Here is a 55,741-nt window from a genome sequence, read left to right on the forward strand (position 1 = left end):
GACCATAGGTCGGCACGAGTTCCGCGTGGTGATGTGCTCGGGCTCAGGGCTGTGTCGAAGCCTGCGCAATAGATGGCTGGCACCGTCCGGTGAGCCGACCTTCTGAACTTCGTTTCCGGGTGGACAGCGGCCCACTGGTTATTGGCCGCCGACACAGCCGCAGATTGCGTCCCACCTCATTTCCGCGCAAAGTCGGCTCGATCTATTCCGAAGAGCCTGGCGTGGAGATTTTGCAGCATGGCGAAGCTCGTCTTTGGAATGAACCAGTCTTTGGACGGCTACGTCGACCACCTGGAATTACCGCCGCCAGGCCCCGCGCTCTTTCGTCACTGGATAGAGCACGTGCGCGACCTGACCGGCAGTGTGTACGGTCGGCGCATTTACGAGCTCATGCGCTATTGGGACGAAGACCGTCCTGAGTGGAGTGCGGAGCAACACGAGTTCGCGGCGGCGTGGCGGCGCCAACCGAAGTGGGTCGTGTCGCGCTCGTTGAAGTCGGTCGGCCCCAACGCAACTCTGGTCGAGGGCGACCTCGATGCGGCCATACGTGGGCTGAAGGCTCGGCTCGTTGGGGAAATTACTGTTTCCGGGCCGGACCTGGCGCGAAGCCTGACCGACCTTGGTCTTATCGACGAGTATCGACTTTATCTCCACCCCGTCGTGCTTGGCCGCGGCAAGCCGTTCTTCGCCGGGCCCCGGCCGCCGCTCCGCCTTGTGGCCAGCGACCGGGTTGATGAGGACGTGATCAGGTTGACATACGTTCCTGCTTGAACGCGTGACTCGCCCGACGGACTGAGCGGACGCCTCAGGCTGTGCCGAATTCGAGTTCCTGCACAGCCTAGGCGGTTAACCGCTGGAGCACCTCGATTTGTGTCAAGGCCTTGCGGGAATGTTCAGGCCCTTCTGGGTTGCCGGCCGCGCCAGTCCGGCGTCCAGCCAGCGGTTGACGTTGGCAAAACTGTCCATGTCGAGCAGTTCACCGGCCTCGTAGAACACTTTCAACGTGCGCACCCAGCCGAGCATGGAGATGTCGGCGATGGTGTAGTCGTCGTCCATGATCCACTTGCGGCCGTCGAGCCGCGTTTCCAGCACGCCGAGCAGGCGTTTTGATTCGTCACGGTAGCGCTCAAGCGGGCGCTTGTCGGCGATGTCCTTGCCGGCGAATTTGTAGAAGAAGCCGAGCTGGCCGAACATCGGCCCGATGCCGCCCATCTGGAAGAACACCCATTCAATCGTCTCGTAACGCCGGGCCGGGTCTGACGGGAGCAGCTTGCCGGTCTTCTCGGCGAGGTAGAGCAGGATCGCGCCGGATTCGAACAACGCCAGCGGCTTGCCGCCCGGTCCATTGGGATCGAGGATCGCCGGGATCTTGCCGTTCGGGTTGAGCGACAGGAAATCCGGCGTCCAGGTCTCGTTCTTCATGATGTTGATTAGATGCGGCTCGTAGGGCAGGCCGATCTCCTCCAGCGCGATCGATACCTTCACGCCGTTGGGAGTGGGGAAAGAATAGAGCTGCAGCCGCTCGGGGTGCTGTGCGGGCCAGCGCGCGGCGATCGGGAACTCGGAAAAGTAAGTCATACGGTTCTCCTGAAAGGAAAGGTCGCGCGCAAGCCGGCGCCGGGCGTGGTCGCGCGCTACGTAGGAAACGGGATGGCGTCTGTCGAGGAGCGGACGTTGCCTATTTTGAGGCAATTCGCGCGGACAGGGATCAGACGGCCTTGAACGCGACGACGGCATTGGTGCCGCCGAAGGCAAAACCGTTGCTGATCGCCGCGCGAACCTTGCGCTCGCGCGCCACGTTCGGCGTCACGTCGAGGTCGCAGTCCGGGTCCTTCTCGCGGTAGTTGGCCGTAGGGGGGATGACGCCCTCGCGGATCGCCAGCAGGCAGGCCATCATTTCCAGCGCGCCCGAGGCACCCATGCAATGCGCGTGCATAGATTTCGTCGACGAGACCGAGAGCTTGTCGGCATGCGCGCCGAAGACCCGGCGGATTGCCTGTGTCTCGATCTGGTCGTTGGCTTTCGTGCCTGTGCCGTGAGCGTTGACGTAGTCGATGTCTTCCGGGGCGAGCCCTGCGTCGGCAAGGCAGAGCCGCATCGCCGAGGCTGGTCCCTCGACCGTCGGTGCGACGATGTCGTTGGCGTCGCCGGACATGCCGGCGCCCGCGAGTTCGGCCAGGATCGGCGCGCCGCGTGCTTTGGCGTGCTCATAGGTTTCCAGCACCGCCACGCCGGCGCCCTCGCCGATGACCAACCCGTCGCGGTCGGCCGAGAAGGGACGGCAGGTGTCGCGCGCCAGCGCCCGCAGCGATTCCCAGCTCTTGAGCACGCCGAACACCAGCGAGGCGTCCGTGCCGCCCGCCAGCATGACATCGGCGCGGCCGAGCCGCAGTTGGTCGGCGGCCGTGGAGAACGCGTGATTGGACGAGGCACAGGCGGAGGTGACGCCGAATACCGGCCCGCGCAGGCTGTAGGCCATGCTCACCTGGCCAGCGGCCGCGCCTGGCATGATCTTGGGGACGGTGAAGATGCCGACGCGGTTACGCTTTTCCGCGAAGACCTGATAATAGGCCTCGTCGGCGGTCGCCGCGCCATAGATACCCGTGCCGATCACCGCTCCGGTGCGATGTTCCTGCGCTCCATCTATCTCCAGCCCGGCGGAGCGGATCGCCTCGCCGGCCGCGATCGTGGCGAGCAGGCTGAAACGGTCCATCGTCGCGACCTGCTTGCGATCGATGCCGTGTGCCGGCAGTTCCTTGATCTCGGCGCCGATGCCGCCCTTGAGATTGTCGAGCGGGATCGTCGTGATCGGGCCGATGGCCGAACGCCCTTCGCGCATCGCCTCCCAGATGGCCGGCACATTGGTGCCGAGCGCGCAAAGCCCGCCTATGCCGGTTATGACGATGCGCTGCCGCGACATGTCAGCCTTTTTTGGCGATCAGGACACGGACGGCGTTGACGATGTCGCCGACATTCGAGAGCTTGCTCCAGGCTTCCGAGGTGTTCATCTCGACCTCGATCCCATAGGCCTCCTCGAGATCGAAGATGATTTCGGTGAGTTCCAGCGAATGGATGCCGAGATCGCCGAGTTCGGTGTCAAGCGTGATGTCACCCATCTCGGGGTCCGCGTGAGCCTTGATCTTGCCGATGATGTCCTGAGCAAGTTGATCCATAGTGCCTTCCTGGTTCGTGCGCCCTTGTAGCAGACGCCGCGTGTCTGAGTGCCCCCGAATAGCCCGCCCGCGACGCAATTCACTCGATGGATGGCACGAAAACCATTCCTCTATAGAAACCGGATGCCTGCAAGGCAACACGCCTGCCGCTTTATCCGGCACTCTCGACATTGGCGCCTGGCTGCTTAAGCTCGCGGTCCATGAATGTCGCATCTCCCACGATCGTCACCGAGGCCGAACGGCTCCTGCCGCAGCGCGTGGCGGCGCGGGGCGGAATCGCCATCCGCCTCCGCGATGGTCGCACGCGGCTGGAACGCCTTCATCAGGACGGCGCGGCAAAGATCCGCATGCCGCGTTCCGGCGAGGATCCGCTGGAGGCGGTTCTCATCAACACCGCCGGCGGCCTGACCGGCGGAGACCGCCTTGGCTGGGAGGCTGAGGTAGGCTCGGGCGCGTCGATGGTGATGACGACGCAGGCTTCGGAGAAGGTTTACCGCGCCTCGTCGGGACATGCCGAGATCGGGGTCAGGCTTTCGGTGGGGGAGGGCGGCCGAATCGCCTGGCTGCCGCAGGAAACAATCATGTTCGATCGCGCCGCTTTTTCGCGCCGCCTCGACGTCGATCTCGCCGAAGGGGCGACGGCGCTGATCGCGGAGGCGACGGTGTTTGGCCGGAGCGCCATGGGCGAGGCCGTCGAGCGCGGTATGTTCCGCGACCGCTGGCGCGTGTCCTGTGCCGACCGCCTCATCCATGCCGAGGATTTTGCCGTCGGGCCGGACGTGCGCTCCACGCTTTCCGGCCGCGCTGCGCTTGGCGGCTCGACGGCGATGGCAACTGTACTCGTCATCAGCCCCGATGCCGAAAGCTGGCTCGACCGCGTGCGCGGAATCATCGGCGATGAGGGCGGCGCCAGCGCCTGGAGCGTCGGCGGGACTGGCAAGCTTCTTGCGAGGCTTTACGACGGGAACGGATATGGCTTGAGAAAGCGGCTGGTGCCGCTTCTCGGCCTGCTCAACGGACGGGCAGGTTTGCCCAAATGCTGGTCACTGTAGGGGAAATTCGCAGGCATGAATCTGACGCCTCGGGAGAAGGACAAGCTGCTGGTGGCGATGGCGGCGATCGTCGCGCGCAAGCGGCTGGAACGTGGCGTGAAACTCAACCATCCAGAGGCCATCGCACTGATCACCGACTATGTCGTCGAAGGCGCGCGCGACGGCCGCTCCGTTGCCGACCTGATGGAAGCCGGGGCGCATGTCGTCACCCGCGACCAGGTCATGGAAGGCATCGCCGAGATGATCCACGACGTGCAGGTGGAAGCGACGTTTCCCGACGGCACGAAGCTGGTAACCGTCCACGAGCCGATACGCGGCGCTTCCGAAGTGTTCGAAGCGCCCATGCATTTCGAGCCATGGGTAGGCGCCGGATATGCCGGCGGCGAGTTCCGGCTACTTTTCCTGGGCGATTCACACTACGGCGACAACGAGCTGGGCGGCCGGCAGCATCCCAACGTCACGAGGGACGTCGTCCAGAAATGGGCCATCGATCAGGCCAGCGCCACCTTCACCAAAGCCGCTCAGGCCGTTTCGGGAATGAGCCTGGACCATCGATCCAAGCGGCTCATCTGGGAGCGCGTCGCGTTCTTCAATTTCATTCCGGGTTTTGCGGCAAGCGGACCACGCGAGAGGATACATGCACGGCTATACGACAGCGGCAGCGAGAATCTCCTGAAACGGGTTTCGCAACTGAAGCCAACGCACGTCTTCGTCTGGGGCGAGCCGCTGTTCGACGCGCTTCGCCGCCTGTTCGATCACGAAAGCGGGACATACAGGTCTCCCAACGGCAACAGCTACGAATATCTGGTCATTGCCGGCGTGCCGTTTTTCGAGTCGGCTCACCCCGCCGCCGGATATCCGCGAGAAATGTGGAGCCAGGAGTTCGTCGCTTTCGTCCAAGCCACGGGGTCCGGGGAAAAGCTCGATCGATGGCGGGCTGAAATTGTGGAGGAGGCCAAGTGATGCTGGAACTGCGTCCCAATTGCGAATGCTGCGACCGCGATCTGCCGCCGGATTCGGCGGATGCGCGCATCTGCACCTTCGAATGCACTTTTTGCGCCGATTGCGCGGAAAATGTGCTCGGCGGCGTCTGCCCGAACTGCGGCGGCAATTTTTCTGCGCGGCCGATCCGCCCGCCAGCGATGTTGGCCAAATATCCGGCGTCCACCAAGCGCGTGTTGAAGGCCGAAGGCTGCCAGCCGACCGGCAAGGCCGCCTGAGGGACCGAAGGAGATGACATGATCCCCGGCGAAGTGATTACCGCCCCCGGCGACATCGAGTTGAACAAGGGCGCCGCTACCGTGACGGTGAAGGTCGCCAACACCGGCGATCGGCCGATCCAGGTCGGCAGCCACTATCATTTCTTCGAGACCAACGGGGCGCTGCGCTTCGACCGCGACAGGGCGCGCGGCATGAGGCTGGACATCGCCGCCGGTACAGCCGTGCGTTTCGAGCCCGGCCAGGAGCGTGATGTGACGCTGGTGCCGCTCGGTGGCAAGCGCGAGGTTTTCGGTTTCCAGCAGAAGGTCATGGGTAAGCTGTGAGCCAGTACGTCTACTCTGAAGGCGGTATCCGCTACCAGCAGTTCATCGATGAGTTTGTTGACCTCGCCCAAGGCGATGTCAACGCTGTCCGTATTCGTGTGAGCGGGCACGCCGAGCGGACTAACGAAGAAGACCTGCCTCTTGAAGAGGAAGAGATAAAAAGAAAGAATCTGCTTTTGTCTTTAAATGCTGCTGATCGGGCGGTTATCGCGACGATGTTTAAGGAGTGCCGGACCAGAGCTGTCCACGATGTTCTGGCTCACCTTCAATACAAATATACTTCCGGTGGGCTTGAGCTGTTTGTCGATGGGGTTCAGCTTCCGCGGGATCCTTTCTGGGGTGAGATGCATGTGAACTTTGTCTACAGACTCGATGGCGAAGAATGGCCACCGGAGGCCTAGCAGCGTATGGCTAGGGATTACGACGCTCTATTGCGGCGGCTTCGCCGCTGCATAGATGACGACATTGGCCTTGTCGAACGACACTGCCAGCACGTCCTCCACCAGCACCTGCCGCGAATCGAGCGCGTGGTAGAGCATGGCGTTGCCTTCGATCTCGTCGCGAAGCTGTTCGATCTCTTGCTTGTGCTCCTCCACCTTGGCCTCGATGACCGGCGGTGGGCCGCCCTCGGTCTTGGCCGAATCCGACAGGAACACGATGTCGACCTGGTCGAGTTTGGAGGCGGTTCTGACCGCCTTGGTGCTTTCGGCGGTCTTTTCGATCGCCGCGACCACCTTGTCCGGAACAGCCTCGGCGCTGGTTTCTTCCTGGCGGACTTCCGAGCCAATGATGGCGTCGACCGCCTCCGGGCTTTTCGTTCCTTGCGCGAACGCTGCCATGGCTGGCAGCGCCGCTGCCACAAACGCGGCGGTCGCAAGGGCATGCAGCCATTTGCTATCGGGAACCGTGGTGGTGGTCATCGCTCGTTCCAGGTGATTGGGCAGGATAATGGAAAGAAACGGCGGTCGCCGGGCCGAGGTTCCCGGCATGCCGCTTTTTGCAGGAGGCTGCCTGCCGGAGCCAGGCTCAAGATCGAGATCGGCGCCGGCGGGCGGAACCGGCGGATGGCCGGCCCGGGCAGGCCGTCAGCCGGCCTTCTTGGTGACCAGCGTCAGGGCGCCCTCGGAACTCATGCTGGCGGCGATGACCTGCGCCGAGGTCAGGCCCTTGGCCTCCAGCGCCGACTTGATCTTGGGGTTGGCGTCGATCGTGCTCCGCAGTTGCTGGAGGTCCGCGTCGCCGGCTTGCGCGACAACGGCGTTGACCTGCTTCTGCGTGGCTTCGGGCAGTTCGGTCATGTCGACGATTTTGACGCTTTGGATCGTCGTCGGGGCCGCTTGGCCTTCGGGCGCCGTCGCCGGAGCCTGGGCGGACGGTTGCGTGGCCGGTGCTTGAGCGTTGGCCGCCACGGTAAAAGTGAGCGTGGCGGCGGCGGCCGCCAGAATCGTGATCATGCGCATGGATTTTTCCTTCCATCGGTTGTCAGGCGATCATGTTGGGGCAACACCGCCACCCCACACGCCGAATGGGGTCAGAAGCTGCCGCCGATGGGGTCGTTCCGTGATTATATCGTGTCGGCAATGAGGAGTACCGCAGATCTGCGGGCGCTTGGCCGGCCACTGATCGAGAGGTGTTCCTGATGGCCCGCATATCCCGTTCCGCCTACGCCCAGATGTTCGGCCCGACAGTCGGCGACAGGGTGCGGCTGGCCGACACCGAACTGTTCATCGAGGTCGAGAAGGACCTTTGCACCTATGGCGAGGAGATAAAATTCGGCGGCGGCAAGGTCATCCGCGACGGCATGGGCCAGAGCCAGGTGACGCGGGCGGGCGGCGCGGTCGACACGGTCATCACCAACGCGCTGGTGGTCGACCACACCGGCATCTACAAGGCCGATGTCGGCCTGAAGGACGGCCGCATCCATGCCATCGGCAAGGCCGGCAACCCGGACACCCAGCCCGGCGTCACCATCATCGTCGGTCCCGGCACCGAGGCGATTGCCGGCGAGGGAAAAATCCTGACAGCCGGCGGCTTCGACGCGCATATCCATTTCATCTGCCCGCAGCAGATCGAGGAGGCGCTGATGGCCGGGCTGACCACCATGCTCGGCGGCGGCACTGGCCCGGCGCACGGCACGCTGGCCACCACCTGCACGCCCGGCCCGTGGCATCTGGCGCGCATGATCCAGTCTTTCGACGCCTTCCCAATGAACATCGGCCTGTCGGCCAAGGGCAACGCCTCGCTCCCGGCGGCGATCGAGGAGATGATTTTGGGCGGCGCCTGCGCGCTGAAGCTGCATGAGGACTGGGGCACGACGCCCGCCGCCATCGACTGCTGCCTGTCGGTTGCCGATCAATACGACGTGCAGGTGATGATCCACACCGACACCCTCAACGAGAGCGGTTTCGTCGAGGATACGGTGAACGCCATAAAAGGCCGCACCATCCATGCTTTCCATACCGAAGGCGCAGGCGGCGGCCATGCGCCTGATATCATCAAGGTGTGCGGCCTGCCGCACGTCATCCCGTCATCGACCAACCCGACGCGGCCCTATACAAAGAACACCATTGCCGAGCATCTCGACATGCTGATGGTCTGCCACCATCTGTCGCCGTCTATCCCCGAGGACATCGCCTTCGCCGAGAGCCGCATCCGCAAGGAGACCATCGCGGCGGAAGACATTCTTCACGACATCGGCGCCTTCTCGATCATCTCCTCCGACAGCCAGGCCATGGGCCGCATCGGCGAGGTGCTGATCCGCACCTGGCAGACGGCCGACAAGATGAAGCGCCAGCGGGGGCGGCTGAAGGAGGAGACCGGCGACAACGACAATTTCCGGGTGCGCCGCTACATCGCCAAATACACGATCAACCCGGCCATCGCCCACGGCCTGTCCAGGGAGATCGGCTCGATCGAGGTGGGCAAACGCGCCGACCTGGTACTGTGGAACCCGGCCTTCTTCGGCGTAAAACCCGACATGGTGCTGCTAGGCGGCATGATCGCGGCGGCCCCGATGGGCGACCCGAATGCCTCGATCCCGACACCGCAGCCGGTGCATTACCGGCCGATGTTCGGTGGCTACGGCAAGGCGATCACCAACTCGTCCGTCACCTTCGTCTCGCAGGCGGCGCTCGATGCCGGCTTGCGGAAAAAGCTCGGCGTCGACAAGGCCATGGTCGCTGTTGCGAACACGCGCGGCGGTATCGGCAAGCATTCGATGCGGCTTAACGACGCCACGCCTTTTGTCGAGGTCGACCCGGAGACCTACGAGGTTCGCGCCGACGGCGAGCTTTTGACCTGCGAGCCGGCCACCGTCCTGCCGATGGCGCAGCGGTATTTTCTGTTTTGAGCGACGGTAGTGATAGTTCGCCACCAGTGCAGTAAGATACGATCATGAACAAGATCGAACGCATCCGGCAACGCGCATCCTACGACCACGACTTCGCCCGCTGGTCGATGGAGCAGGCCGCGCTGATCCGACAGGGCCGGTTCGACGAAGTCGATGCCGAAAACGTCGCGGAGGAGATCGAGAGCTTGGCGAGGAGCGACAGGAAGGAGATTCGCAACCGCCAAGAAGTTCTGCTCCGACATTTGCTGAAATGGGAGTTCCAGCCGGGAAAACGCAAGGCAGGGTGGAGATCGACTATTTTCGAGCAAAGACAACAGCTCAAGCTGTTGATCAAGGAGAGCCCCAGCCTGAAAGCTTATCCCGCTTCCCAGATTTCCTGGTGCTACGATTTGGCCTGTATGAAGGCTGCTGACGAAAGCGGGCTGCCTGAAAGCTCGTTTCCAAATGAATGTCCTTACACGGCGCGCCAAATTCTGGACGACAAATTCCTGCCGGGACCGCCTTGGACTTTTGAAGATTTGGCAGCGGATTGAGTTAACGTGAGGACACCGATGTAGGCGTCAAGCCCTCGTTGTCTTGGCATCATCCTGCATCAGGTGCATGATCGCCCCATGAACAAACATCTGTGGAAATCGCATTTGACGCCCTATGAGGCCGACTATGCTCTGTGGTGCGCCGAGCAGGGTGCACTGCTGCGCGAGGGGCGGGTTTCCGACATCGACCGCGAGAATCTCGCCGAGGAGATCGAGAGCTTGGGGCGGAGCCAGGAAGACGAAATCGAAAGCAGGCTCAATGTGCTCGTCATGCATCTGCTTAAGTGGCGCTATCAGGCTGGGAAACGCTCACCTAGCTGGCAGGCCTCGATCATCGAGCAGCGGATGCGAATCTCAAAACGGCTAAAGGCAAGCCCCAGCCTCAAGAACTATCCGGCGACGGTTCTCGACGAGGAATATGTTACCGCCCGGCTGCGGGCAGCGGGCGAAACAGGACTTTCCGAGGCGATGTTTCCAAATAAATGTCCTTTTGCAATTGAAGAAATTCTCGACCCGCATTTCCTTCCCGAAGAGCGGTAAATTGACGAAGCTAGGACTGGGCCCCCATGCTCCCGTCGTGCTAGGCTTGAGGCCGTCGCTCCTTATGTTGCGCAGCGATTGATGGCCGCCTCCGAACAGACCGCCGTCGCGCAGGAATTCACCCACATCCGCATCGTCATGGGCATGGTGGTCGGCCTCGGCGTGACGCGCCTGCTTTCCGGTGTGGCGCGTATCGTCCAGCATCCGCGGCAGTACAAAATCTATCCGGTGCACCTCGCCTGGGTCGCCTATCTTCTGCTGATGCTGGTGCATTTCTGGTGGTGGGAGTTCGGCCTCTACCACCTGCGGATATGGACCTTTGGCGTCTATCTCTTCGTCGTCTGCTACGCCATCATCCTGTTCCTGCTGTGCGCGTTGCTGTTTCCGGACAGCATGTTGGACTACAAGAGTTATGAGGATTATTTCCTGTCGAAGCGCGCATGGTTCTTCGGCGTGCTGGCTTCGGCCTATCTGCTCGACGTGGTCGACACGCTGCTCAAGGGTGAGGAGAATTTCGCCCGCTACGGCAATGAATATTTTATTCGCACGCCGTTGCTTGTCCTTCTCTGCCTGGCCGCCATTGCGACGGACAACCGAATCTTTCATCGCGTTCTGGTGACCTTCGCCCTCCTTTATCAAGCCTCCTGGATATGGCGGCTGTTCGACACTCTCGCGTGACCGCAGGGTCGTGATCCGCAAACCGACGAAATTGGGAATTTTCTCGAATGATATATGTCCTCGCCACTCTGATGACAAAACAGGGCTCCATGGAAGCGCTGCGCGCCCCGGCGCTCGCCTGCATCGAGGGTACGCGCAAGGAAAAGGGCTGCCTGTCCTACGAACTCTTCACCAGCGTCACCGAGCCGGAAAAACTGGTGTTCATCGAGTGCTGGGAATCGCCGGAGCACCTTGCCGAACATATGAAACAGCCGCATCTCATCACCTGGCGCGAGGCGAGCACGCCAAACCTCGTCTCCCGCAAGGTGGAAATCATCCATCCCGACAAGGTCGAAACCCGCTGAGAAAAAAACCATGAAGCTCAATGTCACCACCGACTTCACCAAATTCCCGCGCGCCGGATCGGTCGAGCGCGCCGGCACGCAACCGGCGACGCTCGCCGGCACGGTCACGTTGCCGCATGACGAGCGGCATCTGCGCCGAAAGGTGCTGACGCTCATCGGTGGCGACCGTATCTTCGTCGATCTGCCGGAACCTGTTCAGCTTGCCGCCGGCGACCGTCTCGTCCTCGACGATGGCCGCCATGTCGAGATCGCCGCGGCTGACGAGGAGATCTACGAGATCGTGCCGCGCGACACGGTGCATCTGGCCGAACTCGCCTGGCACATCGGCAACCGGCATCTGGCGGCCGCGATCCGCCCGGACCGCATTTTTATCCTGCGCGACCATGTCATCAAAACGATGGTGGAAGGACTGGGCGCGACGGTAAACGAGGTGCTAGCCCCCTTCGATCCGGTGCGCGGCGCTTATTCCGGCGGCCACGATCACGGGCATCACGATCACCATGGCCATGAGCATCATGATCACGCGCACCACCACGATCATGATCACGACCACGACCACGACCATCATGACCACCACCATCATGGCGCGCATGATCACCATCACGATCATCATCATGGCCACGGGGAACATAGGCACGGCGACCTTGACCGCTTCGGACGCCGCCCCGGCGATCCGCACTACGGCCACAACCATGCCTGACGCCGCCGACGGCAAGGCGCTCCTCAAACTGCTCGCCTGGCTGTCGCCGACCTTCCCGGTCGGCTCGTTCAGCTACAGCCACGGGTTGGAGCGCGCCGTCGAGGACGGGCTGGTCGCGGACGCCGACGATCTCAGCGATTGGCTGGAGACCTTGCTGCGGCGCGGTTCCGGTTGGAACGACGCGGTGCTGTTCGCCGAAGCCTGGCGACGTGCGCGAGGAGGGGAAAGCCTTCGCGAGATCGCCGATCTGGCGGAAGCACTTGTAGGCTCGCGAGAGCGCCATATGGAATCGACGCTGCAGGGCGCCGCATTCCTCAAGGCGGCCGGGGCCTGGCCCGCCGGAGGGCTTTCAACACTGCCTGGGGATTGCGCTTATTGCGTCGCTGTCGGCGCGTTGGCCGGGGCGCATCACGTGCCGCTCGGCGATGCGCTCGGCGCCTTCCTGCAAGCCTTCGCCACCAACCTCGTGCAGGCCGGCATCAGGCTCGGCGTCACCGGCCAGCAGGGCGCGGTGACGCTCATCGCCGGGCTGGAGCCCACGGTTTCGGAAGTCGCGGCCTGCGCGGAAAATTCGTCGCTGGACGATCTCGGCGCCTGCGCCGTGCTTTCGGACATCGCCGCCATGCGGCACGAGACGCAATATTCGCGGCTGTTCCGGTCATGACGGCGGTCAGGGATCACTTGCACCTGATCAATGCGTTTTCACGCAACTTTCCGCTTGCGGTTGCCGTGGTCGGACATTCGATCGGGTCGACGATCAATATCGGATTGGGCAAGACCACTCCTCACCGCCGCCATTCCAGAATCGGCAGGGGTTACTATCGTCGCGCCAGATGCGACTTCTTTCTAACGTCCGCCTGCTGGGAGATTCGTGGCAGGAGCGGCTATGTCTTGCGCTGGTCCGACAATTCGCGCCGGATCGCCAGGGAGATCGGACGGCTCGTCGGGAAGACGACTGCCGGTGTTTCCTTGAAAGGAAGCAAGCAGAGCTTGCAGCTCCGGTTCTCGGACGGATCGGTCCTTAAGGCATGGTCCGACGATAATGAAGGCATCGAGCCGGGCTGGAATTTCTGGGTAGGCGACAACGTCTTTCAACTCGCGAACAGGGCCTCTCATTGAGAGGCCGCTCAACTGTCGGTCAAAGGTTTGCGCTCATGAAATCTCAAAACGGACCTCTTCGCGTCGGCATTGGCGGGCCGGTTGGCTCCGGTAAGACAACTCTTACCGAAAAGCTCTGCAAGGCGATGCGCGACGAATTCTCCATCGCTGTCGTCACCAACGACATCTACACCAAGGAAGATGCCATGATCCTGGCGCGGCTCCAGGCGCTGCCGGAAGAGCGCATCATGGGGGTCGAGACCGGCGGCTGCCCGCATACAGCGATCCGCGAGGATGCCTCGATCAACCTTGCGGCGATCGCCGAGATGAACAAGAAATTCCCGGACCTCGACGTGATCTTCATTGAGTCCGGCGGCGACAATCTCGCCGCCACCTTCTCGCCCGACCTCGCCGACCTGACGCTCTACGTCATCTCGGTCTGCCAGGGCGAGGAAATCCCGCGCAAGGGCGGCCCCGGCATCACGCGCTCGGATTTCCTGGTCATCAACAAGAGCGATCTCGCGCCTTATGTGAACGTCAACCTCGACGTCATGGAGCGCGACGCCGGAAAGATGCGCGGCCGCCGGCCTTTCGGCTTCACCGATCTTTCGCGCGGCAGAGGGCTGGACGAGGTGGTTGCCTTCATCGTCGAACAGGGTGGGTTGAGGATGGGGCGCGACGCGGCATGAGGAAATAGCTGCCGAATCGTCGAAATTTTACAAGGAAAATCAAAATCTTATCGATTCAGCGGGTACAAAGGCAATGGCTAGAATTGAGTTGAGTGGTCCATATGAGATCCGAAACAATTCTCACTTGGAAAAACGTGCCCATGATACGACCGACCCGAGGCACATATTCCATCAGGAAATGTTGAAGCATAAGACTTACGAGGCTTACCTAAAAGCCGTTGGCGATATCTCTGTGGAGGTGCCGAATCGAAAGTTTCAGCCGTTCAACGGGCGAAACGAGATTCTCTACTTTCGGCGAAATCGATGGATCGTGGACAAGGAGTGAATGCAAATGAATATCGCCCATCGCCCGCAGCCTTCGTTGACCAACCTACCCTTCTACGAAGAGCGCGTCGACCTCGCTTGCGCGTTCCGATGGACGGCGCGGCTCAACATGCACGAGGCGGTGGCCAATCATTTCTCGCTGGCCGTCAATGACGATGGTACGCAGTTCCTCATGAACCCGAACCAGGTGCATTTTTCCCGCATCAAGGCGAGCGACCTGCTGTTGATCGACGCCAACGACCCCGAGACGATGAAGGGGCCGAATGCGCCGGACCCGACCGCCTGGGGCCTGCACGGCGCGGTGCATCGCAATGTGCCGCATGCGCGCTGCGTCATGCATGTGCATTCGATCCACGCCACGGTGCTGGCGTCGCTGGCCGATTCGCTGATGCCGCCGATCGACCAGAACTCCGCGATGTTCTTCAAGCGGCAGGTGGTCGACGAGAATTATGGCGGTCTGGCCTTCGAGGAGGAGGGCGAGCGCTGCTCGCAACTCCTGTCGAACCCGAAAACCCAGATCATGATCATGGGCAACCACGGCATCCTGGTGATCGGCAACACGGTTGCCGAAGCCTTCAACCGCATGTTCTATTTCGAGCGCGCGGCGGAAACCTACATCAAGGCGCTGTGGACCGGGCGGCCGCTGCGTACCCTGTCCGATACGGTGGCGGAAAAGGTCGCCGACGAGATGGACGACTATCCCGGCCAGGCCGACCGGCATCTTTCCGAACTGAAGGCTATCCTCGATGAGGAAGAGCCAGCCTATCGGAACTGAAACGGTCGCTTTTGGGCGGCGCGGACCGCCAGGCGGCAAAACTCTACTTGAGTCCGAGATAGGCGCGGACCGCTTCCGCGCTGTCGGCGTTTAGCGCGCCGGCTGGACCGGATTGCGGGAATTCCGGCCAGAAGACGGTACGCATGCCGGCGGCAAGTCCGGCCGTCGCGCCCGGCCGGCTGTCTTCCATAACGACGCTGTCGGCCGGGTCGATACCGGTAAGCCACGCGGCGCGCAGATAGGGTTCGGGGTCCGGCTTGCCGTTGCGCACGTCGTTGCGCGAGACGGTGCGCATGCCGGCCTCATGGATGTCGAGGGCGCGAAGGTTGGCGTCGACGATGAGGCGGTCGGAATTGGAGACGACGCCTTGCTCGACGCCACGCGCCTTCAGGTCGCGAAAAATCTCCAGCGCGCCGGGACGCGGCTTCAGCCGCGGCGCCTCGCGCAGATAATGCGCGTATTTGTGCACGATCCAGTCGTCGAAGGGCAGTTCGAGGCCGAACTCGTCGCGCAGCATCTCGAAGACCGGAAAGGCGGCGACCCCCAGCACGCGCTCGTGCAGGTCGGACGGCGGCTTTATGCCCAGCCCTCGCAACGCCACAACCAGCGCTTCCTCATGCAGCGGCTCGCTGTCGATCAGCGTGCCGTCCATGTCCCAGTAAACCGCCTTCGGTATCATTTCATCCCCGTGCTTGCTCCCTGTCTTAGGATGTTTGAGGCGGGAGATAAACCGTCCTTAATCGCGCAGGCTCGTGATGCAGGCGTCCGCCGGGCAAATGTTCATGCCGGCGACAATTGCGCTTTTGCCAAAAACTTGCAAAAGTCCGCGCGCTCCGGCAGGGCCGGGCCAAGGAGAAGAATGCCATGGCTTCCCGCCAGGACACCGGCAGCGGACGGCTCGACGATGCGGCGCGGGCGGGGTGGTTGTATTATGTTGCGGGGAATACGCAGGACCAGATTGCGGCGAAGCTGGGAGTCTCAAGACAGTCGGCGCAGCGGCTGGTGTCGCTGGCGATGTCGGAGGGACTGATAAGGGTCAGGGTCGACCATCCGATCGCGGCTTGCCTCGACCTGGCGGCGAAGCTCCGGTCGCGGTTTGCGCTGGATCTGGTCGAGGTGGTGCCGAGCAGCCCGGACTCGCCGTCGACGACGCTGGGCATCGCCGAGGCGGGGGCGGCGGAGATCGAGCGGCGGTTGAAGTCGACGGAGCCGGTCGTCATGGCGATCGGCACGGGGCGCACGCTGAAGGCGGCGATCGAGCAGTTGCCGGCCATGGACTGCCCGCAGCACAAGGTGGTTTCGCTGACCGGCAACATCTCGCCGGATGGTTCGGCCGCGTTCTACAACGTCATCTTCACCATGGCCGACCGTATCAACGCGCGCAGTTTCCCGATGCCGTTGCCGGTCATCGCCTCATCGCCGGAAGAGCGCGAAATGCTGCTTGGCCAGCCGATGATCCAGCCGACGCTGGCGCTGGCGGCGCGGGCCGACGTCACCTTCGTCGGCATCGGCGACCTCGGGCCGAAGGCGCCGCTCTATGTCGACGGGTTCATCACCGAGGCGGAGCTGAAGGCGCTGCAGAAGGCCGGCGCGGTGGCGGAAATCGTCGGCTGGGTGTTCGACCGCGACGGCAAGCTGATCGAGGGCATCACCAACGACCGGGTCGCCTCGGCGCCGCTGCCGTCGCGCGAGCGCTCGCTTGTCGTCGCGCTTGCCATGGGTGAGCTGAAGCTGCCGGGCATTCTGGCGGCGGTCACCCGCCGGCTGGTCAACGGGCTGATCACCGACGAACGCACCGCCGCCGCCTTGCTGGCGGCGGGGTGAAGGAACCCGGGCGTCCGGATCACTTGCGGTCGATGAGAGCTCCGATGTTGGAGCCATTTTGCTGGTCCCGAACGCGCCGCTTGATAATCCGCGTTCCGAAGATATGCGAGGCGATGCCCAAGGCCAGAATAGCAAGGGAACCTCCCGCTCCGGGCAGCAGGATATTGGCGCCGGCGGAAATCAGCGAGACCAGCGGATTGTTGAAATCCTGAAGCGTTCCGGAATTGGTCGCGCCGGGAACCGTGACCGATTGCGCATACAAGCTTTCCAGACCACGAATCTTCACGGCCAGGGCCTCTGTCCCTTTTGGACCGAGGTTGATGTTGAAGAAAGTTTTGAGATCGGCCAACGGAAGGCCGCTTACTGCGTGAGCGATCTGCTGATCCACCGGCGCCGATACGACGGGATTGGGCGCCGCCGGAGCGGCAGCGGCCGGTCCCGGACCGTATTCCCTGATCGCGAAGTTGCCGATTCCCAAGGCTCCGAGCAGGGACGTGAGCACCGCCATGAGCCGGGCATTGTCGGCTTGCGCGATGGTCTGCGATCCCATCCTCCGGAGGTCGTCGGCCGTGATGTTGATACGCTCCTGGGATAGCGGCCGTCCCAGCGCTTCGCCGAGCATGGTCCATGTGGTGGCGTCAACTGAGCCAGACACCTCGGCCGGCACCTTGTAGTCGACCTGAAATGCCGCCACCGCAGCCGTGGTAAGCGTGCCGTAGATGCCGTCGATCTTGCCGACCTGATAGTTGCGTGCGCTCAACGCCTGCTGAAGTGCTTCTACGGCGGGGCCGCGGTCGCCGGGCTTGAGGACCAATTGCGAAGGCTGACGGTTCAAATTGAGATTGCCGAGAATACCACCGCCCAGTATTTCAAGCAGCTTTTCCCACGAAACGTAGCCTGGGTCGAAGCTTTCTGGGTATTCTGGTTTATATATCTCAAGCGTCCCTGATTGACGCTCGTCGTATTTTTTCAGGATCGTATTGCCGTTGACCTTTGTAAGGCTGGCCCATTCCTCCCGCAATCCGACAACATCTCGGCCACGCCCTTTGATGAGCGCGACCGCGAGCGAGTCCTGCAACTCCCTTGAGTAAAGTTCGCCGCCCGAAAGCCCGAACTTTCTCCTCAAACCGAGTAAGGTCTTGCGTACGATCTGGTAACGGCCGAGTGCGGAAGAGTTGAAGTTGTTGGCAGGATGATCAAGCATCGCCATCTGCAACGCATTGATCTGGTTGAGAGTCATCGCGGTCAGCTTCTTTTCGCCGCCCGTGAATTTCCCGTAGCCGAGCGACGTATCGTAGCCGTCGTTCGATCGGCTTGCCGTCCCTTCGTGATGGGCGATGAAATCGAGGAAAGGACGGAATCGGTTCACTTCGCTGTCGTGTATCATCGTGTCGCTCTCCCAAAAGGTCTCGTCAGTCGGGTCTGAATTCATGTCCTCGTCGTGAAAATGCTCTTCGGTCCCGCCATTGAGGTGGCCGTTGAAGTGACCATTAAAGCCGTCGGAACGACCGTCGAGGTCACCATCGAGGTCCAGTCCGAATCCCTTAACCGTCGATGGGTCAATACCTGCGGCAAGGTCCTGCGGCGTCACATCGATATGGAAATGCATTGGATCCTTCTTGTTGGTCCAACTGCCACCCCATCCGAATACGCTTTTTCCTTCAAAGGTCTTCACCGAACGGACATCTTCGATCATCTCAGGTGTCATGTCGGTATCCGCGACGTTCGATAGAACATCCTGCGCGCGGTCGGCTTGCGTCCGTTTCTCGGAAAACCACACCTTTCGGCGGTTCGGAGTTTTTCTGACCGGATTGGTCGTGGCATTCACGTCGATGGCAATGCCCAAGGCGTGAAGGCTTCGTGTTGTCGTACCCTCGATATTCCGTGGAAAGTAGCCATGCGTATCGTCACCGCGGATGGAGTAGTCATGCGAAAGCAGGACCATCTGCAAGGCATTCCAGGCGGGAACCGTCGGACGCGCGACCTTGATGTGCGCAGATCCGAAAGCGATTTCAGTCATGGCGTCGTCGGCGCTGTCGAACGTCCTCCATGCCTGTCTTTGCGCAGCTTCACTCATGTGCACCTCCCGGCAAGCACAATGAAACCCCAGGCCGACCGAGGCCGGCCCAACGATTAAGATTTGAAAGATCTGCGTCTACGGCGAGGCGTAAAGCGAAAATATTGGTGCAATAGCCTCACCAAGAGCATTGCGACGAGAAGATATATTGAGCAGCGTGAAATGATCGTGAATTAAACTTGGACGGCAAACGCGTGAGCAGGGGACTATGCGCTGCGCCAGTGCTTCCGGGAGAATCGCTCATGGCGCACCGCAGGAGCGGCACGCCTCATTGAAGATAAACGACACGATGACAAATCTGTTCGATGAGGACCAGCTTCGGAGCCTTGCCATGCACCGGTCAGCTCTGGCTGTTGCGTCAGGCTGTCTTGCTCCTCCGGAGGGCCGGCCCGCTTGCTCAAAGCGCTGCGTATCGACGGGCGCAGCCGCTGAAATCCCTTGCTTTCGCCGGGGTTGTCCCTAGCTAACTCGGCGTCGATTTTTTTCCGCCGGGCACTTCTTTCCCAAGGCTCTTTTATGAAGCGTGCGGCGTCATCATCAGCCGGGTGAGTGTGCTGGCTTCCTCGGCGTTGCGCGACGAAATGCGCGGCAGCCGCTCGATACGGGGATCCTCGCCATCCATCAGGCCGAGGTCTCGGCGCATGTGTTCGGACAGAATTTCCGTGTCGAGATAGGCGCTGCCGACGGCTTCGGCCCGCGATTGCAGGGCCATGAGCATCCGGGCGGTATTGCGGATGCGGTGGATCGCGGCGGTCAAGACAGAGCGTTGCATCTCAGGTCTCCCAAAAATCTGGTTGGTTTCGTGATCTGAATATGAGGCCTTCCGGGCTTGCCGGCCAATTGAACGTGACCTAGGATACATAAGGAGGACTTATGCATCCGAGCCGCCTGCCACCGCTCGCCGCCGTCCGCGCCTTCGAGGCGGCGGCCCGGCTTCTGAGCTTTACCCGTGCCGCGGAAGAACTGGCGATGACGCAGGCGGCGGTCAGCTACCAGATCAAGGTGCTGGAGGAGCGGGTCGGCTCGCCGCTGTTTTATCGTCAGGCGCGGCAGGTCGGGCTGACCGAGACGGGCCAGGTGCTTTCCACGGCCGCCACGCAGGCGTTCCGGCTGTTGGCGGAAGGATTCGAGACGGCGCGCACCGGCGGGCAGGCGACGCTGTCGATCAGCACCATCCCGACCTTCGCGGCCAACTGGCTGGCACTGCATCTCGGCTCGTTCCAGATCGCCCACCCGTCGATTGCGGTGCGGATAGAAACTGCAACCCGCATGATCGATTTCACCCAGGAGAATTTCGACGTCGGCATCCGCACTGGCGGCAAGGGCGAGTGGCCGGGCCTGACCTCGCATATGCTGATGCGCGCCGATTTCACGCCGATGCTGAGCCCGAAACTGGCGGAAAGCATCGGCGGCGTGCACGAACCGGCCGACTTGCTGAAGCTGCCGATCATGGACGCTGGTGACCCCTGGTGGGAGATCTGGTTCAACGCCGCCGGCATAGATGCGCGCGAAAACCTGGCGGCGCGGCCGCGCCGCCAGTTGGGATCGCAGGCCTATGAAGGCCGCGCGGCGGTGGCCGGCGTCGGCGTCGGCATCCTGACACGGCCGCTTTTCGCCACCGAATTGGCCGACGGCAGCCTGATCCAGCCCTTCGACCTCGTCGGTGACGACGGCCACGCCTATTGGCTGGTCTACCAGACGCAGCGCCGCAACGTGCCGAAAATCCGGGCTTTTCGCGATTGGATCTTGAAGGAGATCGGGGTTGCGACGGGTGGGGTGTAGCGCTGGTAGAGGTTGCAGCGCGCGCTGTCAGATAGCGCCTCTGTCGCCTCCAGCGGCGGGATTCCATGGGCGGTCTTCTGCGCCGGCATGGTCCTAGGGTCTCCGCACTCGCTTCGCTCCTGCTGCGACCTAGGATGACGAAGTGGAGAGCGCAGCCGTCAAACCGTCAAGGTCGGCGCCATGCAAATCGCAAGCGTTGGCGATTTGACTAACGACTGTTAGAATCATTGTCGTGCTTGGAAACTCAAGCAAAACCAAGGGATTGCAGGCAAAGTCGATCTGAACGGCCGGTTTGGGCCGGACCAAAGTTGGAAAAAGGCCAACTATCGACGGTTTTTGCCCCGCCAGCGTAGCTTGTGTCGGCTCCCGTCTCCATAGATAAGCTATTGATTCTACGAGATAAATTCGCTGGTTGGCCGCGTCGGAAACACGTCGCACTGTAGGTCATGCTTGTAAAATGCAGAAAAATCAATGGCTTGTGCGGATAGCAAGCGCGAAGCGCGATGATAGGCATGACCTCGCGCCTCCGCAAGCCTCCCGTGATTGGGACGTTTCATGCCTGATTTCGCGCTTCACCGGCCCCTTTCGATGTGCGGCGCAGCATCAATTGCCTCTTGACATTCGTCACGGAGAGTGAGTAATTGCCCGAGAACAAGGCAAATGCTCACCTTGGGATTTGGGAGGAGTACCGATATGAATTTGAGAACGCTCATTCTGGGCGCGTCCGCGAGCCTGTTTGCTCTGGCCGCGCATGCCGAGTCGATCACCATTGCCACCGTCAACAACGGCGACATGGTCCGCATGCAGAAGCTGACCGACGACTTCACCGCGAAAAACCCCGACATCGAACTGAAGTGGGTGACGCTGGAGGAGAACGTGCTGCGTGAGCGCGTCACCACCGACATCGCCACCAAGGGCGGCCAGTACGACGTGATGACCATCGGCACCTATGAAGTGCCGATCTGGGCGAAGCAGAACTGGCTGCTGCCGCTCGACAAGCTCGGCGACAATTACGACGTCAAGGACATCATCCCGGCGATCGCCGGCGGCCTGTCTGTGGACGGAAAGCTCTACGCCGCGCCCTTCTACGGCGAGTCGTCCTTCATCATGTATCGCAAGGACCTCTTCGAAAAATCCGGCCTGACCATGCCCGATGCCCCGACCTGGGATTTCATTGGCGAGGCCGCGCGCAAGATCAAGGCCGACAACACCGACGTCAACGGCATCTGCCTGCGCGGCAAGGCCGGCTGGGGCGAGAACATGGCCTTCCTGACCGCCATGTCGAATTCGTTCGGTGCGCGCTGGTTCGACGAGGAATGGAAGCCGCAGTTCGACCAGCCGGAATGGAAGAACACGCTGGAGACCTATGTGAAGCTGATGAACGACGCCGGCCCGCAGGGCGCCTCGTCCAACGGCTTCAACGAGAACCTGGCGCTGTTCCAGCAGGGCAAGTGCGGCATGTGGATCGACGCGACGGTGGCGGCCTCCTTCGTCTCCGACCCCAAGGCCTCGCAGGTGGCCGACAAGGTCGGCTATGCGCTGGCGCCGGACACCGGCCTCGGCAAGCGCGGCAACTGGCTGTGGGCCTGGTCGCTGGCCATTCCCGCCGGCACGCAGAAGGCCGATGCGGCGGAGAAATTCGTCGCCTGGGCGACCGGCAAGGACTACCTGAAGCTGGTTGCCGAGAAGGAAGGCTGGGCCAACGTTCCTCCGGGAACCCGCACCTCGCTCTATGAGAATGCCGACTACCAGAAGGCAGCACCTTTCGCCAAGATGACACTGGACTCGATCAACTCGGCCGATCCGACCAAGCCGACCGTCAAGCCGGTGCCTTATGTCGGCGTGCAGTTCGTCGCCATCCCCGAGTTCCAGGGTCTCGGAACCACCGTCGGCCAGCTCTTCTCGGCGGCCCTCGCCGGCCAGATGTCGGTCGACGACGCCTTGAAGCAGGCCCAGGACGCGGCGACCGCGGCCATGACCGAGGGCGGTTATATCCAATAAGGCGCCTCCCAGTGCCTTGGCCGTCCGGGTAAAACCGGGCGGCCACCTTTAAGGTTTTCTCCGGCAGAGGCATCCGCTGCCCCTCAGCGGTATGCTTCGATCGGCGCCTCTCCCTCGACCGCGGGGGAGAGGTTGCGCCGGGGAGGGTTGGCAAGAGGTCGCCGTCCGGCATGAATTCTACCCCGCTGGAGCACGTCGTCACCGGTACGGCATGGTCCTAGGGTCGCGCAGTTCGCTCCGCTCCTGCTTGCCCTAGGATGACGAATGCAGGGGCCTTAGCGGCAAATCACCGACGTTGGAGATTGGCAAACATGCCTCTCCATCGGCGCCCGCGCCATCCCGGCCAGGCCGGGCGAGCATAGTCCAAGGTCAGAACGTCTACGAACGGGACACAGCCATGGCTACCAAGCAAACCAGTTCCCTCGCGCGTTTCATGCTGGCGCCTTCGGTTGTCCTGCTGTTCGTCTGGATGATCGTGCCGCTGGCCTTCACGCTGTGGTTCTCGTTCCAGCAATACAACCCGCTGAACCCGATCCGCGACGGCTTCATCGGCCTGTCGAACTACAAGCTGTTCTTCAGCAACCCGGCCTTCCTATGGGCGATCCTCAACACGCTGCTGATCGTCGCCAGCGTGCTCCTGATCACCATCATCGGAGGCATCCTGCTGGCCCTGCTGCTCGACCAGCCGATGTGGGGCCAGGGCATCGTGCGCATCCTGGTGATCTCGCCGTTCTTCGTCATGCCGCCGGTCGCCGCCCTTGTGTGGAAGAACATGCTCATGCATCCGGGTTACGGCGTGTTCGCCGACATCGCCCGGTTCTTCGGGCTGCAGCCGATCGACTGGTTCGCCAACTATCCGCTGTTCTCGATCATCCTCATCGTCGCCTGGCAATGGCTGCCTTTCGCGACGCTGATCCTCCTGACCTCGCTGCAGTCGCTCGACGGCGAGCAGAAGGAGGCCGCCGAGATGGACGGCGCGGGTTTCGTCAGCCGCTTCATCTACCTGACCCTGCCGCATCTTTCGAGGGCGATCACCGTCGTCGTGCTGATCCAGACGATCTTCCTGCTCGCCGTCTATGCGGAGATCCTGGTCACCACCAATGGCGGCCCCGGCTACGCCTCCACCAACCTTCCCTTCCTCGTCTACCAGAAGGCGTTGCTGGAGTTCAAAATCGGCCAGGCCTCGGCCGGCGGCATCATCGCCGTCATCCTCGCCAACATCGTCGCCTTCTTCGCCATGCGGGCGGTCGGCAAGAACCTGGACAAGTGAGGAGGAAATTATGGCACGCGCGGTAACCAACCGGCACAAGACGATCGCGACGGCAGCCGCCTGGATCGTCGCCCTGCTGATCTTCTTCCCGATCCTCTACACGGTCATCACCTCGTTCAAGTCCGAGCAGGAGGCGATCCAGGGGTTCAGCCTGATCCCGTCGGGCACGACCGAGAGTTACAGGGAGGTGCAGGCGCAGAGCGGCTATTTCCACTTCTTCCTGAACTCGGTGATCCTGTCCGTCGGCTCGACCATCCTCGCTTTGCTCGTCGCCATCCCGGCGGCATGGTCGATGGCGTTTTCGCCGACCCGGCGCACCAAGGACATCCTGATGTGGATGCTGTCCACCAAGATGATGCCGGCGGTGGCGGTGCTGTTTCCGATCTACCTGATTTTTCGCGATACCGGGCTGCTCGACAGCCGCATCGGCCTGACGGTCATGCTGATGCTGATCAACCTGCCGATCGTGATCTGGATGCTCTACACCTATTTCCGCGAGATCCCCGGCGAGATTCTTGAAGCGGCGCGCATGGACGGAGCGTCGCTGTGGAACGAGATCATTTACGTGCTGACGCCGATGGCGGTGCCCGGCATCGCCTCGACCATGCTCTTGAACATCATCCTGGCGTGGAACGAGGCGTTTTGGACGATCCGGCTGACGACGACGGAGGCAGCGCCGCTGACTGCCTTCATCAGTTCGTTCTCCAGTCCGCAGGGCCTGTTCTGGGCAAAACTTTCGGCGGCCTCGACGCTGGCGATCGCGCCGATCCTGATCATGGGCTGGTTCAGCCAGAAGCAGCTCGTGCGCGGCCTGACGTTCGGCGCGGTGAAATAGGAATACGAGGGAGGACGAAAAAATGGGCAAGATCGCTCTCAGAGACGTCAACAAGTCCTTCGGGGCGACGGTCATCATTCCGAAGATCAACCTCGACATCGAGGACGGCGAGTTCGTGGTCTTCGTCGGCCCCTCCGGCTGCGGCAAGTCGACCTTGCTGCGCCTGATTGCCGGGCTGGAGGACACGACCTCGGGAACGATCAACATCGATGGCCGCGACGTTACGAACGAGTCGCCCGCCAAGCGCAAGCTCGCCATGGTCTTCCAGTCCTACGCGCTCTATCCGCATATGACGGTGGCCAAGAACATCGGCTTCCCGCTGAAGATGGCCGGCGAGCCGCCGGAGACGATCGACCGCAAGGTGAAGGACGCGGCGCGCGTGCTGAACCTCACCAACTATCTGGAGCGCCGGCCGGGTCAACTTTCCGGCGGCCAGCGCCAGCGCGTCGCCATCGGCCGCGCCATCGTGCGCCAGCCCTCGGCCTTCCTGTTCGACGAACCTTTGTCGAACCTCGATGCCGCGCTGCGCGGCACGATGCGGCTGGAGATTTCTGAACTGCACAACCAGTTGAAGACCACGATGATCTACGTCACCCACGACCAGGTCGAGGCGATGACCATGGCCGACAAGATCGTGGTGCTCAATGCCGGCAATGTCGAGCAGGTCGGCTCGCCGATGGAACTCTACAACAAGCCGAAGAACCTCTTCGTCGCCGCTTTCATCGGCTCGCCGAAGATGAACCTGATCGAGGGCGCGCCGGCCGCCAAACATGGCGCCAAGACCATCGGCATCCGGCCGGAGCACCTCAATGTGTCGAAGACGAGCGGTGAGTGGAAGGCGGCCGTCAGCGTCGCCGAGCATCTCGGCTCCGACACGTTCCTGCATGTCAACGCCGACGGCGTCGGCCCGCTGACGGTGCGCGCCGACGGCAGCATCGGCCTCGGCCATGGCGACACAATCTACCTGAGCCCCGAACTTTCCAAGTTGCACAAATTCGGGAACGACGGGACGGCGATGCGGGGATAACGAGACCGGGAGAGAAATCCCGTGCTGCCGTCCGTGATGAGGGCGGCCACTGGATAAGCTGATCACTATCGCTCTTCTCCCCGTTCACGGGGAGAAGATGCCGGCAGGCAGATGAGGTGCGGCGAAACCCTCGATCGTTGGCGCCGTCCCTCATCCGGCCCTTCGGGCCATCCTCTCCCCGTATAGAGACGGGGAGAAGGATACGCGAACGCCGGCGCCGAAAAGCAATGAGAAGGCGTCTTGAAATGACCGTCCGACTTTCCCTCTCGAACCTTTCGTCCCTGCCGTTAAACGTCGCGCGCCCACGCTATGACCCCGCCCGGCTTGCGTCGGGCATCCTGCATTTCGGCGTCGGCAATTTCCACCGCTCGCACCAGGCCGTCTATCTCGACGAATTGTTCAATGCCGGGCTGGACCACGACTGGGCGCTTGTCGGCGCCGGCGTGTTCGAGGGCGAGAAGCGCGGGCGCGACATCCTGAAAGCGCAGGACTGGCTGACCACCGTGGTCGAGCAGGACGCCGGCCACATGCAGGCGCGCGTCACCGGCGCGATGGTCGATTTTTTGGTGCCGGGCGACACGGCGGCGATCGTCGCAAAGCTGGCAGACCCAAAGGTCCGCATCGTTTCGCTGACCATCACAGAGGGCGGCTATTTCATCGACGCGGCGACCGGCCATTTCGACGTCGGCCATGCTGACATCGTGGCGGACGCAAAAAATCCGGAGAGCCCGAAGACGGTGTTTGGACTGATCCTCGCGGGGCTGAGACGGCGCAGGGCGGAAAACACGCCGCCCTTCACCATCATGTGCTGCGACAACATTCCGCATAACGGCCACGTCACCAGGGACGCGGTGTGCGGGCTGGCAAAACTCTCCGATCCGGGTTTTGCTGCGTGGATCGACAAGAACGTCGCCTTTCCGAATGGCATGGTCGACCGCATCACGCCGGCCACCACCGACCGCGAACGCGAGATCCTCAAAAAGGATTTCGGCGTCGAGGACGGCTGGCCGGTGTTCTGCGAGCCGTTCAAGCAATGGGTGCTGGAGGACAATTTTCCGCTTGGCCGGCCGGCGCTGGAGAAGGTGGGCGTGCAGTTCGTCGATGACGTGTCGCCGTTCGAGTTGATGAAGATCCGTATCCTGAACGGCGGCCACGCCACCATCGCCTATCCGGCCGGGCTGATGGACATCCATTTCGTGCACGAGGCGATGGAAAACGAACTTGTGCGTGGCTTCCTGGCGAAGCTGGAGAGGGACGAGATCATCCCCACCGTGCCGCCGGTGCCGGGCGTCGTGCTGGAGGAGTATTTTCAGCTTATCGACAAGCGCTTCTCCAACCCGAAGATCGGCGATACGGTTCGCCGGCTTTGTCTGGATGGTTCGAACCGCCAGCCGAAATTCATCATCCCGACCATCGCCGACCGTCTGAAGGTGGGGCAGGGCGTGGCCGGGCTGGCGCTGGAATCGGCGCTATGGTGCCGTTATTGCTTCGGCATGACCGACAGCGGGAAGGTGATAGAGCCGAACGATCCGAACTGGGATCGTCTGCAGGCGGCCTCCAAGGCGGCGAAAGCCGATCCGGCTGCCTGGCTGGCGATGGAGGACATCTATGGCGCGGTCGGCAGGTCGGCGGTATTTGCGGCGGCGTTCGCGGCGGCGCTGAACGCGCTATGGAAGGATGGGACCGAGGCGGTGTTGAAGAGGTATGTGGGGTGACGCTCGGCTCTCGGCGGAGCACGACGTTAATTTTGCAATCTGGTCATCGGGACGGTCACATTGGAGCGGTGGCCTTAAGGACGGGCGCAGATCAGGGTCTCGGGTTGGAACACCTGGTGTCAACTCGGCTTGGCCACAGCCATCGCCTTATCGCGAAAATCGGCGGCGAAACCGATGAAGCCGTCGTAGTTGGCAGCCTTCTGCTGGAAATAGGGCATTGTGTCGGCATGGGTGGTGATCATGAAACGGTCCTGCGCCATGCCCTGGAACGCCTTTTCCGCCACCTCCTCCGGCTCGATGGCGCCGGGCTGAAGATAGGGGATACCCTTGATCATCGGTGTATTCACGGAAGCCGGGCAGAGCACGGAAACCTTTAGGCCGCGCGTGCGGTAGGTGAAGGCGAGCCATTCGGCAAAACCCAGCGTCGCGTGCTTGGTGGTGTGGTAGCCGGCGCTGCCCAGCGACAGCACGAGCGCGGCCGCCGAGGCGGTGATCAGAATGCGGCCGCCGCCTTGCGCCACCATGCCCGGCACGACATGCCGTGCCACGCGGATATGGCTCAACTGGTTGACGGCGATGATCCTTTCCCAGGCTTCTTCGCTGGCCTCGGCATCCATCGGCATGCCGATGCCGGCATTGGAGCAGAACAGGTTGATGCCGCCCTCTGTGGCCACCACGTCGTCGACCAGCGCCTTGATCGCGGCGTCGGAGCCGACATCGGTGCGGCGGAAACGGACTGCGCCGTCGATCGCAGGACCTTCCGCAAGGTCGGCGGCGACTATCCGCGCGCCCTCGGCGGCGAAGCGGCGGGCGAGCGCCAAACCGATGCCGCTCGACGCCCCGGTGACGACGACGGTCTTGTCCTTCAGATCCATGGTTTTGTCCCTGTCTTCGGTTCGGCGGATGTCGCGACGTCGCGCCAAGTTCGTTGGCGGCGGCTTCGAGTATTATTTGCGCCGGCGTGCGCAGGCCGGCCCGTGGGCAAGACTGCTCAATCCGGGTGTTCTCTGTCGAGCAATGTTTCAACCTTCGGTTAGTAAAGTCTTGTCCGGGCGGGTTTCGGGTGGAGCAATCCCGTCGTTTATCTTCAGCCAGCCGCCGCCCTTGCCGAACGCCGCTTGCGGATGCCGATCTGCCCGGCCACCGCCGTCTCGCCGCGGCTGGCGGCGGCGTCGCGCCCGGCAAAAATCCAGTCGATGAAGGCCTGCACCACCGGCGCGGAGCGCATCTGGCCGCGGCAGGCGACGTAGAAGGAATCCACCGCCGGCACGGCAAGGTTGAACGGCGTGACGAGCTGCCCGCGCGCCAAAAGTCCGCTGGCGGTGACGGAATCACCCAGAGCCACGCCGTGTCCGTGCAGCGCCGCCTCGGTCGACAGCCGCGCATCGCTCATCTGCAACTGCGGTCCGCGCGGCAGCTCCAGCCCGTCGGCCGCCGCCAGCCAGGTGTGCCACTCGCGGCCGTCGTCGCCATGCAGCATGACGTGGTCGGCGAGATCGCGCACGGTGCGGAGCGGCCGGTTGTTGATCAGCGTCGGGCTCGCCACCGGGAACAGTTCAAGGTCCGACCATTTGCGGAACCAGCAATCGCTCCAGTCGCGGTCGCCGTAATGCACGCAGAGGTCGACGTCCGGCGAGCGCATGTCCTGCGGATCGTTGGAGGCGCGCAACTTCAGCCTGATGTTGGGATATTGGGCGACGAAGCTGCCGATGCGCGGGATCACCCACAGCGACAGCAATGCCGGCACGACGCTCACCGTCAGCGCGCCGGCGCCGGTCGGCCGGGTCAGCCGCGCGGTCGCCGCGGCGATGCCCTCGAAGGCGCCGGAGACCGCAGGCAACAATTCGGCGCCATGCGGCGTCAGCTTCAGCCGTTGGCCGGCGCGCTCGAAAAGCTTGACCTTCAGCGTGGCTTCCAGAGCCTTGATCTGGTGGCTGACGGCGCCATGCGTGACGCTGAGTTCCGCCGCCGCCTTGGTCAGCGACCCATGCCTGGCCGTCGCCTCGAAGGCGCGCAGCGGATTGAGCGGTGGCAGGCGGCCTGACATTGGCGAACCTTCAGTAGTCCAAGGGCATCCCCGGTATGCCGAGATTCAGGCGGAACCGATGTGAGAAAATTTCACAACGAAGACTACAACAATATCAATTGATCTTTCAACGGATTCGGCGCAGTTTTGGCGAAATCATAAAAAGCAGGCTTGGGAAACACCGAAGGGCACGCGATCCGCCGAGACAAGGCGAACGTGAATGCCCTCGAACAGCATATCGGCGCATCGGCGCCGCCGCAGGAGGATTTTCATGGGTTTCGAGGCCGACAAACTGGAAGCGCTGCGCCGCAAATATGGCGAGAGCCATGGCGGCGAGTTGTTCAATCCGCAGTTCCGGCGGGTAGCCAACAAGATCTTCACCAAGAGCGGGACGCGCGTCGCGCCCTATTCGGGCATGCCGACCTTCCTCACCGCGCCGCACATGCAGGTCGACAACGACGACCCGGATTTCGGCAATCTGCAGGTCGCCATGGTCGGCGTGCCGATGGATCTCGGCGTCACCAACCGCACCGGCGCGCGCTTCGGGCCGCGGGCGCTGCGCACCATCGAGCGCATCGGCCCCTACAACCATGTGCTCGACTGCGCGCCGGTGCAGGATTTGCGGGTCGCCGACATCGGCGACGTGGCGTTCCAGAGCCGTTACCGGCTGGAACTCAGCCATGACGACATCGAAAAGCGCATCAGCCAGATCGTCGAGGCCGGCGTCATCCCGCTGTCGGTCGGCGGCGACCATTCGATCAGCCACCCGATCCTCAAGGCGGTGGGCAAGAAGCGCCCCGTCGGCATGATCCACATCGACGCGCATTGCGACACCGGCGGCGCCTACGACCTGACCAAGTTCCACCATGGCGGGCCGTTCCGCAACGCCGTGCTCGACGGCGTGCTCGACCCAACCCGCACCATCCAGATCGGCATCCGCGGCTCTTCCGAATATCTGTGGGAGTTCACCTACGAATCCGGCATGACCGTCGTCCACGCCGAGGAAGTCACCGGCATGGGCGTTCCCGCCATCATCGAGAAGGCCCGGAAGATCGTCGGCGACGGGCCGACCTACATCTCCTTCGACGTCGACAGCCTCGATCCTTCCTTCGCGCCGGGCACCGGCACGCCCGAGGTCGGCGGCCTGACGACGCGCGAGGTGCTGGAACTGCTGCGCGGGCTGAAAGGCCTGAACATCGTCGGCGGCGACGTCGTCGAGGTCGCGCCGCAATACGACGCCACCACCAACACCGCGCACGCCGGCGCGCAGGTTCTGTTCGAGATCCTGTCGCTGATGGTGTTCAGCCCGGCAATCGCCGGCAAGGAGGCCTGATCCAAAAAAAATACGGCAAGTCCGACGCCGAACTGGAACCGGCGATCGGACTGCCGCTCTCAAAAAACCAGCTTCCAGAAAAGGGGAACGACAATGACAATCCATGCGAAGCTCAAATCGTCCATCGCCGCCGTGCTGCTCGCCGGCGCATTCGGTCTCGCCACGCTGCCGGCCAATGCCGATGCCGTCGCTGACATCAAGGCGGCGGGCCAGATCAATGTCGGCATCTTTTCCGACTTCCCGCCCTTCTCCTCGGCCAGCGCTGACATGAGCATCAAGGGTTATGACATCGATGTCGCGCAAGCCATCGCCGACAGCCTGGGCGTCAAGCTCAATCTGGTCAGCGTCACCGGCCAGAACCGCATTCCCTATCTTACGGACAAGCGCGTCGACATGCTGATGAGCGTCGGCTATTCCAAGGAACGCGCCGAGGTCATCGACTATGCCGCCGCATACGCGCCCTACTACATCGCCGTGATCGGCCCGGCCGCCCTCGAAGTGAAGGGCAAGGAAGACCTTGCCGGCAAGACCATCGCCGTCAACCGCGGCACGCTTGAGGACACCTCGCTGACCGAGGCGGCGCCCGCCTCCGCTGACATTCGCCGCTTCGACAATTACAACGCCGTCATCCAGGCCTTCATTTCGGAGCAGACGCAGCTCATGGTCGTCGGCAACGATGTCGGCGCGCAGGTGCTCGCCAAACAGGAAGGGCTGAAGCCCGAGCAGAAATTCCAGCTCCTCACCTCGCCCTCGCATATCGGCCTCAACAAGAACGAGGAAGGCCTGAAGAAGGCGATCAACGACGCGGTCGCCAAGATGCTGGCCGACGGCAAGCTGAACGAAAGCTCGCAAACCTGGCTGAAGACGCCGCTCAATCCTGAAAACCTCAAGGACTGAGGCTCGTGTCCTACAGCCTCGACTTCGGCTGGCTGAACGATGCGCTCGGCGCGATTGCGCGCGGCGCCGCCATGACGGTCTTCCTGATCGTCGTGACGACGCTGCTCGGAACTGTGCTCAGCGTGCTCGCGGCGGCCGGCCGGCGCGGCGGCAATCGCCTGCTTCGGCAGGCGATCGGCCTTTATGTCGAGGTGATCCGCAACACGCCGTTCCTGGTGCAGCTCTTCTTCATCTTCTTCGGGCTGCCCAGCCTCGGCATCAGGCTCGATCCGGTGGTTGCCGCCATTCTCGCCATGACGCTCAACATGGCGGCCTACACCACCGAGATCGTCGGCGCCGGACTTGACGCTGTGCCGCGCGGCCAGAAGGAAGCAGCGTTGGCGCTCGGGCTGCGGCCGCGCCAGGTGTTCATCAAGATCGTGCTGCCGCAGGCGCTTAAAGTCATCTTCCCGGCGCTGACCAGCCAGATCGTGATCATGATGCTGGAATCCGCGGTCGTGTCGCAGATCGCGGTGCGCGAACTGACCTACGAGGCGGACATGCTGCAGGCCAGAACCTTCCGCGCCTTCGAGACTTATCTGGTCGTCACCGCCGTCTATCTCGGTCTGTCGATCGGATTGCGGCGCCTCCTCGTCAAAGGCGGGCAGCGGATGTTGTCGGCGGGTGTGACATGATCGAGTTCACCTTCTGGGACATCGTGCGCAACCTGCTCTTCGCCACGCGCTGGACGATCCTGCTGTCGATTGCCGCCTTCGCCGGCGGCGCCATCGTCGGCATCGCCATCCTGCTGCTCAGGATATCCAAGGCTAAATGGCCGAGGCGCTTCGGCAGCGGCTACATCGCGCTGTTCCAGGGCACGCCGCTGTTGATGCAGTTGTTCCTGATGTTCTTCGGCCTGCCGATGCTCGGGCTGCGCATCGAACCATGGATGGCGGCCGTGCTCGGCCTCACTTTCTTCGCCAGCGCCTACCTCGCCGAGATCTGGCGCGGCGGCGTCGACGCGCTGCCGCGCGGCCAATGGGATGCCGGCGCCAGCCTCGGGCTGCACTATGTCCAGGAGTTGCGGCTGGTCATCCTGCCGCAAGCCTTCTCGATTACCCGGGCGCCGGTCGTCGGCTTCCTCGTACAGCTCATCAAGGCAACGGCGCTGACCTCGATCATCGGCTTCGAGGAACTGCTGAGAACCTCGAACGCCATCAACAACGCGACCTTCGAGCCCTTCACCGTCTATGGGCTGGTGGCTCTGATCTTTTTCGTGCTGTGCTATCCTCTCACCCAATATGCCAGGATGCTGGAGAGCCGCGCAGCCGCGCACTGAACCTCGTCGATACTTGAAGACATGGGAACTGCCGCAACGTCGGCCAAAACAGGAGAAGTGAAATGCAGAAAATTCTGAACGGTCCGCTCAGCCGGCGCACGGTGCTGTCCGGCGCGCTCGCCGCCACCGGCGTTCTCGCCATGCCGTCGATCCTGCGCGCGCAGGACAAGTCTCTGAAGGTCGGCGTCTATGGCGGCTATTTCCAAAAGTCCTTCGACGAGCACATCTTCCCCGAATTCACCAAGGCGACCGGCATCGCGGTGGAATCGGTCGCCGAGCCGACCGGCGAGGCCTGGCTGGTGCAGCTCGAGCAGGCCGCCAAGGCCGGCCAGGCGCCCGCCGACGTGTCGATGATGTCGCAGACCTCGACGCTGAAGGGCCAGTCCACCGAACTGTGGGTGCCGATCGACGAGAAGAAGATCAAGAATTTCGGCGACCTGCTGCCGCAATTCGTCAACAAGTACCCCGACGGACGCATCGCCGGCATCGGCGCGGTGGCGTGGTACATCACGCTGGTCACCAACACCGACGTCTACAAGGAAGCCCCGACCTCGTGGGAAGCGCTTTGGGATCCGGCGAACGCCGACAAGCTCGGCCTGCTGGCGCTGGTCTCCAACTCTTTCCTGCTGGAGGTGACCGCGAAAACCTTCTTCGGCGGCACCAATGCGCTCGACACCGAGGAAGGCCAGATCAAGGCCTTCGAGAAACTCGCCGAAGTGAAGCCCAACGTCCGCCTCTGGTATCGCGACGAGGCGCAGTTCGAGCAGGCGCTGAAGTCGGGCGAGATCCCGATGGGCCAGTATTATCATGACGTCACCGGTCTCGCGGCGGCTGACGGCCAGCCGGTGCGCTCGACCTTCCCGAAGGAGGGCGGCATCCAGGATAGCGGCAACTGGGTCATCTCGCGCGCCTCGCAGAAGGGCGAGGAGGCGCATGTCTTCATCGACTATATGAGCCAGCCGTCGATCCAGGGCCTGATGTCGCGCAAGGTCGGCACCGCGCCGACGCTGAAGAAGGACAAACTCGACCTGACGGCGGAGGAATTCGCGGCCGTGTCGTCGGAAATCCCGCCGATCATCCCGCGCTACGACCTCTACACGACCAAGTCCGACTGGCTGAACCAGAAATGGACGGAGATGATCGCGGGGTGAGCGTCTTCCTTCTCCCCGCTTACGAGGAGGTCCTCAGGGCGGCCCGAAGGGCCGGATGAGGGGCGGAGCCTACATATCAATGGTTCGCGCTGCCCTTCATCTGCCTGCCGGCATCTTCTTCCCGTGAATGGGGAGAAGGTGCTTTCCGCAATGTCACGTCTCGATGAAAGCCGTTGCACAACTGCAAGGTCCGCAGGGTAAAGGGGAAAATCCATGTCCGGCCTGGCCATCAAATCCGTCACCAAGCAGTTCGGCGATTTCAAAGCCGTCGACGACGTAAACCTGTCGGTGCCGCACGGCACCTTCGTCTGCCTGCTCGGCCCGTCGGGCTGCGGCAAGACCACGCTTTTGCGGATGATCGCCGGGCTGGAGGAGCCCAGTTCGGGCGAGATCGCCATAGACGGCGATGACATCACCAAGACGCCGACGCACAAGCGCAATTTCGGCATGGTGTTCCAGTCGCTGGCGCTGTTCCCGCATCTTTCGGTCGGCGACAACATCTCCTATGCGCTGCGCATCCGCGGCTCCTCGAAGGACGAACAGAAGGCACGCGCCGACGAATTGCTGAAACTCGTCCACCTGCCTGGCTTCGCCGACCGCCCCGTGGCGAAACTCTCCGGAGGCCAGCGGCAGCGCGTCGCCATCGCCCGGGCGCTGGCACTGTCGCCGAAACTCTTCCTGCTCGACGAGCCGATGTCGGCGCTCGACGCAAAGCTGCGCGAATCCATGCAGGTCGAACTCAGGCAATTGCAGCAGCGGCTGGGCATTACCACCATCGTCGTCACCCACGACCAGCGCGAGGCGATGACCATGGCCGATCTCGTCGTGGTCATGGGCCAGGGGAAGATCCGCCAGGCCGCCGCGCCGATCGACATCTACCGGAAACCGGCGGATGCCTTCGTCGCCGACTTCATCGGCTCGACCAACCTGCTTGAGGCCAGTGCCGATGGTGCTGGCCGCGCCTCAATCCTCGGCACGGTCATCCCAGGCCTGTCGCTGCCCTCCGGCGCGGCAAAATCCTCGGTGTCGGTACGGCCGGAAGACGTGCATCTCGGCCCGCCTTCCTCAGGCGCCATCGATGGCACGGTCACCTTCGTGCGCGACCTCGGAGCGACGATAGAGACCTATATCGAAGCCGGCGGGTCAACCATCGTCGCGGTGACGACACCGCGCGAGCGCGTCGATGTCGCGACCGGGGCAAAGGTCGGCGTGACCCTGCCGCCGCAAGCCTGCGTGGTGGTGAAGTCATGAGACGCGAGCCGCCGAAAACGCTTGCCGACTACACGCCGCTGGTGTTCCCTGGCCTGATGCTGATCGTCTTCTTCGTCATCCCGTTCTCGACGATGATCGCCGTCAGCTTCTTCCAGCGTGATCCCGCCGGGTTCTACAAGACGGCCTTCACTCTCGACAATTATGCGCGCTTCCTGTCGCTGTTCTTCGGCCGCGTGCTCGGTTTTTCGCTGCTGCTGTCGGTGCTGGTGTCGATCTGCTGCGTCGTCATCGCCTTCCCGTTCACCTACCTGCTGACCAAGCAATCGCGAACGGTTCAGACGGTATGGCTGGTCTGCCTGCTGTCGGTGCTGTCGCTGTCGGAAGTCATCATCGGCTTTTCCTGGTCGACGCTGTTCTCGCGCACCGCTGGCATCACCAACCTGTTTGTCTGGCTCGGCCTGATGAGTGGCCCGGTGGCGCTGTCGCCCTCCTTCGGCGCTGTCATGACCGCCATGGTCTACCAGGCGCTGCCCTATACGATTCTCGTGCTCTATCCCGCCCTCGTCCGGCTCGATCCGACGCTGTTGGAGGCAGCACGCACGCTCGGCGCCTCGCCAGCGAAGGCCTTCTTCAACGTCGTTGTTCCGGCCCTGCGCAACACCATCGTCGCGACAATCATCATGGCCTTCGTCTTCGCGCTCGGCTGCTATCTGCTGCCGCAGATCCTTGGCCGCCCCCAGCACTGGACGCTGTCGGTGCTGATCACCGACCAGGCGATCTACCAGTCGAATATGCCCTTCGCGGCGGCAATGGCGGTGTTCCTGGTGCTGATCTCGCTCGGACTGGTGGGGCTTACGCTGCTGGTCGGACGCAAGGAGAATGCGGGATGAGGGAAAAAATGCTTCGCCGGCTGTATTTCTTCGCCGTCGCCTTCTTCCTGGCGCTGCCGCTGGTGGTGGTCGCCGGTGTATCGGTCAACCAGAAGCAGGACCTGACCTTCCCGCCGGTCGGTTTTTCCCTTGCCTGGTACGCGCAGATTTTCGTTGATCCGGCCTGGCGTGCAGCGCTGATCGCGTCGCTGCTGCTCGCCGTCACCTCGGCGGCGATTGCGGTCGCCATCGCGCTGCCGCTTTCCTGGTTCCTGTGGCGGCGCATCGCACCCTGGGCGAATATTTTTCAATTGCTCGGCGTCGCGCCCTTCGTGTTGCCGCCGGTCATCACGGCGCTGGGCCTGCTCACCTTCTGGGCCTCCAGCGGCCTCTATGGCCAGCCCTGGACGGCGGCGATCAGCCACGGCATCTTTTTCGTGACACTTCCGCTGGTCACCCTTTCCCTCGGCTTCGCCTCCATCGACCGCTCGCTGGTCGAGGCAGCGTCCACCATGGGCGCCGACGACCGCACGGTGCTGAAGACGGTGGTGCTGCCGCTGATCCTGCCCTATCTCGTCTCCGGCTACGCCTTCGCCTTCGTGCTGTCGCTCAACGAATACATCGTGGCCTACATGACCGTCGGGTTCACCGTCGAAACGCTGCCGATAAAAATCTTCAACGCGCTGCGTTACGGCTACACGCCGACCATGGCGGCCGTGTCGGTGTTCTTCGTGGCGATCGCGGCTGTTGTGTTCGGGCTGATTGCCCGCTTCGGCGACATCCGCCGTTTGCTGGGGGCGATGTAGTTTCCGCGCGGGTGTTTCGCGGCGCGGCCTCTCGCGGCGATCCTTCGGTTCGGATAGGGAATGCGCATAACGAACTGGAACGAGACCGCACCGATGCGCTTAGCCATCCTGCAGATGCAGGCGAAAGCCGGTGACGTCGCCGCCAACCTCGCCCGCATCGAACGCACGGCCGAAGACGCGGCGGCGCAACGCGCTGACCTGCTGGTGGCGCAGGAACTGGCCGTCACCGGCTATGGCGCGGGCGAGGCTATGACGGAACTGGCCGAGCCCGCAACCGGTCCAACAGCCCAACGTCTCGTTGCGCTGTCGGCGCGCCTCGGCATCGCTGTTGTCGTCGGTTTCGCCGAGCGCGACGGCGAGACGGTCTGGAACAGCGCGCTCTATGTCGACGGCAACCGCCCGCCCGTCGTCTACCGAAAGCGCATCTCTACGGCTCCTATGAGCGCGGCCTGTTCGCTCCGGCATTGCCCACCGCCACGGTGTTCGACCATCGCGGCGTCAGGACGGGCATGCTGATCTGCTACGATGTCGAATTCCCCGAAAGTGTGCGGCGCCTGGCGCAGGCGGGTGCGGCGCTGGTCATCGTGCCGACGGCACTGCCGGCCAGCGACCATTCGGAACTGATCGCGCGGAAAATGATCCCGGTGCGCGCCTTCGAAAACCAGGTGTTCGTCGCCTATGCCAACCACAGCGGCGCGGACCCGCAGTTTTCCTTCGCCGGCCTGTCGGTCATCGCCGCCCCCGACGGCTCGCTGCTGGCCGAGGCGGGCGTCGCGGGCGAGGCGCTGCTGATCGCCGACATCGACCCGACCGAATTCGCGGCCTCGGCGGAGGCGAATACGTATCTCCGGGATTTGCGGGCGTAACGTGCTGGCCCGGCTTCACCCAAACGCCCTCTTCTCATCCATCAGCCCCAGCCGCCCGCGCCGCAGCCAGCGGGTGAGCAACAGCGCCGCCACCACGACCAGCCCGACCGACAGGCCGATCCAGATGCCGTTGCCCTTCAGCCCGAGCGGGAAGGCCAAGAGCACGCCGAGCGGCAGGCCGATGCCCCAATAACCGATCGCCGCATAGATCATCGGCACCTTGGTGTCATGCAGGCCGCGCAGCATGCCGGCGCCCACCGCCTGAGCGCCGTCAGCGATCTGGAACAGACCGGCGAAGGCCAGGAAGGTCACCGCCAGCGCGATGACCTCGGCGTTCTCCGGCGCGCCCATGTCGATGAAGGCGCTGATCAGAAGGTTGGGCGCGGTGATCATGGTCAGCGCCATCAGCGCCATGAAACCGACGCCGATGACATAGGCCGTCCATCCCGCGCGGGCGATGCCGTCCGGGTCGCGCGCGCCGAAGGCGAGCCCCACCCGCACGGTCACCGCCTGGTTCAGCCCCAGCGGCACCATGAAGGAGATCGAGGCGATCTGGATGGCGATGGCGTGCGCGGCGAGCGATGCCGGCGAGATCAGCCCCATCAGAAGTGCGGCCGCGTTGAAGATCGTCACCTCGAAGGCCAGGATGCCGGCGATCGGCAGGCCGAGCCCGAGCAGCGCCTTGAAGCGCGGCCAGTCGGCCCGCCAGAAGCGGCCGAACATCCGGTAGCGCCGGAATTTCCGCTCGACCGACACCACCACCGCCAGCCCGACGAACATGAAGGCGCTCGCCAAGCTCGTCGCCAGCCCGGCGCCGCCGATGCCCATTTCCGGCAGACCGAGACGGCCGAACATCAGGCCCCAGGCGAGCACCGCGTTCAGCGCCACGGCCAGGAAGACGATGACCAGCGCCCAGCCCGGCCGCTCAAGCGCCGAGATGAACGAGCGCAGCACGATGTAGCCGTAGAAGGGCAGCACCGCCCATTGCAGCCAGCGCACATAGGTGCCGGCCTGCGCGGCCAGCGCCGGCTCCTGTCCCATCCAGTTCAGCACCGCCTCGGCATTCCACAGGAAGATCCAGATCGGAATGCACACCAGCACGGCCAGCCACAGGCCCTGCCGCACCGTGCGGCGCACGTCGCGCACCGAATGGCGCTTGCGCCCGAGTTCGGTGGCGATCATCGGCGAGGTCGCCAGCATCAGCCCGAGGCCGAAGATCAGCGGCATGAAATAGATGTTGGCGCCGAGCGCGCCGGCGGCCAGCGCCTGCGGTCCCAGCCGGCCCATCAGCATCACGTCGGTGGCGTTCATGGCCGTCTGGCCGAGATTGGTGAGGATCATCGGCCAGCCGAGCGCCAGCATCGCCTTCACCTCGCCACGCCACGGATTTTCCGGCGCTCGCGCGCCGGCCTCGATCGCAGTCATCTCCATCGTCTTTCAGATCGCGGCGCGTCGGCAATTCTTGTGCTGCCGGAAGCCACGGATTAGGCGCGGACTCCACCAGACTCCACGCTGCCGGCGCCTTTTGTCTCAAACGGTGCGGATTGGCAATAAGGGAGGCGGCCGGTTCGATTGAGCCAGGGGCGTCGCGCCGTGTACGCATGCGGCAATCTAGAATGCCCTACTCCAATTCCTCGATCGCCTTTCGCTGCCTCTGCATCTCCAGGAAAATCCTGTAGTCGCGTTCGTATAGCGGCTTCGCCGAAGCATCGGACGGCCGCTCTCGTTCCTTCGGCCGCATCGCCAGCGCCGCCTGCGCAAGCCCGCCGAACAAGCCCGCGCCGGCCGCCGCGCCCATCGCCGTGCCCAGCAGCACGCCCTCGTCGAGCGCCGGCTCGACCAGCCGGCAGCCGGTCGCATCGGCGTAAAGCTCCATCAGCAACGGATTTTTGGTGTGTCCGCCGGTGACGTGCAGCGTGTCGACCGGATGGCCGGCAGCACGTATTGCCTCGACGATCTGGCGCACGCCCAGCGCAATGCCGACGCATGTGCGCCAATAGAGCCGGCAGAGGCCGTCGAACGACGCATCGAGCGACAGGCCGGAGATCACGCCGAGCGCCGCTGGTTCCGCCAGCGGTGAGCGGTTGCCGTGGAAATCCGGCAGTATGTGCAGCCGCTTTGCGAAATCGTCGCCCTCGGCGGCGCGCAGCACGGCGACGCGCGCCGCAATGGCGCGATGCCTCTCGGCCGTCGGCTCGCCGCCCGCGCCATGCACGCGCACGACATGGTCGAGCAGCGCGCCGGTGGCCGACTGCCCGCCTTCCGTCATCCAGATGCCGGGCAGGGTCGGACCGGAATATGGCCCCCAGAAGCCGGCTAACATTAGCGGCTGGCGCGACATGGTCATGACGCAGCTCGACGTTCCGGCGACCAGGATGGCGCGGCCCGCTCCCGCCTCTGCGTCGAGCGCCCGCCACCCGAATACGCCGAGCGCGCCAGCGAAGGCGTCGACCATTCCCGCAGAGACACGGCTGTCTTGCGACAGGCCGAGTTCGGCGGCAGCCTGCGCGGTCAACGGCCCGAGATCGGCGCCGACCGGCGTCGGCCGCGCCGGCAGCCCGGCCCTGTCGAGCAGATCTGACAGGTCCACCGTGCCGAGGAAATCATGCCGCCACCCCTCGGCCTCATGGGCCAGAAAAGTCCATTTGCAGGTGGTGGTGCAGAGCGAGCGCGCCGTCGAACCGCTGGCCCGCCAGGTCAGAAAATCGGCTAGGTCGAACAACTGGCCAGCCCGCTCCCAGACATCCGGACGATGCCGCTTCAGCCACATCGCCTTGGGTATCTGCATTTCGGGCGACATCACGCCGCCGTGGAATTCCAGCACCGGGTGGCCGGTAGCCGTGCATTCCGCCGCCTCCGCCAGTGCGCGGTGGTCGAGCCAGGCGATCGTGTCTCGGTCGGCCACCCCGTCAGCCGAGACTGACAATGGTAAGCCGTTCCGGTCGCGCACGACCAGCGAACAGGTGGCATCGAAACCGATGCCTGCCACGTCCCCGGCATCCGCGCCGGCTTTTTCCCGGGCATGGCGCACCGCCGCGCAAACCGCCCGCCAGATGTCCTCGGAGTGATGCTCCGCGCGTCCCGACGCCGGCTCATGAAGCGCTATCGGGTGCTCGCCGCGCCCGAGCAGCGCCCCGGCAGTATCGAATATTCCTGCCCGCGCGCTCCTCGTCCCGACATCGACGGCGCACACCAGTTTCGGCATCAGGTGGCTTGCCTTTGCAGGCCGACGGTTGACGACCTAATTGGCCTACACCGCCTAGCTGGAACACCCCTCATCCGCTTCGCTGCGCTCGGCACCGCCCTGGCCCGAGCCACTGGTCTCGGCCCGTCCTTCGGACCCCACAAGGGGAGGAGGGGGGAGCATTGCCGCATCGTCTCCCCAAATCTCCAACGTTGGCGATTGGCGGCGAGGCGGATGCAAAGCTCCTCCTTCTCCCCTTGTGGGAGAAGGTGGCCGAGCGAAGCGAGGTCGGATGAGGGGTGTTCCAGCTTGGTTATGCCGGATGAATAAGGCCAGACCGAACGAGAGAGAGACCATACGGTCGACAATTCCCAACGGAAAGAACCACGCCGTCGGAAAGTCATCTCCAGCAGCGCCACTCGGGACAGGCAATTCTCCCGCATCACTTAGCCGGCTTTCGCTTGCGATCCAAGGCCGGCGACCAGCTCCGGCAACAGCGCCATGTCATCGAAGACCAGATCCGGGCCGAGCGACGCCAGCGACGCCGCCAATCCGGCCTTACCGGCATGCGAGCCGCCCGTGAAGGCGAAGACGTGCATGCCCGCCGCCTGGGCCGCGGCGACGCCGGCGGGGCTATCCTCCACGACGATGCAGGCCGATGGCGGCGCGCCCATGTCGCGGGCCGCATGCAGGAACAGGTCGGGGGCCGGCTTGCCTCTCTCCACCATGGTCGCACTGTATATGTTAGGCTCCAGCAATTCCAGAAGCCCGGTCGTCGCCAGCGAGAACCGTATGCGCTCAGGCGTACCGGACGAGGCGACGCAACAGGGTGTCGAAAGCTGCTCCAGCGCTTGCCTGATGCCGGGTATGGCTTTCAATTCCTCCGCGTAGCGGCGCCGCATCTCGCGGCGCGCGATGACCAGGTGCTCGTCGGTGACGGCGAAGCCGAAATCGCTCAAGAGGATATCGCGCACGCTTGCCATCGACATGCCGAGAAAGCGCAGATAAGCGATTTCCTCGGTGATCGTGCCGCCGGCCCCGGCGATCACATCTACCAGCACCGACATCGAGATCGGCTCGCTGTCGACCAGCACGCCGTCGCAGTCGAAGATGATCAGCTTGGGCTTCATGCCAATTCGGACTGTCCGCGCACGCCGGCCTGCCGGCCAAGCCCTATAACGGCTGGCCAGCTTTCGAGAGAGGCGCAAAGAAGGGCGACCGGCCTGCGGCGTGTAGTGACCATCTCTACCCCTTGAGAAAGGCAAACTTGGAATTCAGTTGCCCCGTCCTGATCAGTTCGTTCACGTCGTATTGCGTGATACGCCCGTCGGCCACGCCTACCGCCAAACGCTCGCAAAACACCTTGGCGAGCCCTTCCCGTGGGACGCCCATGTACGTCATCGCATGAGCCTTGAACTTGGCATTCGAGGCATCGACCTGACGCATACAACTGGCCATCATCCTTTCGGGTTTGCTCTTCAAATCCTCCTGGAGTGAAGAGCATCCGCAAAGCGTCGCCGAGATCGCGACCAGCACCAATTTCTTCGAATTCATTCCCACCCCCCGGTGCCGGCGTGGAGGTCGCCGGGCCAGCAAAACAGTGATTCTTCCTCCCGCGTCTGACGTAGCCCCGATTTTGCGTGGACGTCCACGGGTGCATTGATGCAGCGGTAGATGTCACACCGTCTTCAACATGCCGCCGTCGACGTAGTAGGTCGCGCCGACCGAATAGCTCGCCCGCTCCGAGCACAGGAACACGAAAAAGTTCGCCAGTTCCTCGACCGTGCCGAACCGTTTGATCGGCGCAAACTCGTCGGCCACCGATTGCAGATAACCCTGCCAGTCGCCGCCGGAGTTGGCCGTCAGCTTCTTCGCCGTATTCACCCAGTCGGGTGTCAGGATCAGGCCGGGGTTCACGGTATTGACGCGGATATTGTCCTTGATCACCTCGTTGGCGAGGTTTTTGGAGAACATCAGAAGGGCGGCCTTGGTGACGTTGTAGATCGGCTCGTACCACAGCGGCTGCACGGCGCAGATCGAGGCGTTGTGCAGGATCGCACCGCCGCCGCGCTCCTTCATCATCGGCACGAAGCCGCGCGCCAGCCGCACGGCCGCCATGACGTGCAATTCCCAATAGGCCTGCCATTTCTCGTCAGGCGCCTCCATGATCGTCTCGTTCGATCCCGTTCCGGCGTTGTTGACGAGGATATCGGCGCCGCCGAAATTGTCGCGCGCCGCGCCGATCAGTTCCTGCGCGCCCTCGACGGTGGCGACGTCGCAAGGCACCGGCACGGCGGTGACGCCATAGGTTTCGGCGATGCGTCCGGCTTCCGCCGCCAGCCGCTCGCCCTGCCGCGCTGCAAGCAACAGATGCGCCCCTTCGCGTGCAAACGCCTCGGCGACGCCGAGCCCGATGCCGATCGAGCCGCCGGTGATCGCCGCCACCTTGTCCTTCAGTCCGAGATCCATGGAAACCCTCCCGCTTCTTTGGCCGGCGACGCTATGCGAGCCGCGCCGAAAGCGCCAGTGTGATGTGTCGGATCGCCTGGCCATTGGGCGCCTCGATACGGGACCGCAAGGTTAGCCGGCACTTCAATCCGCCGGGCCGGCGAACAGGATGAGGTTGCCGTCCTGGTCGAGCACGATGAAGTTCCGCGCACCCCAAGGCTCGTCGCGCAGCGTCTGGTGGAAGTCGACGCCGGCGGCCTGGAAATCCGCGAAAAGCTGGTTGATCTCATGCACGGTGTCGACGGAGATCGAGGCCGACAGCAGGTGTTCGCGCTGCCGAACGTCGCCGGCGAACACCGGCCCGTCAACACAGCGAAGCGCCAGCCGGGCGTTGTCGCGCCGCACCTGCCCGTAAAAGGGCGGCTTGCCATAGACGAAATCGACCGCGAAACCGAGTTTTTGGGTGAAGAAATCGCAAGACGCCGCGATGTCGGCGACGAACAATTGCGCCGCTATCGAACTGAGGTGGGCGTTCCCGTCGGTTGGCGCGGCCATTGTATGCTCCTCGATCAAGCCTCCAAAAGTCTCCGGTCCAGACCCGGTGCCTGTCAACCTCCAGCTCTTTTGCGGCGTCTGAACCAACGCCGCCGGTCGGCACGCGCCAAAATGCAATTGGTAGCGGAGGCGGGGTGCGGTCGCCCGCAAATATGGTATCGAACCGGTCATGGCGCCGAGGCGAGTCGGCAAAAACAGATCGGGAGGGATCGGATGAGTGAGGTGAAGCCGCTTGACGGCAGGGTTGCGATCGTCACGGGCGCGGCGGGCGGGGTTGGCCGCGCGACGGTCGATCTTTTGACGCGGCGCGGGGCGTCGGTGGTGGCGGAGGACGTCGACGCCGCGGTCGCCGGGCTCGAAGGGCCGAAGGTAGCGACGGTTGCCGGAGACGTGCGGCGCGCCGAGACGGCCCGCAAGTCGGTGGAGACGGCGCTGTCGCGCTTCGGCCGGCTGGATATCCTGGTCAACAATGCCGCGGTGATCATCACCAAGGATATCCTCGCAACTGAGGAGGATGAATGGAACGATCTGATGGCGGTGAATGTCACCGGCGTCTTCCACCATTGCCGCGCTGTGCTGCCGCATATGATTGCCCAGAAGCGCGGTTCGATCGTCAATGTCAGCTCGATCTCGGGCCTGGTCGGCTTGCCGTTGCAGGCCGCCTATTGCGCCAGCAAAGGGGCGATCGTGCAGCTTACCCGACAGTTGGCCGTCGACTATGCGGCGTCAGGCGTCCGCGTCAATTCGGTGGCGCCGGGCTCCATCGATACGCCGTTTCTGGCGCGTTATCTCGAGAGCCAGCCCGACCCCGCGGCGGCAGAGCGCGAGATCAAGGCGGCGCATCCGATGGGCCGCTATTGCGGGCCAGAAGAGATCGCCGAGCCGATCGCCTTCCTCGCCTCCGATGCCTCGTCTTTCATCACCGGCGCGATCCTGTCGGCCGACGGCGGCTACGTGGCGCGTTGATCCGGTACGCCTGACGGGTGCGAGGCGTCCGCAGCCTCGACGCCCAGCGGCGTTCCAGTCAGACGGGCCTGGCCTCGACGATCGAGAACGCCGAGCGCGTGGCGATCAGCGTCGGCTCGGCAAAGCCCGCCTTGCCCAATAGCGTGGCGAACTCCGGCAAGGTGCGTTCCCGCGCGCCGGGAAAAAGCATCATCATGTGCATGTCGGCCAGAAAGTTCATGGCGTTCGATGTGTCCGGCACCCGGTCGAGCACGCGCTCGATGATCAGCAGCCGGCCGGTGGGCTTGATCGCCGCGCGGCATCGCAGCAGGATTTCGAGGCAACGCTCGTCGTTCCAGTCGTGCAGGATCTGGGACAGCGTGTAGACGTCGCCGCCGGCCGGGACGAACTCGAAGAAGCTGGCGGCTTCGATGGAGCAGCGGCTGAGGAGGTTGCCCAGCACTGCACCCGCGGCCGAGACCACGCCTGCCTGATCGAGCAGGATGCCGCGCGCCCTCGGGTTTGCGGCAAGCACGGCGGCCAGCAGCGCGCCGTTGCCGCCGCCGATATCGACCACGATCCCGGCTTGCGAAAAATCATAGGCTTCGGCGACGGCGGCATGCCGGTCATCCGGACTATGCTGCATGAAGGCATCGAAGATCGCGGCTTCCTCCCGATCCTGCGCGAGGTGTTCGAAGAAGGTCCTGCCGTATTCGAGCTCGAAAGGTGCCTGGCCGGTGGTGATCGCACGCCCGGCGGCGCCCCAGACGGCCCAGGAACTGGGCATGCCGTAGTAGCGCGCCGCGTAGTGCAGCGTCGGCACGGAATCCTTGCGAAGGAAGCGCGAGTCCTCGGTGTGCGAAACCAGATCGTCCTCCGACACGGCAAACAGGCCGAAAGCCGCCAATGCACGAAGCAGCCGCGTCAGCTTGTCGGCATCGGCGCCGCATTCGCGCGCCAGTTCCGCCGCGGGACGCGGGGTCATGTCGATCCGGTCCGCGACTTCGAGCGAACATACGATCTCTATCATCTTCGAGACTTGATAGCCGCGGACGAGCCGGTTGACGCGCGAAAAACCCTCTTTGCTCATGCGGTTCTCCTCGATCGGCGTGGAACGACTAGGATGGACCTGTGCCGTATCGCCATGGCGATGCCGATGGCAGTATCCGGAAATTCAGCCAGCAAGCAACGACATCCGGCGCGGGACCGCGCGGCATGCGGCACTGTCGGCCTACCGAAAACAACGTCAAAATCTAAAAGACGCCTTCTGCCAGGACCAAAGGAAAGCAGAAGCAACGGAAAAAATTCAATGCTATAGGCGCTTTCGGGTCCTGACCGGCCCCGGAGGAAGAGTGAGGGCCGATGGCCAGGACCGATATCGCACGGCGCGTCTACAACCATGCCTGGAAGCTGGACCCGATCGTCCGCAGCCTGCTGGACACCGATTTCTATAAGCTGCTGATGCTGCAGATGATCTGGGGCATGTATCCCAAGGTCGACGCCACCTTCTCGCTGATCAACCGCACCACCAGCGCCCGGCTGGCGGACGAGATCGACGAGGGCGCGCTGCGCGAACAGCTCGACCACGCGCGCACGCTACGCTTCGGCAAGAAGGAGATGATCTGGCTGGCCGGCAACAGTTTTTACGGCCGCAAGCAGATCTTCGAGCCGGAATTCCTGTCCTGGCTGGAGAATTTCCGGCTGCCGGAATACGAGCTGGAAAAGCGGGACGGCCAGTACGAACTGCATTTCCACGGGCCGTGGATGTACACCTCCATGTGGGAGATCCCGGCGCTGGCCATCATCAACGAGCTGCGCTCGCGCGCCGCGATGAGCGGCTTCGGGCCGTTCTCGCTCGACGTGCTCTATGCCCGCGCCAAGGCAAAACTGTGGGACAAGACCGAGCGGCTGCGCAAGCTGCCGAATCTCAAGGTTTCCGACTTCGGCACGCGCCGCCGCCACAGTTTTTTGTGGCAGCGCTGGTGCGTGGAGGCGCTGAAAGAAGGTATCGGCGACGCCTTTACCGGCACCAGCAACGTCAAGCTGGCCATGGACACCGATCTCGAGGCGCTAGGCACCAACGCGCACGAACTGCCCATGGTGTTCGCGGCGCTGACCGAGACGGACGAGGCGCTGCGCCAGTCGCCCTATCACGTCCTGCTCGACTGGCAGCGCTACTACGGCGGCAATCTGCTGATCGTGCTGCCGGACGCCTTCGGCACGGCCTCGTTCCTGCGCGACGCGCCGGACTGGGTGGCTGACTGGACGGGTTTCCGTCCCGACAGCGCCCCGCCGATCGAGGGCGGCGAGAAGATTCTCGCCTGGTGGCGCTCGAAAGGCGTCGACCCGCGCAACCGACTGCTGATCTTTTCCGACGGGCTGGACGTCGACGCCATCGAGGAGACCTACAAACATTTCGATGGCAAGGTGCGCATGGCCTTCGGCTGGGGCACCAACCTGACCAACGATTTCGAGGATTGCGCGCCGGTCGAGACCGACAGGCTGAACGCCATATCGCTGGTGTGCAAGGTGACGGAAGCCAACGGCCGCCCGGCGGTGAAGCTCTCCGACAATCCGGCGAAGGCCACCGGCGAACCCGCGGAGATTGCGCGGTATCTGCGGGTGTTTGGGAACGAGGAACGGGTGGAGCACAAGGTGAAGGTTTGACAGCGTTGTCGGCGGACAACGGAGCGCATGACTGATAGGCTCTGCCGATCATACGGACCCGGATCATTGCCGTCGCATTCCTTCGCACCCCCCTCTGTTCTGCGGGACATCTCCCCCTCAAGGGGGAGGATTAACGTCGGCGAAGCTGCATCCCCTGCGCCGTTGAAGTTTGGCGAAGCGAAAGCGGTCGGCGCAATCTACCCCCTTGAGGGGGAGATGTCCGGCAGAACAGAGGGAGGGGCTAAGGGGCGCAACGCTGGCAGCGACGGCGGTCGGCAAACCGCGAGGATCGTTTTTAGCTGCGTGGCTTTCGCCATCGCTCCCACCGCAGCCTTCGCCCATGCCTCCGATCGCGGCTACGTGCTGCTTTTGCCGACCGGCTACTATCTCTTCGGCGGCGCGGTTGCGGTGGCGGCAAGCTTCCTTGCGTTGCTGTTCGTTCCGCAAAATACCCTGGAAAAACTGGCGGCGTGGCGGCTGCCGCTGCTTGCCCTTCCAGACGGCCTGCGGTTCTGGACGAGCCTTGCGTCGTTTCTGACCCTGTTTGTGCTGATTGCTGCCGGCATTTTCGGCAGTCGCGATCCGCTGTCCAACCCGCTACCGCTGACGGTGTGGACGCTTGTCTGGATCGGACTGACCTTCGTGCAGGGCCTGTTCGGCAATCTCTGGTACTGGATAGACCCTTGGTATACGCTGATAAAATTAGCCGGCGTATTAATGCCTAAGAACATTAGACTCAAATATCCGGGTTGGCTCGGATACTGGCCGGCGGTGGCGCTTTTCGCTGCCTTCGCTTGGTTCGAGCTGATCTATGTCGCACCTGACGATCCTTACCGATTGGCATTGGCGGCGGGCAGCTACTGGCTGTTTACCTTTGTAATCATGCTTGCAGTCGGCCACGACGCCTGGAGCGAGCGCGGCGAGTTTCTGTCAGTTTTCCTCCGCATGATCTCGCGCTTAGGCATTTTCGACGCACCGCGCGATGGTGTGTGGCTGCGCATCTCGCTCTGTCTGCCGGGTGCAAAGCTGTGGACCGCACAGCCACTGCCACTGTCGGGCACGCTGTTTCTGCTGCTTGCACTGGCGTCCGTTTCCTTCGACGGCTTTTCAAGAACCTTCTTCTGGCTGGGTTCGAACGGCATCAATCCGCTTGAATTTCCTGGACGCTCTGCCTTGCAAACCATCAACACGGCGGGGCTGGCCGGCATGTTCGCGGCGCTTGCGGCGGTGTTCCTCATTTGCGTTTCTGTCGGCGAATGTCTTGCCGGCAAAAAATCGGCACGGCGCGCGGCAGGCCTGCTGGTGTGGTCGATCGCCCCAATCGCGCTCGCCTATCATTTTTCGCATTACGTGCCGGCGTTCCTGGTCAATGCGCAATATGCGGTCGTCGCGCTGTCCGATCCCTTCGGTTTTGGATGGAACCTGTTCGGCACCGCCTATATGCCGGTGTCGGCCGGCATTGTCATGGGTTCCGAACAGGCGGTCTTCATCTGGAACGCGCAGGCTTTCGCCATCATCGGCGGGCATGTGCTGGCGGTGCTGGTTGCGCATGGGCTAGCCGCGCGGCTGCACGCCGGCTCCGAGGGCGCACCGTTGTCGCAATTGCCGCTGACGCTGCTGATGATCGGCTACACCGTCTTCGGCCTCTGGCTGCTCTCGACGCCGACGGCCGGATAGGGGCCGAGTTTTTGCGTCGCAGCATTGCGGTCTCCGCCTGCCCTTGCGGCACCTGGGGATTGATGATTTAGTTTCCCTATCAATGGGTTTCGGGCTTCCGGAGCCGCGTACCGCGCGGGTCTCCGGTCGTATCATCAGAGGGGATTGGACATGACAGATTCCAAGGCTTCCGGCCTGATCGGCAAGCGCCTCAACCGCCGAACCGCTCTCAAGGGCCTTGCGGCCTCCGCCGGCCTCGTGGCGGCGCCCGGGTTCGTCCGCTATTCGCAGGCACAGAGCTCGGCGCCGATCAAAATCGGCTTCCAGGCGCACAAGACAGGCATCGGCGCCGCTTATGGCCGCTGGTACGAGAAGACCACCGCGGCGGCCATCAAGGCGATCAACGACGCCGGCGGCATCAACGGCCGCCCGGTGGAGGTGATCATCGAGGACGACGGCACCGATCCTGGACGCGGAGCCGAGGTGGTTGCCAAATTCGCGACGCAGCACAAGGTAGACGTCGCCTACGGCACGCTGTTTTCGCATGTGGTGATAGGCTCGGCGCCGGCTGCGGGCGAAGCAAAGCTGCCTTATTTCGTGGTCAGCGAAGGGCACCACGTCGCTTCGACGAAACTCAACCGCTACGTCTTCCAGCCCGGCATCACCGACGTGAAGAGCCAGATCCAGGCGATGGCGCCGTGGATCGCCGGCAATGTCGGCAAGAAGGTCACACAGATTTTTCCGGACTTCGCCTTCGGCTATGACCACCGCGACTATCTTGCACCGGCGCTGAAGGCGCAGGGCGCGGAAGTCATCGCGCAGATCGCCATTCCGCCGACGGAAAGCTCGTTCACGAAATATTTTCCGCAGATCCCGGCCGACACCGAGGTGCTCTACCACGTGATGGTCGGGCCGGCGGTGCTGACCTTCGTCAAGGAACTCGGCGAGTTCTACGGCTCCAACCGGCCGCAGCTCTTCGGCTTCATCGACAGCCTCGAAGCGGTCGACATCAACAGCCCCGGCCTCGAATTCCTGGACGGCAGCCATTTCTGGGAAGGCTCGCCGCGCTACGCGCAGGAAAACGACAGCGAGGAGCAAAAAGCCTATCGCGCCGCGGTCGGCATCGACGAGAATGGCGCGGCGGTGGGCGACCCCAAGGACGTGTCGACAGCCGCCCACATGTTTGGCTGCTGGGAAACCCTCTACGTCATCAAGAAGGCGATGGAGGATTCCGGCTACAAGGGGTCGGAGGACAAGGCCAAACTCATTGAGGCGACAGAGGCACTGACCGTCTTCGCCGAGGGGCCGGAACACCCGCAGGGCGACAAGACGTTCAACGGAAAAATCCACCAGGTCTTCGGCCACCAGAACATCTCGAAGGTCGAAGGCGGCAAACTCAAGGTCGTACACCGCACCTCGATCGAGGACGGGCTTTATGAGCCGGAAGGGGATTATACGACCCAGCCGCTGTGATGACGGCCACTGCGATGCGGCCGATCTGGCTGGGAACATACTGACGTGGTACATACTACGTCAGTACCTGGATAGGAGTCGACCATGGCCAAGGAAGCCGTCTTCACCATGAAGCTTGAGCCGGAATTGCGCGACGCGTTCATGGCGGCCGCCAAGCGGGACGACCGACCGGCCTCGCAGATCGTCCGCGAGTTCATGCACGATTTTGTTCTGCAGGATCGGGAATATGTCGCGTTCCTCAGGCGCAAGGTGGAGCGATCACGTGCCTCGATAGCTGCCGGCCGCGTATTCACTAATGAAGAAGTTGTGGCCCACATGGATGAGTTGATCTCCGATCTTAAGCGCAAGAACCATGAGGCGGCCGAGTGAGGCTCATCTGGACAGCGGGGCAAAACACGAACTCGGCGAGATCGTTTCTCATATTTGGCGCAACAATCCGCTAATGGCACAATGGATCGGGGGACGCATCCAGACCACAGCGTCCTACCTTAAATCGCAACCTTTCATCGGTAGGCAGGGCGCGACGGCTGGAACGCGCGAAGTCGAGCCTCATACAAGTTGCCGGATCGTCTATCAAATTGCCGATGAGGCGGTCTTCATACTTTCGGTAGTCGATACCGACCGCCTATGGCCGCCCGTCCTTGACAGTGAAGACTGAATGGCCTTCGGTCCCCACCTCCTGCTCGCCACGCTCGAGGGCCTCGTCAACTCGGCGGTGCTGGCGCTGACGGCGCTGGGGCTGTCGCTGGTGTTCGGCGTGATGCGCGTGGTCAATGTCGCGCATGGCGAGTTTTATATGCTGGGCGCGGTGCTTGCCTGGTGGGTAGCCTCGCTGGTGAGCGGGCACCCGGCGCTCGGGTTTCTGGCGGCGCTGATCATCAGCCCGCTGATCGTCGGGGCGATCGCGCTCGTTTCCGAACGGCTGGTGCTGCGTCGGCTGGAGTACAACCCGGAATCGACCATCGTCGCCACCATCGGCCTACTCTACATCTTCCAGCAGGCGGCACTGACCTTCTACGGGCCGGAGGCGCGACCGGTCGAGTCACCGTTCAGCTATCGTGTGCTTCTGCCCTGGTTCGGCTATTCCGGATACAAACTTTCGATCATTGCCGCCTCGGCGCTGTTGCTTGCGGCGACCTGGTATGTGCTGACGCGCACGAAAATCGGTCTTGTCATGCGCGCCACGCAATATGACCGCGAGACCGCGCAGGCTTTCGGCATTCCCGTCGACCGCGTCTACGCCGGCGTCTTCGCGCTTGGCGCCATGCTGGCGGCGGTCGCGGCTGTGCTGATCGTGCCGATCAGCCAGGCGCATTATCTGATGGGCCGCGACCCGCTGCTGCTTTCCTTCATCGTCGTCATCATTGGTGGCCTGGGCTCGCTGCGCGGCACGGTGATCGCGGCGCTGCTGGTCGGCCTGTCGGACGGCATCATCTCCGTCTTCTACACGCCGACGCTGGCAAAGATCATCGCGACGCTGCTCGTCGCCATGGTGCTGGTATTCCGGCCGCAGGGCCTGTTCGGCGCGGCGGCCAGATGAGCGGGGACGTTTCGCCACTAAAACCCTGGCTGCTGCATGCGATCGTGATCGCGCTTTTGGCCGCGCTGAACTTCGTGCTGCCGGAATACCATCACGGCGTGCTCGCCCGCGTCATGGTCCTGGCGGTCTTTGCCATGGGATACAATCTCCTGTTCGGTTATGTCGGCCTGCTCAGTCTCGGCCACGCCATGTTCTTCGGCGCGGGACTCTATGGCGCGGGATTGACGATGGTACATCTCGGCTGGGGCGTCGTCCCGGCTTTTGCCGCTGGCCTGGTTACCGGCTCGGTTCTATCGTTGATCATCGGTTTCCTGGCGCTTCGTACATCGGGCGTCGCCTTCATGATCGTCACCATGATGTTCGCCCAAATATTCTATCTGGCGCTGTTCTATTTCGGTTCATGGACGCGCGGCGACGAGGGGCTGGTGATTGCACAGGGCGCGCGGCGCCTGTCCTTTGCCGGCTTCGATCTCGACCTCACCAGCCCGGCCACACGCTATTTCGCGGCGCTGGCGCTCTTTGCAATCCTACTTGTCGTCACGCTGGCGGTGGTGCGCTCGCGCTTCGGCCGCGTGCTGGTGGCGATCCGTGAGAACGAGGAGCGCGCCCGCATGCTGGGGTTCGACGTATCTGCTAACAAACTGGCGGCGACGGTACTGTCCGGCGTCATCTGCGCGGCGGCGGGTGCGGCCTACGCCATCCTCTTCGGTTATGTCGGCGCGACCTTCGCCTCGGTGCAATATTCGATCCTGCCGCTGCTCTGGGTGCTGCTTGGCGGCGCGGCGACGACGCTTGGCCCGCTGATCGGCACGCTGCTGATGTTCTATCTCATCGACGGTTCCGGCGATCTTTTGAAGGCTTGGTTGCCGGGCTGGAACCTGAGTTCGCTCGGCATCGTCGGCGTGGCACTGGTGCTGCTCATCCTGTTCTTCCCGAAAGGCATACTGGGCACGGTGCGCGAGCGGTGGGTGCGATGGCTGCCGTGACGCCGCTGATCGCCACATCCGGGCTGAAGAAGCATTTCGGCGGGCTGCGCGCCGTCGACGGCGTCGACTTTTCCGTCATGCCGGGCGAGATCCGCGCCGTCATCGGACCCAATGGCGCCGGCAAGACGACCTTCGTAAGTCTGATCTGCGGCCGCATCGAGCCGACCGCCGGCACGATCGTTTTCGACGGAAGCGACATCACAAAACTGCCGGCGCATCTGCGCGTGCGCGCCGGCATCGCCTATACCTTCCAGATCACCAGCGTCTTTTCCAACCTGTCTGCCTACGACAATGTCGCGCTGGCGGTGCAGCGCACGCTGACGGGCGGGCGGGCGGTCGGCCATTTGCGCGAGGGCGTGATGGCGGCGCTGTCTGCGACCGGGCTTGCAGGCCGCATACACGAGATCGCCGGGTCGTTGTCCTATGGCCATCAGCGGCTGCTGGAAGTTGCCATGGGGCTGGCGCTGAAGCCGCGCCTGCTCATCCTCGACGAGCCGACGCAGGGGCTGTCCGACGGCGAGATCGATGACTTTATCGCGCTGGTGCGTGAGGTTGCGCGCGAGGCGACGGTGCTGATCATCGAGCACAACATGCCGGTGGTGATGGCGCTCGCCGACCGCATCACCGTGCTCGACGCCGGAAAGGTTCTGGCCGAGGGTACGCCGGAAGAAATCCGCGCCAACGCCGCCGTGCAGGCCGCCTATCTCGGGGCGGCGGCATGAGCCCGATCCTGCGGGTCGAAAACCTCGACTGTTTTTATGGCGACGTACAGGTCCTGCATGGCCTGTCGCTCGAGTTGATGCGCGGCGAGGTGCATTGCCTGCTCGGGCGCAACGGCGCCGGCAAGACGACTTTGCTGAAGGCGATCATGGGTCTGGTGCCGGCGCGCTCCGGCAGGATCATGCTCGGCGGCAGGGACCTGACCAGTTTGCCGGCGCATGGAGTCCCGAAGGCCGGCGTCGCCTATGTGCCGCAGGGCCGGCGGCTGTTCGCCGAGATGAGCGTCGCCGAAAACATCGAGATCGGCCTGATGGCGCGTGGCAAGGGCGCGGAGACGCGCGAAAACGTTCTGGCGTTGTTTCCGATCCTGCGTGAGCGGCTGAAGCAGCGTTCCGGCACCCTGTCGGGCGGCGAGCAGCAGATGCTCGCCATGGCGCGGGCGCTCTGCCTGGAGCCCGACGTGCTGCTGCTGGACGAGCCGACCGAAGGCTTGATGCCGTCGATGATCGCGAAGATCCGCGAGACGGTGGAGCGGCTCGGCGAGCGCGGCGTATCGACCCTGCTGGTCGAGCAGCGGGTCGACGCCGTGCTACCGGTCGCCGACCGCGTCACCTTCGTGGAAAACGGCCGCGTCCGCGCCACGGTGGGCGTCGATGATGTCCGCGCCGACCCGGACATGGTGAAGCGGTATGTGGGGGTGGGGTAGCGTCCTTCTCCCCGTTCACGGGGAGAAGATGCCGGCAGGCAGATGAGGGGCAGTGCGAATGTTGTGAGGTAAGGCGCCGCCCTTCATCCGGCCCTTCGGGTCTCCCTGCAAGCGGGGAGAAGGAAAGAAACCTCACCCGAAAAACACCCACCCGGCGAGCAAAAACGTCGGGATCAGCACCGCGCCCGACCACAGCATGTAGCCGAAAAAGCTCGGCATCTTCACGCCGCGATGCTTGGCGATGGCATAGACCATGAAGTTGGGCGCGTTGCCGATATAGGTGTTGGCGCCCATGAACACCGCGCCGGTCGAGATGGCGGCGAGCGTCGTGGCGAGGCCGGTCATCAGGTGCTGCGGGTCGCCGCCGGCGAGTTCGAAGAAGACCAGGTACGTAGGCGCGTTGTCGAGGAAGGAGGAGAGCGCACCGGTCAGCCAGAAATAGGCGAGGTCGTTCGGCGCGCCGCCCTCGCCGGTCACCAACGCGACCAGCGGCGAAAGCGCGCCTTCAGGGCCGGCGCGCAGGATGGCGATGACCGGCACGATGCAGATGAAGATGCCGGCGAAGAGTTTCGCCACCTCAACGATCGGCCCCCAGGTGAAGCCGTTGGCGTGGCGCATCTGGCGAGGCGTGAGCTTTAGCGATAGTAGCGCCAGCATCACGATGAGGCCGTCGCGCAGAAGATTCTGCCATTCGAGCGCCACGCCGGCGACGGTAAAGGCGACCCCCGGCTTCCACGCGGCCGACATCAGGATGGCGCCGATGACGCCCGCCAGCAGCGGCAGGTTCACTAGGCCGCGCACCCTGACCGCGCTGTCGGGCGTCGGATCCTTGATTTTCGGCATGCCGCCCTCGCGGGCGTGCAGCCAGAAATCCAGCGCCAGGAACACAGCCAGCACGATGCCGCCGACGAACAGCGTCTCCCGCCACAGGTTGGCGGTGGTCCAGAAGAAATCGACGCCACGCAAAAAGCCGACGAACAGCGGCGGATCGCCGAGCGGTGTCAGCGCGCCGCCGATGTTGGACACCAGGAAGATGAAAAACACCACGACATG

At 63.3% G+C, this 55,741-nt stretch carries 57 protein-coding genes and 3 pseudogenes (1 of these 60 running past the window's edge); 42 read left to right on the forward strand and 18 right to left on the reverse strand.

Annotated elements, in window-relative coordinates:
* Positions 1-237 precede the first annotated feature (237 nt).
* Entirely contained in the window at positions 238-771 is a 534-nt protein-coding gene (locus tag ACH196_RS08870; protein ID WP_396646522.1) for a dihydrofolate reductase family protein, read from the forward strand.
* A gap of 102 nt (positions 772-873) precedes the next feature.
* On the opposite strand, the gene ACH196_RS08875 is transcribed toward ACH196_RS08870, so the two are convergent.
* From ACH196_RS08875 to ACH196_RS08885, 3 genes are all read right to left on the reverse strand, one after another.
* Positions 874-1,578 carry a glutathione S-transferase N-terminal domain-containing protein gene (locus tag ACH196_RS08875; RefSeq protein ID WP_396646523.1) on the reverse strand — a complete coding sequence of 235 codons (705 nt, stop codon included), beginning with the start codon at positions 1,576-1,578 and terminating at the stop codon, positions 874-876.
* 130 nt (positions 1,579-1,708) lie between these two features.
* Positions 1,709-2,920, reverse strand: coding sequence for a beta-ketoacyl-[acyl-carrier-protein] synthase family protein (locus ACH196_RS08880; RefSeq protein WP_396646524.1), 1,212 nt, complete (start codon positions 2,918-2,920; stop codon positions 1,709-1,711).
* A 1-nt stretch (position 2,921) separates the two neighbouring features.
* The gene (locus tag ACH196_RS08885) at positions 2,922-3,173 is read right to left on the reverse strand and encodes an acyl carrier protein (protein WP_396646525.1); all 252 of its coding nucleotides are present in this window, start codon (positions 3,171-3,173) and stop codon (positions 2,922-2,924) included.
* A 200-nt stretch (positions 3,174-3,373) separates the two neighbouring features.
* On the opposite strand from ACH196_RS08885, the gene ACH196_RS08890 reads away from it, so the two are divergent.
* The 5 genes and pseudogenes from ACH196_RS08890 to ACH196_RS08910 all read left to right on the forward strand — a co-directional run bounded on the left by ACH196_RS08890 (position 3,374) and on the right by ACH196_RS08910 (position 6,170).
* The gene (locus ACH196_RS08890) at positions 3,374-4,225 is read left to right on the forward strand and encodes an urease accessory protein UreD (RefSeq protein WP_396646526.1); all 852 of its coding nucleotides are present in this window, start codon (positions 3,374-3,376) and stop codon (positions 4,223-4,225) included.
* 15 nt (positions 4,226-4,240) lie between these two features.
* Positions 4,241-4,540 (forward strand): annotated as a pseudogene (locus ACH196_RS08895) (urease subunit gamma); the annotation flags it as partial.
* 647 nt (positions 4,541-5,187) lie between these two features.
* Positions 5,188-5,445 (forward strand): DUF1272 domain-containing protein, encoded by a 258-nt coding sequence (locus ACH196_RS08900; protein ID WP_396646527.1) that lies wholly within the window; start codon positions 5,188-5,190, stop codon positions 5,443-5,445.
* An 18-nt stretch (positions 5,446-5,463) separates the two neighbouring features.
* Positions 5,464-5,769, forward strand: a complete 306-nt coding sequence (locus ACH196_RS08905) for an urease subunit beta (RefSeq protein ID WP_396646528.1) — start codon at positions 5,464-5,466, stop codon at positions 5,767-5,769.
* Complete coding sequence (locus ACH196_RS08910) at positions 5,766-6,170, forward strand: DUF6547 family protein (RefSeq protein ID WP_396646529.1); 405 nt, start codon at positions 5,766-5,768, stop codon at positions 6,168-6,170. The genes ACH196_RS08905 and ACH196_RS08910 overlap by 4 nt, the downstream gene beginning before the upstream one ends.
* Before the next feature lie 27 nt (positions 6,171-6,197).
* On the opposite strand, the gene ACH196_RS08915 is transcribed toward ACH196_RS08910, so the two are convergent.
* Positions 6,198-6,689, reverse strand: coding sequence for a hypothetical protein (locus tag ACH196_RS08915; protein WP_396646530.1), 492 nt, complete (start codon positions 6,687-6,689; stop codon positions 6,198-6,200).
* Positions 6,690-6,854: 165 nt separating this feature from the next.
* Positions 6,855-7,229: a hypothetical protein gene (locus ACH196_RS08920; RefSeq protein WP_396646531.1), complete on the reverse strand. Its 375-nt coding sequence runs from the start codon at positions 7,227-7,229 to the stop codon at positions 6,855-6,857.
* A gap of 179 nt (positions 7,230-7,408) precedes the next feature.
* Between ACH196_RS08920 and ureC the strand changes: the two genes are divergently transcribed.
* From ureC to ACH196_RS08970, 10 genes are all read left to right on the forward strand, one after another.
* On the forward strand, positions 7,409-9,118 hold the full coding sequence (gene ureC, locus ACH196_RS08925) for an urease subunit alpha (RefSeq protein ID WP_396646532.1): 1,710 nt from the start codon (positions 7,409-7,411) through the stop codon (positions 9,116-9,118).
* A 44-nt stretch (positions 9,119-9,162) separates the two neighbouring features.
* Positions 9,163-9,651 (forward strand): DUF29 domain-containing protein, encoded by a 489-nt coding sequence (locus ACH196_RS08930; RefSeq protein ID WP_396646533.1) that lies wholly within the window; start codon positions 9,163-9,165, stop codon positions 9,649-9,651.
* A gap of 78 nt (positions 9,652-9,729) precedes the next feature.
* Positions 9,730-10,191 carry a DUF29 domain-containing protein gene (locus tag ACH196_RS08935; RefSeq protein WP_396646534.1) on the forward strand — a complete coding sequence of 154 codons (462 nt, stop codon included), beginning with the start codon at positions 9,730-9,732 and terminating at the stop codon, positions 10,189-10,191.
* Between the two features lie 81 nt (positions 10,192-10,272).
* Positions 10,273-10,869 (forward strand): hypothetical protein, encoded by a 597-nt coding sequence (locus ACH196_RS08940; protein ID WP_396646535.1) that lies wholly within the window; start codon positions 10,273-10,275, stop codon positions 10,867-10,869.
* Between the two features lie 47 nt (positions 10,870-10,916).
* On the forward strand, positions 10,917-11,213 hold the full coding sequence (locus tag ACH196_RS08945; protein ID WP_396646536.1) for a putative quinol monooxygenase: 297 nt from the start codon (positions 10,917-10,919) through the stop codon (positions 11,211-11,213).
* Between the two features lie 10 nt (positions 11,214-11,223).
* The gene (ureE, locus tag ACH196_RS08950; protein ID WP_396646537.1) at positions 11,224-11,913 is read left to right on the forward strand and encodes an urease accessory protein UreE; all 690 of its coding nucleotides are present in this window, start codon (positions 11,224-11,226) and stop codon (positions 11,911-11,913) included.
* Positions 11,906-12,577 (forward strand): urease accessory protein UreF, encoded by a 672-nt coding sequence (locus ACH196_RS08955; RefSeq protein WP_396646643.1) that lies wholly within the window; start codon positions 11,906-11,908, stop codon positions 12,575-12,577. The genes ureE and ACH196_RS08955 overlap by 8 nt, the downstream gene beginning before the upstream one ends.
* Positions 12,574-13,032, forward strand: coding sequence for a hypothetical protein (locus ACH196_RS08960; protein ID WP_396646538.1), 459 nt, complete (start codon positions 12,574-12,576; stop codon positions 13,030-13,032). The genes ACH196_RS08955 and ACH196_RS08960 overlap by 4 nt, the downstream gene beginning before the upstream one ends.
* A 35-nt stretch (positions 13,033-13,067) precedes the next feature.
* The gene (gene ureG / locus ACH196_RS08965; RefSeq protein WP_396646539.1) at positions 13,068-13,700 is read left to right on the forward strand and encodes an urease accessory protein UreG; all 633 of its coding nucleotides are present in this window, start codon (positions 13,068-13,070) and stop codon (positions 13,698-13,700) included.
* A 331-nt stretch (positions 13,701-14,031) separates the two neighbouring features.
* Positions 14,032-14,799 carry a class II aldolase and adducin N-terminal domain-containing protein gene (locus ACH196_RS08970; RefSeq protein ID WP_396646540.1) on the forward strand — a complete coding sequence of 256 codons (768 nt, stop codon included), beginning with the start codon at positions 14,032-14,034 and terminating at the stop codon, positions 14,797-14,799.
* 43 nt (positions 14,800-14,842) lie between these two features.
* Here ACH196_RS08970 and ACH196_RS08975 read toward each other — a convergent pair whose 3' ends face one another.
* Positions 14,843-15,478 carry an HAD family hydrolase gene (locus ACH196_RS08975; RefSeq protein WP_396646541.1) on the reverse strand — a complete coding sequence of 212 codons (636 nt, stop codon included), beginning with the start codon at positions 15,476-15,478 and terminating at the stop codon, positions 14,843-14,845.
* A 185-nt stretch (positions 15,479-15,663) separates the two neighbouring features.
* Between ACH196_RS08975 and ACH196_RS08980 the strand changes: the two genes are divergently transcribed.
* Complete coding sequence (locus tag ACH196_RS08980) at positions 15,664-16,623, forward strand: sugar-binding transcriptional regulator (RefSeq protein ID WP_396646542.1); 960 nt, start codon at positions 15,664-15,666, stop codon at positions 16,621-16,623.
* A 19-nt stretch (positions 16,624-16,642) separates the two neighbouring features.
* Here ACH196_RS08980 and ACH196_RS08985 read toward each other — a convergent pair whose 3' ends face one another.
* Both ACH196_RS08985 and ACH196_RS08990 read right to left on the reverse strand, forming a co-directional pair.
* Entirely contained in the window at positions 16,643-18,700 is a 2,058-nt protein-coding gene (locus tag ACH196_RS08985; protein ID WP_396646543.1) for a peptidoglycan-binding protein, read from the reverse strand.
* Between the two features lie 514 nt (positions 18,701-19,214).
* Positions 19,215-19,457 carry a hypothetical protein gene (locus ACH196_RS08990; protein WP_396646544.1) on the reverse strand — a complete coding sequence of 81 codons (243 nt, stop codon included), beginning with the start codon at positions 19,455-19,457 and terminating at the stop codon, positions 19,215-19,217.
* Between the two features lie 116 nt (positions 19,458-19,573).
* Between ACH196_RS08990 and ACH196_RS08995 the strand changes: the two genes are divergently transcribed.
* From ACH196_RS08995 to ACH196_RS09020, 6 genes are all read left to right on the forward strand, one after another.
* A complete protein-coding gene (locus ACH196_RS08995) occupies positions 19,574-20,482 on the forward strand; it encodes a LysR substrate-binding domain-containing protein (protein WP_396646545.1) in 909 nt (302 codons plus the stop codon).
* A 693-nt stretch (positions 20,483-21,175) separates the two neighbouring features.
* Positions 21,176-22,483, forward strand: a complete 1,308-nt coding sequence (locus ACH196_RS09000) for an ABC transporter substrate-binding protein (RefSeq protein ID WP_396646546.1) — start codon at positions 21,176-21,178, stop codon at positions 22,481-22,483.
* Positions 22,484-22,880: 397 nt separating this feature from the next.
* Positions 22,881-23,753, forward strand: a complete 873-nt coding sequence (locus tag ACH196_RS09005; protein WP_396646547.1) for a carbohydrate ABC transporter permease — start codon at positions 22,881-22,883, stop codon at positions 23,751-23,753.
* Positions 23,754-23,763: 10 nt separating this feature from the next.
* Positions 23,764-24,588 carry a carbohydrate ABC transporter permease gene (locus ACH196_RS09010; protein WP_396646548.1) on the forward strand — a complete coding sequence of 275 codons (825 nt, stop codon included), beginning with the start codon at positions 23,764-23,766 and terminating at the stop codon, positions 24,586-24,588.
* A 22-nt stretch (positions 24,589-24,610) separates the two neighbouring features.
* Positions 24,611-25,615 carry an ABC transporter ATP-binding protein gene (locus ACH196_RS09015; protein WP_396646549.1) on the forward strand — a complete coding sequence of 335 codons (1,005 nt, stop codon included), beginning with the start codon at positions 24,611-24,613 and terminating at the stop codon, positions 25,613-25,615.
* Between the two features lie 245 nt (positions 25,616-25,860).
* A complete protein-coding gene (locus tag ACH196_RS09020) occupies positions 25,861-27,330 on the forward strand; it encodes a mannitol dehydrogenase family protein (protein ID WP_396646550.1) in 1,470 nt (489 codons plus the stop codon).
* Between the two features lie 119 nt (positions 27,331-27,449).
* Here ACH196_RS09020 and ACH196_RS09025 read toward each other — a convergent pair whose 3' ends face one another.
* Complete coding sequence (locus tag ACH196_RS09025; protein ID WP_396646551.1) at positions 27,450-28,205, reverse strand: SDR family NAD(P)-dependent oxidoreductase; 756 nt, start codon at positions 28,203-28,205, stop codon at positions 27,450-27,452.
* Positions 28,206-28,417: 212 nt separating this feature from the next.
* The gene (gcvA, locus tag ACH196_RS09030) at positions 28,418-29,377 is read right to left on the reverse strand and encodes a transcriptional regulator GcvA (protein WP_396646552.1); all 960 of its coding nucleotides are present in this window, start codon (positions 29,375-29,377) and stop codon (positions 28,418-28,420) included.
* 250 nt (positions 29,378-29,627) lie between these two features.
* Between gcvA and speB the strand changes: the two genes are divergently transcribed.
* From speB to ACH196_RS09075, 9 genes and pseudogenes are all read left to right on the forward strand, one after another.
* Entirely contained in the window at positions 29,628-30,689 is a 1,062-nt protein-coding gene (gene speB, locus ACH196_RS09035) for an agmatinase (protein ID WP_396646553.1), read from the forward strand.
* Positions 30,690-30,782: 93 nt separating this feature from the next.
* On the forward strand, positions 30,783-31,586 hold the full coding sequence (locus ACH196_RS09040) for a transporter substrate-binding domain-containing protein (RefSeq protein ID WP_396646554.1): 804 nt from the start codon (positions 30,783-30,785) through the stop codon (positions 31,584-31,586).
* Between the two features lie 5 nt (positions 31,587-31,591).
* Positions 31,592-32,260 carry an amino acid ABC transporter permease gene (locus ACH196_RS09045; RefSeq protein WP_396646555.1) on the forward strand — a complete coding sequence of 223 codons (669 nt, stop codon included), beginning with the start codon at positions 31,592-31,594 and terminating at the stop codon, positions 32,258-32,260.
* Positions 32,257-32,904 (forward strand): amino acid ABC transporter permease, encoded by a 648-nt coding sequence (locus tag ACH196_RS09050; RefSeq protein ID WP_396646556.1) that lies wholly within the window; start codon positions 32,257-32,259, stop codon positions 32,902-32,904. Before ACH196_RS09045 ends, ACH196_RS09050 begins: the two co-directional genes overlap by 4 nt.
* Before the next feature lie 62 nt (positions 32,905-32,966).
* Positions 32,967-34,055, forward strand: coding sequence for a PotD/PotF family extracellular solute-binding protein (locus tag ACH196_RS09055; protein ID WP_396646557.1), 1,089 nt, complete (start codon positions 32,967-32,969; stop codon positions 34,053-34,055).
* 213 nt (positions 34,056-34,268) lie between these two features.
* On the forward strand, positions 34,269-35,306 hold the full coding sequence (locus ACH196_RS09060) for an ABC transporter ATP-binding protein (RefSeq protein ID WP_396646558.1): 1,038 nt from the start codon (positions 34,269-34,271) through the stop codon (positions 35,304-35,306).
* Positions 35,303-36,157, forward strand: a complete 855-nt coding sequence (locus ACH196_RS09065; protein ID WP_396646559.1) for an ABC transporter permease — start codon at positions 35,303-35,305, stop codon at positions 36,155-36,157. The genes ACH196_RS09060 and ACH196_RS09065 overlap by 4 nt, the downstream gene beginning before the upstream one ends.
* Positions 36,154-36,942 (forward strand): ABC transporter permease, encoded by a 789-nt coding sequence (locus ACH196_RS09070; RefSeq protein WP_396646560.1) that lies wholly within the window; start codon positions 36,154-36,156, stop codon positions 36,940-36,942. Before ACH196_RS09065 ends, ACH196_RS09070 begins: the two co-directional genes overlap by 4 nt.
* 93 nt (positions 36,943-37,035) lie before the next feature.
* A pseudogene (locus ACH196_RS09075) lies at positions 37,036-37,808 on the forward strand (carbon-nitrogen hydrolase family protein).
* Positions 37,809-37,823: 15 nt separating this feature from the next.
* Here the strand turns inward: ACH196_RS09075 and ACH196_RS09080 are convergent.
* The 6 genes and pseudogenes from ACH196_RS09080 to ACH196_RS09105 all read right to left on the reverse strand — a co-directional run.
* Positions 37,824-39,233 (reverse strand): MATE family efflux transporter, encoded by a 1,410-nt coding sequence (locus ACH196_RS09080; protein ID WP_396646561.1) that lies wholly within the window; start codon positions 39,231-39,233, stop codon positions 37,824-37,826.
* 196 nt (positions 39,234-39,429) lie between these two features.
* Positions 39,430-41,013: an FGGY-family carbohydrate kinase gene (locus ACH196_RS09085; protein WP_396646562.1), complete on the reverse strand. Its 1,584-nt coding sequence runs from the start codon at positions 41,011-41,013 to the stop codon at positions 39,430-39,432.
* Positions 41,014-41,438: 425 nt separating this feature from the next.
* Positions 41,439-42,122, reverse strand: a complete 684-nt coding sequence (locus tag ACH196_RS09090; protein ID WP_396646563.1) for an HAD family hydrolase — start codon at positions 42,120-42,122, stop codon at positions 41,439-41,441.
* Positions 42,123-42,237: 115 nt separating this feature from the next.
* Positions 42,238-42,546 carry a hypothetical protein gene (locus ACH196_RS09095; RefSeq protein WP_396646564.1) on the reverse strand — a complete coding sequence of 103 codons (309 nt, stop codon included), beginning with the start codon at positions 42,544-42,546 and terminating at the stop codon, positions 42,238-42,240.
* Positions 42,547-42,669: 123 nt separating this feature from the next.
* On the reverse strand, positions 42,670-43,461 hold the full coding sequence (locus ACH196_RS09100) for an SDR family NAD(P)-dependent oxidoreductase (protein ID WP_396646565.1): 792 nt from the start codon (positions 43,459-43,461) through the stop codon (positions 42,670-42,672).
* 123 nt (positions 43,462-43,584) lie between these two features.
* A pseudogene (locus ACH196_RS09105) lies at positions 43,585-43,971 on the reverse strand (VOC family protein); the annotation flags it as partial.
* 237 nt (positions 43,972-44,208) lie between these two features.
* On the opposite strand from ACH196_RS09105, the gene ACH196_RS09110 reads away from it, so the two are divergent.
* Positions 44,209-44,961, forward strand: coding sequence for an SDR family NAD(P)-dependent oxidoreductase (locus ACH196_RS09110; protein WP_396646566.1), 753 nt, complete (start codon positions 44,209-44,211; stop codon positions 44,959-44,961).
* 58 nt (positions 44,962-45,019) lie between these two features.
* On the opposite strand, the gene ACH196_RS09115 is transcribed toward ACH196_RS09110, so the two are convergent.
* Complete coding sequence (locus ACH196_RS09115) at positions 45,020-46,030, reverse strand: methyltransferase (protein ID WP_396646567.1); 1,011 nt, start codon at positions 46,028-46,030, stop codon at positions 45,020-45,022.
* A 272-nt stretch (positions 46,031-46,302) separates the two neighbouring features.
* Between ACH196_RS09115 and pncB the strand changes: the two genes are divergently transcribed.
* From pncB to ACH196_RS09160, 9 genes are all read left to right on the forward strand, one after another.
* Complete coding sequence (pncB, locus tag ACH196_RS09120) at positions 46,303-47,607, forward strand: nicotinate phosphoribosyltransferase (protein WP_396646568.1); 1,305 nt, start codon at positions 46,303-46,305, stop codon at positions 47,605-47,607.
* A 216-nt stretch (positions 47,608-47,823) separates the two neighbouring features.
* Positions 47,824-49,284 carry a hypothetical protein gene (locus ACH196_RS09125; RefSeq protein ID WP_396646644.1) on the forward strand — a complete coding sequence of 487 codons (1,461 nt, stop codon included), beginning with the start codon at positions 47,824-47,826 and terminating at the stop codon, positions 49,282-49,284.
* Positions 49,285-49,434: 150 nt separating this feature from the next.
* Positions 49,435-50,736 (forward strand): ABC transporter substrate-binding protein, encoded by a 1,302-nt coding sequence (locus ACH196_RS09130; RefSeq protein ID WP_396646569.1) that lies wholly within the window; start codon positions 49,435-49,437, stop codon positions 50,734-50,736.
* Between the two features lie 84 nt (positions 50,737-50,820).
* Complete coding sequence (locus ACH196_RS09135; protein WP_396646570.1) at positions 50,821-51,105, forward strand: CopG family ribbon-helix-helix protein; 285 nt, start codon at positions 50,821-50,823, stop codon at positions 51,103-51,105.
* A complete protein-coding gene (locus ACH196_RS09140) occupies positions 51,089-51,394 on the forward strand; it encodes a type II toxin-antitoxin system RelE/ParE family toxin (RefSeq protein ID WP_396646571.1) in 306 nt (101 codons plus the stop codon). Before ACH196_RS09135 ends, ACH196_RS09140 begins: the two co-directional genes overlap by 17 nt.
* On the forward strand, positions 51,395-52,276 hold the full coding sequence (locus tag ACH196_RS09145; RefSeq protein ID WP_396646572.1) for a branched-chain amino acid ABC transporter permease: 882 nt from the start codon (positions 51,395-51,397) through the stop codon (positions 52,274-52,276).
* Positions 52,273-53,262, forward strand: a complete 990-nt coding sequence (locus tag ACH196_RS09150; RefSeq protein WP_396646573.1) for a branched-chain amino acid ABC transporter permease — start codon at positions 52,273-52,275, stop codon at positions 53,260-53,262. Before ACH196_RS09145 ends, ACH196_RS09150 begins: the two co-directional genes overlap by 4 nt.
* Entirely contained in the window at positions 53,259-53,984 is a 726-nt protein-coding gene (locus tag ACH196_RS09155; protein WP_396646645.1) for an ABC transporter ATP-binding protein, read from the forward strand. Before ACH196_RS09150 ends, ACH196_RS09155 begins: the two co-directional genes overlap by 4 nt.
* Entirely contained in the window at positions 53,981-54,688 is a 708-nt protein-coding gene (locus tag ACH196_RS09160; RefSeq protein WP_396646574.1) for an ABC transporter ATP-binding protein, read from the forward strand. The genes ACH196_RS09155 and ACH196_RS09160 overlap by 4 nt, the downstream gene beginning before the upstream one ends.
* Positions 54,689-54,820: 132 nt before the next feature.
* Here the strand turns inward: ACH196_RS09160 and ACH196_RS09165 are convergent, their stop codons facing one another.
* Positions 54,821-55,741, reverse strand: the 3' portion of a protein-coding gene (locus tag ACH196_RS09165) for a sodium:proton antiporter (protein WP_396646575.1). 492 nt of this gene lie beyond the right edge of the window; only the last 921 of its 1,413 coding nucleotides appear in the window; its start codon lies beyond the right edge, outside the window — the gene reads right to left on this strand; it ends in the stop codon at positions 54,821-54,823.

This window comes from Mesorhizobium sp. IMUNJ 23232, assembly GCF_044326205.1.
Lineage (GTDB): Bacteria > Pseudomonadota > Alphaproteobacteria > Rhizobiales > Rhizobiaceae > Kumtagia.

Coding starts and splice junctions, on each gene's coding strand:
- ACH196_RS08870 (WP_396646522.1), top strand. CDS start 238: ATGGCGAAGCTCGTCTTTGGAATGAACCAGTCTTTGGACGGCTACGTC.
- ACH196_RS08875 (WP_396646523.1), bottom strand. CDS start 1,578: ATGACTTACTTTTCCGAGTTCCCGATCGCCGCGCGCTGGCCCGCACAG.
- ACH196_RS08880 (WP_396646524.1), bottom strand. CDS start 2,920: ATGTCGCGGCAGCGCATCGTCATAACCGGCATAGGCGGGCTTTGCGCG.
- ACH196_RS08885 (WP_396646525.1), bottom strand. CDS start 3,173: ATGGATCAACTTGCTCAGGACATCATCGGCAAGATCAAGGCTCACGCG.
- ACH196_RS08890 (WP_396646526.1), top strand. CDS start 3,374: ATGAATGTCGCATCTCCCACGATCGTCACCGAGGCCGAACGGCTCCTG.
- ACH196_RS08900 (WP_396646527.1), top strand. CDS start 5,188: ATGCTGGAACTGCGTCCCAATTGCGAATGCTGCGACCGCGATCTGCCG.
- ACH196_RS08905 (WP_396646528.1), top strand. CDS start 5,464: ATGATCCCCGGCGAAGTGATTACCGCCCCCGGCGACATCGAGTTGAAC.
- ACH196_RS08915 (WP_396646530.1), bottom strand. CDS start 6,689: ATGACCACCACCACGGTTCCCGATAGCAAATGGCTGCATGCCCTTGCG.
- ACH196_RS08920 (WP_396646531.1), bottom strand. CDS start 7,229: ATGCGCATGATCACGATTCTGGCGGCCGCCGCCGCCACGCTCACTTTT.
- ureC (WP_396646532.1), top strand. CDS start 7,409: ATGGCCCGCATATCCCGTTCCGCCTACGCCCAGATGTTCGGCCCGACA.
- ACH196_RS08930 (WP_396646533.1), top strand. CDS start 9,163: ATGAACAAGATCGAACGCATCCGGCAACGCGCATCCTACGACCACGAC.
- ACH196_RS08935 (WP_396646534.1), top strand. CDS start 9,730: ATGAACAAACATCTGTGGAAATCGCATTTGACGCCCTATGAGGCCGAC.
- ACH196_RS08940 (WP_396646535.1), top strand. CDS start 10,273: ATGGCCGCCTCCGAACAGACCGCCGTCGCGCAGGAATTCACCCACATC.
- ACH196_RS08945 (WP_396646536.1), top strand. CDS start 10,917: ATGATATATGTCCTCGCCACTCTGATGACAAAACAGGGCTCCATGGAA.
- ureE (WP_396646537.1), top strand. CDS start 11,224: ATGAAGCTCAATGTCACCACCGACTTCACCAAATTCCCGCGCGCCGGA.
- ACH196_RS08955 (WP_396646643.1), top strand. CDS start 11,906: ATGCCTGACGCCGCCGACGGCAAGGCGCTCCTCAAACTGCTCGCCTGG.
- ACH196_RS08960 (WP_396646538.1), top strand. CDS start 12,574: ATGACGGCGGTCAGGGATCACTTGCACCTGATCAATGCGTTTTCACGC.
- ureG (WP_396646539.1), top strand. CDS start 13,068: ATGAAATCTCAAAACGGACCTCTTCGCGTCGGCATTGGCGGGCCGGTT.
- ACH196_RS08970 (WP_396646540.1), top strand. CDS start 14,032: ATGAATATCGCCCATCGCCCGCAGCCTTCGTTGACCAACCTACCCTTC.
- ACH196_RS08975 (WP_396646541.1), bottom strand. CDS start 15,478: ATGATACCGAAGGCGGTTTACTGGGACATGGACGGCACGCTGATCGAC.
- ACH196_RS08980 (WP_396646542.1), top strand. CDS start 15,664: ATGGCTTCCCGCCAGGACACCGGCAGCGGACGGCTCGACGATGCGGCG.
- ACH196_RS08985 (WP_396646543.1), bottom strand. CDS start 18,700: ATGAGTGAAGCTGCGCAAAGACAGGCATGGAGGACGTTCGACAGCGCC.
- ACH196_RS08995 (WP_396646545.1), top strand. CDS start 19,574: ATGCATCCGAGCCGCCTGCCACCGCTCGCCGCCGTCCGCGCCTTCGAG.
- ACH196_RS09000 (WP_396646546.1), top strand. CDS start 21,176: ATGAATTTGAGAACGCTCATTCTGGGCGCGTCCGCGAGCCTGTTTGCT.
- ACH196_RS09005 (WP_396646547.1), top strand. CDS start 22,881: ATGGCTACCAAGCAAACCAGTTCCCTCGCGCGTTTCATGCTGGCGCCT.
- ACH196_RS09010 (WP_396646548.1), top strand. CDS start 23,764: ATGGCACGCGCGGTAACCAACCGGCACAAGACGATCGCGACGGCAGCC.
- ACH196_RS09015 (WP_396646549.1), top strand. CDS start 24,611: ATGGGCAAGATCGCTCTCAGAGACGTCAACAAGTCCTTCGGGGCGACG.
- ACH196_RS09020 (WP_396646550.1), top strand. CDS start 25,861: ATGACCGTCCGACTTTCCCTCTCGAACCTTTCGTCCCTGCCGTTAAAC.
- ACH196_RS09025 (WP_396646551.1), bottom strand. CDS start 28,205: ATGGATCTGAAGGACAAGACCGTCGTCGTCACCGGGGCGTCGAGCGGC.
- gcvA (WP_396646552.1), bottom strand. CDS start 29,377: ATGTCAGGCCGCCTGCCACCGCTCAATCCGCTGCGCGCCTTCGAGGCG.
- speB (WP_396646553.1), top strand. CDS start 29,628: ATGGGTTTCGAGGCCGACAAACTGGAAGCGCTGCGCCGCAAATATGGC.
- ACH196_RS09040 (WP_396646554.1), top strand. CDS start 30,783: ATGACAATCCATGCGAAGCTCAAATCGTCCATCGCCGCCGTGCTGCTC.
- ACH196_RS09050 (WP_396646556.1), top strand. CDS start 32,257: ATGATCGAGTTCACCTTCTGGGACATCGTGCGCAACCTGCTCTTCGCC.
- ACH196_RS09055 (WP_396646557.1), top strand. CDS start 32,967: ATGCAGAAAATTCTGAACGGTCCGCTCAGCCGGCGCACGGTGCTGTCC.
- ACH196_RS09060 (WP_396646558.1), top strand. CDS start 34,269: ATGTCCGGCCTGGCCATCAAATCCGTCACCAAGCAGTTCGGCGATTTC.
- ACH196_RS09065 (WP_396646559.1), top strand. CDS start 35,303: ATGAGACGCGAGCCGCCGAAAACGCTTGCCGACTACACGCCGCTGGTG.
- ACH196_RS09070 (WP_396646560.1), top strand. CDS start 36,154: ATGAGGGAAAAAATGCTTCGCCGGCTGTATTTCTTCGCCGTCGCCTTC.
- ACH196_RS09080 (WP_396646561.1), bottom strand. CDS start 39,233: ATGACTGCGATCGAGGCCGGCGCGCGAGCGCCGGAAAATCCGTGGCGT.
- ACH196_RS09085 (WP_396646562.1), bottom strand. CDS start 41,013: ATGCCGAAACTGGTGTGCGCCGTCGATGTCGGGACGAGGAGCGCGCGG.
- ACH196_RS09090 (WP_396646563.1), bottom strand. CDS start 42,122: ATGAAGCCCAAGCTGATCATCTTCGACTGCGACGGCGTGCTGGTCGAC.
- ACH196_RS09095 (WP_396646564.1), bottom strand. CDS start 42,546: ATGAATTCGAAGAAATTGGTGCTGGTCGCGATCTCGGCGACGCTTTGC.
- ACH196_RS09100 (WP_396646565.1), bottom strand. CDS start 43,461: ATGGATCTCGGACTGAAGGACAAGGTGGCGGCGATCACCGGCGGCTCG.
- ACH196_RS09110 (WP_396646566.1), top strand. CDS start 44,209: ATGAGTGAGGTGAAGCCGCTTGACGGCAGGGTTGCGATCGTCACGGGC.
- ACH196_RS09115 (WP_396646567.1), bottom strand. CDS start 46,030: ATGAGCAAAGAGGGTTTTTCGCGCGTCAACCGGCTCGTCCGCGGCTAT.
- pncB (WP_396646568.1), top strand. CDS start 46,303: ATGGCCAGGACCGATATCGCACGGCGCGTCTACAACCATGCCTGGAAG.
- ACH196_RS09125 (WP_396646644.1), top strand. CDS start 47,824: ATGTCCGGCAGAACAGAGGGAGGGGCTAAGGGGCGCAACGCTGGCAGC.
- ACH196_RS09130 (WP_396646569.1), top strand. CDS start 49,435: ATGACAGATTCCAAGGCTTCCGGCCTGATCGGCAAGCGCCTCAACCGC.
- ACH196_RS09135 (WP_396646570.1), top strand. CDS start 50,821: ATGGCCAAGGAAGCCGTCTTCACCATGAAGCTTGAGCCGGAATTGCGC.
- ACH196_RS09140 (WP_396646571.1), top strand. CDS start 51,089: ATGAGGCGGCCGAGTGAGGCTCATCTGGACAGCGGGGCAAAACACGAA.
- ACH196_RS09145 (WP_396646572.1), top strand. CDS start 51,395: ATGGCCTTCGGTCCCCACCTCCTGCTCGCCACGCTCGAGGGCCTCGTC.
- ACH196_RS09150 (WP_396646573.1), top strand. CDS start 52,273: ATGAGCGGGGACGTTTCGCCACTAAAACCCTGGCTGCTGCATGCGATC.
- ACH196_RS09160 (WP_396646574.1), top strand. CDS start 53,981: ATGAGCCCGATCCTGCGGGTCGAAAACCTCGACTGTTTTTATGGCGAC.